A 57671-nucleotide genomic window follows, 5' to 3' on the forward strand; every position below is an offset into this window, starting at 1 on the left:
ACACGTACCCATCCCGAACACGACCGTTAAGTCCTCCAGCGCCGATGGTACTTGGACCGCAGGGTCCTGGGAGAGTAGGACGCCGCCAAGCGATATTTTTCATATTCCCTGATAGCTCAGTTGGTAGAGCACTCGACTGTTAATCGAGTTGTCACAGGTTCGAGCCCTGTTCGGGGAGCCATTGCTCTCTTAGCTCAGTAGGTAGAGTGCATCCATGGTAAGGATGAGGTCACCGGTTCGATCCCGGTAGAGAGCTCCATTTTCCATTTAGGCCCGTTGGTCAAGGGGTTAAGACACCTCCCTTTCACGGAGGTAACAGGGGTTCGAATCCCCTACGGGTCACCATTATTTTCACAATTATGTGAAAAAGATTTACCCTTTTTTTATTTGTAGACATATGGAGGCTTAGCTCAGCTGGGAGAGCATCTGCCTTACAAGCAGAGGGTCGGGGGTTCGATCCCCTCAGCCTCCACCATTTATCATTATGGGACAAGTCGTCCTAATTAATGGGGATTAGCCAAGCGGTAAGGCAACGGACTTTGACTCCGTCACGCATAGGTTCAAATCCTATATCCCCAGCCATATAAGAGCCATTAGCTCAGTTGGTAGAGCACCTGACTTTTAATCAGGGTGTCGAAGGTTCGAGCCCTTCATGGCTCATCTTAGTATAATTAAGAATTAACTATCTCTTTAGGGATAGTTTTTTTTGTTTTTATAGAACTTCTTTGTAACTGTAACTGTAACTGTAACTGTAATTAAGAAAAGATTGTGATTCTTTTAAATAATAAAGATATTCAACAGGATTATTGATTATTAGGAAATTAACATATAAATGGAATACTTGGTCCGCAGTATAAGTGAGTATGTTGTGGATAGTATCAAATTAGTAAGATAAATTAAATTGATATTCTTTATATTTGATAGGCTGGGTCATAATTTTACAAAGTTATTCAGCGGCTATACACATCAGGGTATAAGTTTATAATAAAAACCTATTTTTTATTAATGATTTTTTTAATTTGGTAGGTTGACTGTGGATAATGGAGGGAGCCCTATTGTTTGTTGTCCTGTTCTATGTAGCAGTGAAGCATCTTTGGGTATAACGAATCGAATAAGAGGCCTACAGCACTCCTGAAGAAGGAATGGCGATATGTTGGATATATTGATAATATGCACCTAACGCTCATTAATTGAGAAAAGACGAGTTGAACTGAACTGCCATGGAATTTTGAAGATTTTCAGATATTATAGGTCGTTTTGTATGTTGCGCTAGCTTAATTAATTCAAGCTCCGAGACAAGATGGCTAGGAAAGCAGCTGTTTATGTAGAAGTCTAATATACTTTACTATGAAGAATGTACTTCAGTGAAATATACAAGTGTGTTGTTGAAATGTTAATAAGCTTGTTGATAATAATTTTTTTAAAAATTAAATTCTACATTGTGTATAACTTTATTTTTTCAATTAAGGCTTCGAAAGTTTTCTAAATGTTTTAATTAGGTTATTGTATTTTGCTAAAGTCTATTTAAAATGGTGATGGGTATTTTTATTGAGTTTTGATTTGTATCAGGATTAAGTACTCTCTGTATTAATCATCGAAAGGTCATTTTTTGATCATCTTTAGATAATAAATTAAGGCTCTCTCTCGGCATAATATAAGCTAAGTGTTGGAATAATGAATTAATAAGTAAATAGCATATTTGCTCAAGATAATGGGTTGATCGACTTCTTAAAGAGTCTTGAATATAGTCCTGATTCGGCTCTAAAAGAAAGAACATGCCTAATATATATTGGATAAAATCATATATAAGTGGGGTTAATTTTGTAGGTATTTTCTTATAACATAGTGATTAGATTGTTATATATTAACAATTTTTTGTATGTAGAGCCGATAGAGAGCAGGCCAAAGCGCATAAAAGATAAATTTGGAGGCATAGAGATCCTTAAGAAGCTCTCTTTTATATTAGATGCCTTCTCCTAGCACGTTGTGATAAAGATTGGTACGTGTCGATATGCAATCCTTGCTTTAATTGTTTAATTTTCTATATGCGTTGCATAAACAGCACGTCATGCCATGCGGTAAGCATTAGGCCGTAGTTCTCGATAAGAGTCTAGCTGTTTGTTGGGTTAACGCCTAAGTATCCATATTGATCTAGGTGATAACCATGGGTATGCCCCGTTGAGTTTAAAGGGTTAATAAATTAGTATTCTACACCATCTCCTTGCGTCATAAAGTACTGTTTATTTGAAACTGAGTTTAGTAAGCCTTCAAGTGCTCCACCAAAATTTCCTTTTCTAAGACCGTAGTCTACCCTTATATTAGCGTCTACGGAATATCACTATTTAAAAGCGGAAGAGCTATGGTTTTTATCATTTAATGAACCTTTCCTTACATAAATTATATTTAGGAAATTAATTATGTTAATTATTTCTTAGCTGATTACATTTGTATGTAAATTTTAATTCTGTCTATGTGATTCATCGGGCTAGTACACAATTCATATCCCATGCTCTAACGCCCTAGGGGCGTATAAGAACATATAAGCAATACTTTTGGAATATCTTCCGTATAGATTCACGTAGAAGCCTAAACAAGCCATGTGAGCGCCTATACTATCTTAAACAACTATGGACCTAAGGAAAGTTCTCCTCAGATAATATAATAGGACAACGAAGGCATGTCATTGCAAAGTTCGTACCTTTTTTTCTTAATTTAATTTGTTTGTTTCTTTGTTTCCTATGAAAAGCCTATCATCGGCAATATTAATTATAATTCTATCCATTTAACTTGAAAATCAAAAAAATATTATGCTTACTAGACAATATATCTAGTTTAAGAGTACTTTCAAAATATAAAATATAAGAATAAAATTAGAATGAAAATAAAATAGAAAAATAGAAGAGTAGAAGAGTAGAAGAGTAGAAAATAATAAAATAATAAAATAATAAAATAATAAAATAATAAAATAATAAAATAATAAAATAATAAAATAATAAAATAATAAAATAATAAAATAATACAAATACATAAAAATAGGGTTGTCGGTTTTAACTAATAGCATATTAGAAAACACCTTAAAATTTTTTTACATTTTAAATTCCTGATTGTTCACTATAGGCCAATCGTCCAATCGTGATAACATAAATGATTTGAATTAGCCTAGATATTTTAATAAATAGAGATCTCTTTCACAAAAAAAGCAGTTAAGCCAAGTAAAAAATAGATAAAATTCTAATTGAAAAACAATAAAAATTTAAGCGAAAAATAAATTTAAAATAATTATATCAAAACGCTTGACTTAAAGTTGGATAGTATGATAAGATATTTCTTGTCGCCAACGAGATAAACGTTAAGCAAAAACACAACGTTAATCAGTTGGGATCTGCTAACCTCATGGATTGATTCCATAGGTAATGTGCGCGTGTGGCGGAATTGGCAGACGCACTAGACTTAGGATCTAGCGCCTCCGGGCGTGGGGGTTCAAGTCCCTTCACGCGCACCATTTTTATGCGGACGTGGCTCAGCGGTAGAGCATCGCCTTGCCAAGGCGAGGGTCGCGGGTTCGATTCCCGTCGTCCGCTCCATTTGCGCCCTTAGCTCAGCTGGATAGAGCGTTTGACTACGAATCAAAAGGCCGGGAGTTCGAATCTCTCAGGGCGCGCCATTTCTGTTAAATGGCGAGAATGTATACATATCGGGACGTAGCTCAGCTTGGTAGAGCACCTGGTTTGGGACCAGGGGGTCGCATGTTCAAATCGTGTCGTCCCGACCATATTTTATAATGCGGGTGTAGTTCAATGGTAGAACTTTAGCCTTCCAAGCTAATAGCGTGGGTTCGATTCCCATCACCCGCTCCATACACAAACTTTACATCATCCTTGAGATGATGTTTTTTTGTATAATATTTTAAGCTAAGAAAAAACCTTTAAAGTAAAGTTTTTTTAAATATGTAATTTACCACTTTGCAGTGTTAGTGTAATATATTAGTTGAACGACTATGGTTTTTTATGCAGTATGCATCAAGAAGTATAAGAGTAAGATGGAAGATATCTTTTTATTATTCCTATGAGGGAGAAAATCCTCTATTACATCAATCTGAATATTCATACGGAATTTTGGATAAAGGTTCTGCTATCTTGAGATTCAAGTCCCCTTTTTTTCACAAAATAAAGTAAGGATTTTAACTAGGGTTTATTGTATGATGTTAAAAAGATCATAATAAGTCGGTACAGAAGGATTGGGAGGAGAAGCATGACTGAATTAGCAACTGTGAGCAAAAGCAATTCGAGCAACCTACTACGGCGTGATATTCGTTTTTTGGGCAATATTCTAGGAGAAGTCCTGGTTCATCAAGGTGGCAATGAACTCTTAGATATTGTCGAAAAGATACGTGAAGCCAGTAAGTCACTGCGGGCTGAATTTTTGCCAGAAATGCATGAGGATTTCAAACAGATTATTAATGCTCTGGAACCAGACATTCGTCATCAGGTTATTCGTGCTTTTGCGATTTATTTCCAGCTTGTGAATATTGCAGAACAGAACCATCGAATTCGCCGCAAACGTGATTATGAGCGGACTGCAGGAGAGAATGTACAGCCTGGATCGATTGAAGAGTCTGTGAAGGACCTTAAAGAACGTGGTTTCTCTTATGATGAAGTTCAAGATATATTGCAAGGACTTTCCTTGGAACTTGTTATGACTGCTCATCCTACGGAAGCAATGCGTCGTGCAATTCTAGATATTCACAAGCGTATTGCGGACGATGTTATGCAACTAGACAATCCTACACTTACTTTCCGTGAAAGAGAACAGCTTCGTGAGAAGTTGCTGAACGAAGTCATTACGCTTTGGCAGACCGATGAACTTAGAGATCGTAAACCTACTGTACTCGATGAAGTACGCAATGGCATGTATTATTTCCACGATACATTATTCCATGTGTTACCAGAAGTTTATCTGGAACTTGAACGGAATTTAACCAAATATTATCCTGAGCATAATTGGCATGTTCCTACGTATTTGCGGTTTGGCTCTTGGATTGGTGGAGACCGAGATGGGAATCCATCCGTTACAGCTGAGGTTACATGGGAGACGCTACTAACGCAGCGCAAACTGGCCATTCGAGAGTACCAAAGAATTATTGCCGATTTGTTCCGTTATCTTAGTTTTAGTACAACCATTGTTGAAGTTACTGAAGAATTGATGAAGTCCATTCAAGAGGACAGTGTACGCGTATTCTTGAACCGTACGCCAGAATGGCGGAACGAGAAGGAACCTTATCGGGTCAAGCTGACATATATGACGGAGAAACTCCATAATATCATTGATGAGTCCAAAAAAGGTACGACCGAGCGTTACAACAACGTAAGCGAGTTCATGGAAGATTTACAGATTATTGATCGCAGTCTGCGCCATCACTATGCGGATTATGTTGCGGACACCCATATTCGAAATATGATTCGCCAAGTGGAACTTTTTGGATTCCATACTGCGAAGCTAGATATTCGTCAACATAGTCAAGAGCATGAGAACGCCATGGCTGAGATTTTGGCACATATGAATATTACGGAGAATTATAGAGACCTTCCTGAACCAGAGAAAGTTATTTTACTGGAGAAAATCCTTAATGATCCACGCCCGCTTACTTCTACTTATCAGGACTACAGTGACAGCACTACAGAGTGCCTTAATGTATACCGTACTGTATTCGCGGCACAGGAGGAATTCGGTACTGGCTGCATCAATAGCTATTTAATAAGTATGACCGAAGCGGCAAGTGATATCATGGAAGTATTGGTCTTTGCAAAAGAAGTAGGTCTGTTCCGCAAAGAAATGGATGGTACCGTGGTATGTACCTTGCAATCCGTACCTTTGTTCGAGACTATCGATGATCTTCATGCAGCACCAGGAATTATGCGGGAGCTGTTCCGTATGCCGGTGTATCGTGAATCTGTAGCAGCTATGCATGATCTCCAAGAAATTATGCTTGGATACTCAGATAGTAACAAAGATGGGGGTATGGTTACAGCGAACTGGGAACTGCGCGTGGCACTCAAAGAAATTACTGCTGCAGCTGATGAGTTCAACATCAAACTGAAGTTCTTCCATGGACGTGGGGGTGCATTAGGCCGCGGGGGTATGCCGCTGAACCGGAGTATTCTCGCTCAGCCGCCACACACAGTCGGTGGGGGGATTAAGATTACGGAGCAGGGTGAAGTAATCTCAGAACGTTATGCACTTAATGGCATAGCATATCGAAGCTTAGAACAAGCTACTTCTGCACTAATCAAACAAGCGGTAGCTGCCCGGACTTCACAGCGCAATGATCTGTATGAAGAGAAATGGGAAGCCATCATTAAGCAGATGTCTGAGACTTCTCTTAAAAAATATCAAGACCTTGTATTCCGTGAGCCGGAATTCATGAAGTTCTTCCGGGAATCTACTCCACTCGTGGAAGTAGGGGAGCTTAATATAGGATCTCGTCCATCTAAGCGTAAAAATAGCAATCGTTTTGAAGATTTGCGTGCGATTCCATGGGTATTTGCCTGGACGCAAAGTCGTTATCTCTTCCCAGCATGGTATGCAGCAGGAACGGGTATTCAGGAATTCTACAATAATGATGAAGAGAAGCTTAAGATCCTCCAGGATATGTACGCAAACTTCCCATTCTTCCGCTCCTTAATGGATACATTGCAATTTGCGGTTGTGAAGGCAGACTTAATCATTGCAAATGAATATGCCAATATGTGTAGTGACGATACGATGAAGGATCGGATTTTTGGACAGATTGAAGAGGAATTTGTGCTTACGAAGGGCCTTATTCTCAAGATAACGGGTGAAAATGAACTACTTGACAATGAGCCAACATTACAAGAGTCCATTCGTCAGCGGAATCCTTATGTAGATCCGCTTAGTTATTTACAGGTACAGCTTTTGGCTGAACTCCGAGAACTTAGAGAGCAAGGCGGAGATGATGCGATTCTGCTTCGTGAAGTGCTTTTGACTATCAATGGAATTGCTGCCGGATTACGTAACACGGGCTGATACCTTGAGATACCGTTTCAACTTATAATCATAGAAATGAAGGAAGCTCCTTTAGAGGAAGCTTCCTTTTTTCATTGTTTGAATAGAGCGGGATGTGGCTAAGTTATAGTCACCGAAGTGCGCTTGCAATTTAAAGAAACATCCATTACGCTTGATGAGAAGCGCCGGGACAGGCCGCAGCGTTAGGTATATAGAGAAAGCGGCAACAGTATTGGATGTTGGCTTGGAACCGGCAGGAGACCGTTTTGGCGGATCTGGGGGAGAAAAGATGATTGACAACTTTGATGCGAGACTTGTAAAGCTAGCTCGTCGAGGGGACGAAGGAGCTTTTGTAGAGATCGTAGAATTATACAAGGACAAAATATATCACTTAGCTTATCGGATGCTGAATAATCGTCACGAAGCTGAGGATATTGTGCAGGAGACTTTTCTAAGGGTACATAAGAACTGGATGAAATATGATGAGAATCAGAAATTCTCTACTTGGATATATCGTATTGCCACCAATCTGTGTATTGATCGTTTGCGTAAAAGGAAGCCCAGTTACTCATTAGATGCGGAACTCGGCGATAAAGATGGATTAGATGGTTATACCTTAATTCCTGGGGATAATCGCACTCCAGAGAGTGAATATTTGATCTCGGAGACACAGATGACGATTCACCAAGCTATAGATACTTTGCCGGCTAAATATAAGTCTGTAATTATGCTTCGTTACTTGCAGGAGTTATCTCTTCAAGAAATTGGTGACGTACTCGATATGCCTGTTACGACTGTAAAGACGCGGGTTCATCGAGGACGGGAGTTTTTACGAAAAAAGCTGGAAAATAAGATGATCTAAAGTTTTTTTGAAACGCAACGGAGTCTGCAGCGTATCTAACTGTAGCTGGTTGTGCTCAGATGAATGAGATATATAAATAAGATTTGTGTGCATATAGATTCTACCGGAAAGGAATGGCTAAAATGGATTGCAAACAAGCCGTCTCTTACATGCATGAATACTTGGATGAAGAGTTGTCTAAAGAGCATGCTCAAGTGCTTAAGCTGCACATGGAAGGTTGCTCCGCCTGTGCACATCATTTTCAAGAGCTGGAGCAGACGGAAATGATGTTATTCCGGGTGGTTAAAAATTCCGTGCCAACCGCCTCGGATGAGTTGGTAGGCCGCATTATGAGGGATATCCCGAACAAGAAAGGGCAGCGTACTTGGTTCACGTGGGTGAAGAGACATCCGGCCCTGACTGCTGTAGCTTTGTTCATGTTTGTTATGTTTTTCAGCACCATGTCCCTATGGAAAGTCGATGATCAGTTAATCGTACGTGGTAACGATCTTAATCAGCTTGTTTTTGAGGGAGATACGGTTATTGTCCCTAGCGGAAAAACGATTGATGGAGATTTAACTGTAGAGAATGGGAAAGCCAAGATCTATGGTGAAGTTCATGGCAATTTAACTGTGATTGATGGTTCAGTATATCAGGCTTCAACGGCTAAGATCTCAGGCAGCGTGAAGAGTATTGATCAAGCGCTGGATTGGGTCTGGTACAAGATAACGAACACCTTTAACGAAGTAGCTTATCAGTGAAGATGAACCCCATCAGGTATACTATGGCGCCGTCCCTTGGGAATTGGGCGCCTTTTCTTTGTTTTATGGACAAATTTAATTGGAATAAGTTACCTTTATAAGCACGGCGCGGTACAAGAAGCTTGCAACTGCCGTGTGATCGTTATAACCTAGAGTTTAGGGACAACATAATATAGATGTTCGTTATAAGGGAAGCCGGGGGTTGCCTATGAATTATTTTGCGGAGTTAACTTGGCAGGAAGCCATTAAAGATACCATTGATATCCTAATTGTCACATATATTATGTACCATTTGATTTTGCTTGTACGGGGAACTCGGGCTGTTCAGCTCCTTAAGGGAATATTAGTACTTGTAGTGATATGGGCTGTAAGTACATGGCTGGACCTATATACGCTAAAATGGCTGATGAATCAGATGTTTACGTTCGGTGTCCTGGCTGTCTTTATTATTTTTCAGCCAGAGCTTAGAAGAGCATTGGAACAGCTGGGCCGCGGTAAATTGTTCGGAAGATCTATGGCGGATGAAGAAGAGTTCACCAGGCAGATCGGTGAGATTATTAAAGCTGTGAATTATTTAGCACGTGGAAAAATAGGCGCATTAATTGTTTTTGAGCGTAATACGGGGCTGAATGAATATAAAGAATCCGGTATTCCAATGCAGTCTCAGATTACATCAGAACTGCTAATTAACATCTTTATACCCAATACACCACTGCATGATGGAGCCATCATTATCGGAGACAACCGGATTGCTGCGGCGGGTTGTTATCTGCCTTTGTCAGAGAATCCATTTATCAGTAAGGAGCTTGGAACAAGGCATCGAGCGGCCATCGGGATAAGTGAGGTGGGTGACGCCATTTCTGTAGTTGTCTCTGAAGAGACTGGACAAATCTCGCTTGCCATTAATGGACAAGTAGTACGAGGAATCAACGAGGAATCCCTGATCTCCAAGTTATATGAAGAACTGCGACCTAATACAAACCAGAAGCAAAAGAAAACCCCTTTCTGGAAGCCTAAAGGGGGCAAAAAACGTGGATAAGTGGCTTAATAACAATAATATCGCCAAGATTATTGCTCTATGTTTCAGTATTATTTTATGGGGCATGGTGCATTTAGATAGTGGTGCAACGAATTCACCTGTGACTTCAAATACAAGTAATAAAATCATCAATGATATCCGAATTCAAGTCTATGGACTCGATGACAAGGAATATGTACTTACAGGACTTGATCCCGCTGTAGTTCGTCTAGAAGTGAAGGGGAAGCGTTCAGAGTTGCCTTCTTTATTAACAGATTACAAAGTTCGTCTAAACTTAGAAAATGTGGGACCTGGCACAACAACGGTACCTTTGACCTATGAACTGCCTTTAGGCGTCGAACTCGTCTCTATGGAGCCCTCTTCGATAAGGGTGACCATTGAGAACAAGGTAACGAAGGATTTCACTCCAACGATTACAACGAAGGGAACGCCGACCAGTGGACTTGAGATTGGTACCCCTGTCCTTACAAAGCAAGAAAGTGTAAGTGTGACTTTACCTGAAAGTGACTTGAATCGTGTAGATAAAATCCAAGGAACTATTGATGTAAGTGGATTAGAAGATGCAGTAAAAGGGAAATCGGTCAAACTTAAAGCTTATGATAAAAAAGGGCGGGAAATCGAAGGGGCTTCGATATCGCCTAATGCTGTCAACGTTGATGTTCCTGTGAATAAGCTATACAAGACGGTTCCGATTGAGCTGAGTGGATCGGGCAGTCTTCCAGAAGGATTTGCTTTAGCAGGCATTACTACAGAAATAGAGGGCGTTGCGATCTATGGGTCTAAAGAAGCGCTTGAGGGTATTCATTCCTATAAAGCGAGTGTTGATCTGAGTAAATTTAAAGGACCAGATACCTCAGTCCTCACCATTGACTTGACTCCACCCGATGGTTTTGAGAAAATCGAGCCGAGCTCTATTCAAGTCGTCGTCAAAGCATCTGCGGTTATAGAGCAGGAAGTGCGTGACGTTCCGGTAACGATTGTGAATACAAATAGCTCTTTGGATACAAAGGTACTCACCCCATCTACTGGGAAGATGACACTGAAGATAAAAGGTTCCACGGATGTGTTGAAGTCGATTCGGGCTGAGGACATCAAAGTTAGTGTTGACGTCTCTAACCTTACAGCAGGCAGGCACACGTTGACTCCTAAGATCACACTGCCCAAATTCGTAACTTTATCTGAATCGGGGAATATGCTGAACGTTGAAGTAGAACTGTTGGACACATCAAAACCTACGACTACCAAGCCAACGACTCCTAAACCTAACGGGGATACTACTGAAAAACCTGGACAGGGAACGAACAATGACACGAAAGAACCAGATTCGGGGGCTACCACGCCTTTGAATCCAGATAAGCAAGGGGATACGGAGACGATTCCAAAAGACGCCGGTTAACCTTGCCCTCACAAAAGACACAAAAATTAGCGGAAAGATATAAAAATAGAAGTGAAACATGGATATGGAGGAGTGAGTATTTTGGGGAAATATTTTGGAACTGATGGTGTACGTGGAGTTGCAAACAAAGAATTAACGGCAGAGCTAGCTTATCGTATTGGTCGTATTGGAGGTTATGTCCTTGCAGGAGAAGTAGAAAAGCCTAAAGTAATTATCGGTATGGATACGCGAATTTCTGGCGTAATGCTGGAATCTGCACTCGTGGCGGGTCTGCTGTCGATTGGTGCGGATGTCATTCGTCTAGGTGTTGTTAGCACACCAGCGGTGGCCTATCTGACTCGAGTGATGAATGCTGATGCAGGAGTAATGATCTCAGCATCACACAACCCCGTTGAAGATAATGGAATTAAATTCTTCGGTAGTGATGGGTTCAAACTCTCTGATGAAACTGAATTACAAATCGAAGATTTGCTAGATAAAGAAGTGGATGAGCTTCCTCGCCCGGTAGGCGACAAACTCGGTAATGTCACGGTAGATAACGAATCTAAGTTTAAATACTTAGATCATTTGAAGACGACAATCTCCAATTCTTTTGAGGGAATGAAAGTCGTGCTAGATTGTGCTAATGGTGCAGCCTATGAACTGGCGCCAAAATTGTTCCGCGATTTAGGAGCTGAGGTCATTACGATTGCTGCTGAACCGACAGGTCTTAACATTAATGCACATTGTGGGTCCACACACCCTGAACGCCTGAAAGAAGAGGTAGTACGTCTTGGGGCCGATTTGGGCCTTGCTTTTGACGGAGATGCAGACCGCCTGATTGCCATTGATGAAAATGGACAGGAAGTCGATGGAGATCACATTTTGTGTATTTGTGGTGAGGCGATGAATCGTGCAGGCAAATTGAATGATAGCACGATTGTAACAACTGTGATGAGCAATTTTGGTTTTTACAAAGCTACAGAGAAGCTCGCATTGAGTACGGCTAAGACTGCTGTAGGGGATCGTTATGTAATGGCAGAAATGAGACGTGGCGGCTACAATCTGGGCGGAGAACAGTCTGGACACGTTATTTTCCTAGACTATAATACAACCGGGGACGGCATTCTTACAGGCATCCAGCTCGTAGATACGCTGAAGCAAGCGGGTAAACCTCTCAGTGAACTTAAGAACTTGATGAAGCAATATCCTCAGGTGCTGGTTAATGTTCGTGTTCAGGATAAGACCAAATACGATGGTAATCAGGCGATTGAAGAGATTATTACAATTGTAGAGAAGCAATTAGGGGATAATGGCCGTGTGTTGGTGCGTCCTTCCGGTACGGAATCTCTGATTCGTGTTATGGCTGAAGGGCCAGATAAGGATGAATTAGAACAGTTTGTCTCCCAGATTACGCAAGTGGTAGAGCGGGAACTCGTATAATTCTACTATAGGTCCTAGCAATCATAATTAATTATTTAGGCATAGGCCACTGGCATGGGTTAATTCCATCCAGTGGTTTTTTTATAGTTCGCGATGTAGCTGTAAAGTCACATTTTAATGAAAAGGGCGGGTGTAGGATTGCAAATTGACAGACCTGTGCATATAATAACAATATTCATAGATAGAGAGCGAGGATCGTAAGGTTATAGAATAACAAGCGCCAGAGCTTAAGTTTTGCGCGGGACGAAGGGCGTCTTTTACCGGAGACGTGCTTCACGGCAAAGTAAGCTGACGAGGTGGAGGTGTTCGAAATGTTCGGCGGGGGCCTCCCGGTGATTGCATCAACCGTAATTCGGATAAGCAAAAAGGATGGGCGACCATGCTTACAAACTTCCCGATCGATGCCACAGTAACAAAATATCGATGAAGGTACGAGAGCAAAAAAGCGGCTTGTCCGCAGTAGTGGAGACGTCTGTCCATTCATGAAAATGTGCCTAATCGTATTCAAAAATTATCATATATAGATCTTGCACAATTGAATAATACAACCATCTTTCGCTACTGCGCGATTCTTCCGCTTCTCTCGTCTTCATTCCTACTAGAGTGAAACGATGAAACGGAGGATATTTAATTATGTGTGGTATTGTCGGATATATTGGTAAAAGAGATACACAGTCGGTATTGATCGAGGGTCTGAAGAAGCTAGAGTATCGAGGATACGATTCTGCAGGAATTGCTGTATTTACGCCAGAGGGTCTCCAAATTACGAAGTCCATCGGAAGACTGGTGAACTTGGAGAACAAGTTGGAAGGAGCACCTTTGGTGGGTTCGGCAGGGATAGGTCATACTCGCTGGGCTACGCACGGTAAACCATCAGACGTGAACTCTCATCCTCATACGGATCACACGCAGAAGTTCTCGGTCGTGCATAACGGCATTGTAGAGAACTATCTGGACCTAAAGGAAGAACTGATGGATCAAGGTCATGTATTTGTCTCGGAGACGGATACCGAAGTCATTTCCCATCTAGTAGCTCGTGAGTATGATGGCGATATTGTCAAAGCTGTACAGAAAGCAATTGGCTTCATGCGCGGTGCTTTCGCTTTAGGTGTACTCACAGAGTATGAGCCTTCTAAGTTAGTAGCTGTGCGTCAAGCGAGTCCGCTTATTATCGGGATTGGTGAAGGGGAGAACTTTATTGGTTCGGATATTCCAGCCATTTTGGAGTATACACGCAATGTGTACATTTTAAATGATGGTGAGATGGCTGTGCTGACGGAAGATGCTGTCGAACTGATGACCATTGAGGGGAATTTTATTTCTCGGGAAATGATTCATGTCGATTGGGATGCAGTTACAGCAGAAAAAGGCGGATTCGATCACTTCATGTTGAAGGAGATTCATGAACAGCCTAAGGCATACAGAGATACCATCCGTGGACGTGTACATGACAATGGGCGACAAATTGATCTAAAAGAATTAAACATTACACCTGTACAAATTCAGAACATTCGCAATGTTCATATTGTAGCTTGTGGTACGGCTTATCATGCAGGACTCGTTGGGGCAAAAGTGATTGAGCAACTGGTACGCATCCCTGTAGCAAGTGATGTGGCGTCAGAGTATCGATATAGCTCACCGTTAATTACACCAGATACACTAGTCATCGTAGTGAGTCAGTCCGGCGAGACCGCAGATACTCTAGCGGCACTTCGAGAAGCGAAAGCGAAGGGTGCTCATGTCTTGGCGATTACGAATGTAGTAGGAAGCTCTATTGCCCGGGACGCGGATGATGTGCTTGTCACCTTAGCTGGACCTGAGATTGCTGTGGCTTCAACTAAAGCTTACTCATCTCAATTGATTGCATTTTATCTACTTGGAATGTACCTAGCTCAAGTGCGTGCTACACAGACCGAAGACGACATTGCTCAGATGATCATGGCATTGAACGCTTTACCTGAGCAAGTAGAGAGTATGCTTGAGAATTCCGATGCTATGAAAGCATACGCTGAACAAATCTCACATCATGAGCATTTATTCTTCATCGGCCGCGGACTAGATTATGCGGTAGCGCAAGAAGGCTCATTGAAGCTTAAAGAGATCTCTTACATTCACTCGGAAGCTTATGCAGCAGGGGAACTGAAGCATGGAACACTCGCTTTGATCGAGGAGGGTATTCCCGTCATTGCTCTGGTTACACAAGAGGCGGTTCTTGAAAAAACCGTAAGTAACATCAAGGAAGTCAAAGCGCGGGGCGCTGACGTTATGGCTATCTCTCATGAAGAGCATATCGCTGGGCTACTGAAGTCTGTGGACCAAGCTTTTGCTATACCGAAGACGCTACCGCTATTCACACCAGCGCTGTCCGTAGTTCCTTTGCAACTCCTCTCTTACTATGCTTCGCTAGCACGCGGCAATGATGTGGATAAACCACGGAACTTGGCGAAGAGTGTGACGGTGGAGTAGGGGGTAATATGATTTTAATTGTGACTGTCCGCAAATAATAATGTTTTAGACTGTGATAATAAAGTTGTAGACTGGAATAATAAAGTACTAGACTGACTCTACTCGGGCAATTCATCCAACTAGAACTTCAAGACTACATCATGCATCTGAACCCCGAAATTATGGTTTTCATAATTTCGGGGTTCTTTGTATTTAGGAGGACCATAGATGAAATTAGGTGAAAAAATTAGGTATATTCGTAAAAGCAATCAAATGAATCAAAAGGAATTCGCTGACAGTATAGCCGTTTCACAAGGCACGCTAAGCGATATTGAGCGTGGAAATGGTTATCCCTCTTGTGAGACTATTATTGCTCTTAAAATGGCCTTTAAATGCGATTTGAATTGGCTAATAGATGAAGAGTCGGATTCTGAATCCAATATTCAATTGTTTGGCGTAAATGTCTCTGTGCAAGAGAATGCATTAATTCAGTTACTTCGTTCTTTGCCCGACATGGAAAAAGATGAATTTCTTCAAATAGCTAAAATAAAAGCGAAAAAGAATAATATCGGATATCCGAATTAATTATCTTATATAAAGAATAAAATATCCGAAAAGGTTAATAATGGTTATCAAATTTATTAAGAGGTGATCCATATGACTATTTCGGAGTTTACTAGATTTGCAGTAGTAACTGAGCACGGAATAATGTACCAAGCAACTCACTATTCTTGCACTCAAGCTATTCAGGAACAATGGTTTTCAAAGGCAGTACATCATGGTGGTTGGTCAGTTCAAGTATGCCTTAGAACAATGGACAAGTCTCGTATCTATATTTTCTATAATGAGGAATTCATAGTTTGTAATAGAGTCCAACATCAGATTATACCAGAAGACAAAAAGTATCTGTATTTTTTGGAGCTAGAACGATTGAAGAAGTTAAAGCGGAATCAGCGGAAATATTGTGCTAACCATCGAAGATTAAAGAAATTAAAGAGCCATTATCTCCTGTAAAAAGAAAAGTGGTGTAACTATGGCAAAAAGAAATCGTGATATAACCATAAAGAAAATTCAAAAATGGATAAAAGAAGGAAGAGGCCAAGGTGAAGGATCTCATTATAAGCCTTGGCTTACAATTCAAGATGTCCCCTCTGAAGGTCTTGCCACTCGTATTAAAGGATGGACAAGCAATCGTTACCATCACTTAATGTCGAATCTTGAACGCGATTACTTTTATCTTTTGGACTTTTCTGATTCCGTGACTGATATTCGAGAACAATATCCGTTACTCCCTCTTGATGATACATTAATCATCGCTGAAAAACTGGGGGTAAAGCATCCTACTGATCCCAAAACTGGCGAACCGATTGTTATGACTACTGATTTTTTTATTTCGATCAATAATTTAAATATAGCAAGATGTATCAAACCCGAAGGTGGATTAGAGAATGATAGAGTTATAGAAAAGCTTGAAATTGAACGGCGTTTCTGGAAGGAAAGAAACATCGATTGGGCAATTGTGACTGAGAACGAAATTCCCGAAATTATAGTACGCAATATCTCTTGGTTTCATCGAGAGTATGACAACGAGGACGTCTTTAATTTGGGATATACTCTTACAGGGAATTTGGAACAGCTAATGTTGAAGTATTTGCAAAGTGAGGAGCCTATCAATCAAGCTGCGGCTTTATGTGATAACTCTATGGGACTAGAACCAGGAACAGCCCTTGCTTTTTTTAGATATATGCTTGCTCGTAAATACTGGCTAGTTGATATGACAGAACTCATAAGTCCTCATTTTCCAATTAAAAGTTTACAAATTGTTTCTACTATGCAACGTTCTCTAGCTTAAGGAAGGGGCCAATCTTCAAATGGAATTACTATCTGAAAATACAATACTACAATGGTCTTCCTATGATAGTGATGTACCTAAAATTGAACGTATCTTGTGGACTAATCCTCTGAAAAACGCAGTTATAACAATTCAACTCGAAAATGAGAAAGCTTTGCCCGACATTCAAGCTTTAGATGAAGTTATGATGGCGCTGAAAACAGGAAACTGTAAAGTAATTGACTGGCATGATACAAATATTCCTGCTGGTACGGATGACCAGTATGAGCAGAAGCAACTAGATATACGGAATAAAGCATGGGAAGCTATTCAAAGCATTGTTCAGGATGAACCTGATTGTTATGATTCGAGATTGCGCGGCATTATGATACAAGAAAGTATAAAACAGACGAGCCTTCATAAAAGTACGATCTATCGATATCTTCGTCGTTATTGGCAAGGCGGTAAAGTGAAAAATACACTCCTTCCGTTTTATCAAAACTGTGGTGCTGCAGGATCAGAGCGGAATTCAGGGGAAGCCAAAAGAGGACGTCCTCGTAAATTTATCGAGGGCGATTTTGGCATTAATGTAAATGAAGAAACCCGTTCTCTACTCGTCGCTGGTATTAAGTTATTTTATCTTAACCGTCAAAAGGCAACCTTGAAAAAAGCGTATAGAGATACTTTGGCTCGATTTTTTGCGAAAGGATATAAGGTTGAGGGAAATGCTAAGATTCCAGTACTTCCTTCAGAGGATCAACTTCCTTCTTTTACACAATTTCGATACTGGTATCAGAAAGATATAGATTTGCAACAAAGTATTATCAAGCGCTTTGGAAAAACCAAGTTTGAAACAAGCTTTAGACCCTTATTGGGTAGTTCCACTTATGAAGCTTTTGGACCGGGCTCTCGCTTTCAGATCGACGCTACTGTTGCTGATGTTTACTTGATAAGCGAATATCGTAGGGAATGGATCATTGGTAGACCAGTGGTGTATTTTGTTGTCGACGTGTTTAGCCGAATGATCACTGGGATGTACATAGGTCTAGAAGGGCCAAGTTGGATTGGTGCGATGATGGCACTGGCAAATACTACGATGGACAAGGTTAAATATTGTGCTGAGTATGAAATAGATATAGAGCATGAGGATTGGTTTTGCAGTCACTTACCTCAGACCATTACGGCAGACCGCGGAGAATTTGAGGGATACCAACCTACAAATCTAATTGATGCTTTAGGTGTCGCCGTTGAAAATACTGCGCCCTATCGAGCGGACTGGAAAGGCATAGTTGAGCAACAGTTCCGATTGCTTAATTCGAGAACTGTACATTTCATTCCTGGGGCTGTGAAAGAAGGAGAACGTGAGCGTGGCCAGCGGGACTATCGTCTGGATGCGAAACTGACATTGAGAGAATTTACGCAGATTATTATTGGGCATGTATTGCAGCACAATAATTATCATCACATGCAAGGTTACAAAAGAAGTGAATTTATGGTTGTTGATGATGTTTCGGCCATTCCCAGAGAACTTTGGTTATGGGGTGTGCAAAATCGGACTGGAAGACTCAAAAGGCAACCTGAGAGCATTGTGCAACTTAATTTAATGCCCCAAGGGAGCGCTACTGTAACGGATTCAGGAATCATTTTTAAAGGTATGTCTTATAGCTGCGAACTAGCCCTTAAAGAACAATGGTTCATTAAAGCAAGGGCTAAGAAGAGTTGGCGAGTTAAGGTAAGCTACGATCCGAGATGGACAAATCAGATACACGTGTGGTTGGATGATGAACGACGATTTGAGGTATGTACGTTGCTTGAACGAGAGGAACGCTATCATAATAAACGTTTTGAAGAAGTTGAAGATTTATTAGAGATTGAAAAACACGAAGGTCGACAACGTGGGTTCGATACCATGCTGGGACAAATTCGATTGGATGCTAAAGCAAAAGCAATTATAAATGAAGCAGAGAAAAAAACGGACGAAGCCGTGAAGCAAAGCGGAATGAGCCAACGACAACGTGTTAAAGAAACAAAAATTCATCGTCAAATAGAAAAAGAAGTAAATCGCTCTAACGAGGCATTTCGTCCTGGAGAACAAATAGTACCATCAGAAGAGTTACCCCCAAAAGTTATTCTGCTAACTAACCGGTCAAAAGAAAATGAGTCAAAAGATAACTATATTCCGCCAACAAATAAACTCGACAGAATCAAGTTAGTACTCCTTGAAGAGGGGGATGATGAATGAAACAGATTCCAATACCAACGTTCAACATAAATACGGGAATTACCATTGAAGCCGATTATCAAGATCCACTTCTTGAAGAATACAGAAATAACCCATTGCTTGAAGCCCTCCCTCCTATTTGGGATGACTCGACAGTTATTCAGAATCTTGCATCAAAGCCTCTGTATAAGGTCTGGGAACGGGAGCTTCCAGTTCACTTGCGTATGCATTGCGTTCAACGGGTTTCCAGAGATTTCTTTCAGCCCTTGTCCAAACATTTAGAATTGGAGCAAAGCTTGTCCCGCCTGATCAGAGATGGTTATGTCGGAAGAAATCCGTTAACTCCTAATTATGCTTTTCGGACTCGTAAGGATACTTATGACCTTATGGTTAAAGGATTGACGGATGCTTATCCTCTAAATACACCTACATCATCCGGTTTTGCAATGGTAGGAATCTCGGGTATCGGTAAATCGAGTACTCTTCTGAGAATTCTCAAGATGTATCCACAAGTGATTGTTCATTATGAATATCAAGGGAATAAACTGCCGCTCTACCAAATTGTTTGGCTAAAGCTGGACTGCCCGCATGATGGCTCCATACGGAGTCTTTGTTTAAATTTCCTATTGGCTGTCGATAGCCTGGTAGGGACTAAATATTATAATCACAATTCTTCAAAGTACACGGATGAGTTGTTGCCAATCATGGCTCAGGCTGCCGCAGTACATTGTCTAGGTGTGCTAGTGATTGATGAAATCCAAAATCTTCAAGAGGCTAAAGACGATCGTGCGCCTCAAATGTTGAACTTTTTTGTACAGTTGGTTAATACAATTGGATTACCTGTCGTTGTAGTTGGGACGTATAAAGCCCTACCGGTTCTGAATGGTGAGTTTAGAAATGCGCGCCGCGGTAGTGGACAGGGAGATTCCTTATGGGAACATATGAAAAAGGATGAAGAATGGATTTGGTTATTGAGGGGATTGTGGAAGTATCAATGGACCGATGAGAAGATTGAGTTGACGGATGAGTTTGTCGACGTCATGTATGAAGAAAGCCAAGGGATAACAGATATTGCTATCAAATTATTTATGTTGGCCCAATGGCGTGCTCTGGATCAGAAAAGGAAGACAATAAGCACTGAGCTGATTCGTTCCGTTGCAAAGGATCGCCTGACATTAGTAAGAGATGCTCTAGCGGCTCTTCGTTCGGGGAAAAAGCGGGAAATACAGAAATATGCTGATCTATATGCTGGTGTTTCGATAGATGATTATTTAAATCGTATAGAAGAGCAGCAACGACAAGCAAATCAGCTAGAGGTTATTCGACAAGAGTTAGGATATGACGTTAAAGAACAAGAAACTCGTCAGCTATCTTCATGGCTTGTAGAAGTAGGTTACGAAAAAGAAGTCGCAAGAAAAGCTGCTGAAGAAGTAATATCAAACCATTTAAGCTCCATAGACGAAATAGATATTCAGAAAGAAGGAGCAAAAGCTGCTTTACGTATTAAGCACGAGAATATGAAGGATTCATCAGATACAACTCGCATTACAGTAACAAAGAAAAAGCTTGAGCCAACAGATCCAGACGACTTGAGAGTAATCATTTTTCAAGGCAGAAATCGTAAATTATCGGCCTATGAGGCATTGCAAAAAGCACAATATATTAAGAATGCAAAGGAGTTCTTGAGTTAACCATTGCTAAGCTTCTTCCCTGTACCTTATCCTGACGAATTGCTGTACAGTGTAGTTGGTAGATACCATCTTAGAAGTGGAAATTCTAGCCCCAAGTGGACATTAAGTAATCTATTTGGAACGGATTCCATGGTACTTAATGCAGGCTTGCCTAGCCAACTGAGTGAATTCGGTCAGAAGGTATTCAGCTCCACTCGTATCGGGGCAGAAGAATGGATTGAAAGTCATACCCTCTTCTCACTTTATGTCCCCTTTATGCCCAAAGAACGAGCAAATCAATTAAAAGATATGATGAGAAGCTCTAACGGATCTGGCATACATGCTTTAGTTGGCTTGTCTGCTGGAAGTGTTGCAGATAAGGAAGCATTATGTTTTTGCCCTACCTGTTATGACGAGGATATTATTCGCTATGGTGAGCCTTACTGGCATCGGATTCATCAAGCTCTTGGAGTATTTGTATGCTCGGAACATAGATGCCTATTGCATGTAATTACATCGCCTAAAGAAGATCGTCACGGGCTAACGATATTGCCTATTTCAAGAGATTTATTTGAGTCACGGTCATGTCTTCCTTCAATCAAAACGGAGAAAACGATATCTAAATTAGCCGACTTTTCTTTAGATATATCTAATATCTTAAAAACCAAGGAAGTGGGATGCCTTTATTCAAGCAAGGGTATCTTCTCGCTCGTCTTGCAGAAAGAGGTTATGTTACTCCTGCCAATAGAATAAGACAGGCTCAACTTCATGAACAATTTATTGCTTTCTACGGAGAAGACTTTTTAGAGTTATTGGAAAGTGACATTTCGAAAGATTCGTCTTGGTTGAATTTTGCGACTAGAAAAGAACGACGAGTGATAAGTCCGGTGCGCTACTTACTATTAATTCGCTTTTTGTACGGTTCATGGAATGATTTTATTCAGAATATCGGTAATAAGTATCAACCATTTGGAAATAACCCATGGCCTTGCTTAAATAGAGCCACAGATCATTTTGGAAAGAATGTTGTCAAGGCATTACAAATATCCAGATGCAGTGATACGGGCAGGCCAATTGGGATCTTTGCTTGCGAATGTGGCTTCATATACTCTAGGCGAGATCCAGATCAATCAACAGATGATCGGATGCACATTGGTAGAGTTAGAGAATATGGATTCATTTGGATAAATAAAGCTAGACAATATCTCAATGAAGGTTTGTCGTTAAGACAAATCGCAAGAATGTTGGGTGTGGATGTTGGTACGGTTATTAAATACACTCGATCCCATGATATAGAAACAGTCAATACTGAGAAGGGATCGAAGGTTGTAGCATTTCAAGGTAGTTCAATGAAACAGGTATTTTCGCGTAAAGCTACAACGTATCGTGTGAACTGGCTTCAACGAGATCAATTATTAAGCAGTCTTGTCGAGGCTAAATGCAAGGAAATGCTTCAAATTACAGATCAAAAGCCTGTAAGAGTAAGATTTACTACAGTTGCGAAGAAAATTGGTAAATTGAGTCTTATCGAAAATAGAAAGGATAAGCTTCCAGAGACAATGGCTGCGCTAGAGCGACACATTGAATCTGTTGAGCAGTTTCAAATTCGCCGGCTAAAGTGGGCTGCGCGAAAACAAAGGGAAACATACCCGTTGAAAAAATGGGAGTTGATTAAGGCAGCTGGATTGTGTTCGGGTTTTTCCGAAGCTGTGGATCTTGAAATCGAAAAGCATATATCACGAACAAGTTTTTCATATGTGGATGATGAGGTGATCTAATGTGTGCTGCTAAACTCCGAAAATGGCCATTTGATGCGGGAGAAACAGTGGAATTATGCTGGACAGGTTCACTTTTTACAGGTGCTAGGGGAGATTGAAGAATAAATGTTGCTTTTCGCCGATCAAATAAGCCAATTGCGATAGTGGACTATCCAGTAGGCATTTGGCCTATGCTTCGATTGGGACAATTATATACTGACGGCGTATTTGAAGTGACAAGACCAGTAGCAGGCAGTATAGAAAGCATAGAAGTACAAGATGTCCAACAGGGACAAGTTGTGGTTGGGTTTGATATCCCTAGCAAGCTAATGTACTTGGATAAGCAAAGAGATCTTGGACGACAATTCGTTTGGAAATACGAGATTCATGATACGGAATATTATGTGCCAATGATGGAGTGGGCAAGATGTTTGTACGTCAAAAATAGAACTCTGGCGAACTTAATGTTACAACCTCATGGATTGGAACTAATAATCGATGATATAAAGCTACGAAGAGAAACCATGTATATTGATTTCAATAAACGGTTTCCGGTCACCATTGCACAGAAGAAGGATAGCGCACTGCATATTGCCTGGGTTCGTGGTAATGAAGAAATTCTAAGTTCATGGGAATCTATCTACAGTTATCTGTTTCGTTCTGCGTCGAAGAAGGACAGTTTAAATCCAAAAAATGTTTTCCGTGAGGGCATTCCGTTAAAATTTGATTTACCTCTGCTTAAGCCGTGTGAATTGATGGTTCGCTGCATACGAAAGGGGAATCAAGTTTTAGTTCAGGAGATAATGGGGATTTCTAACTTGAATTTACCGGCAGAAAAGTTAGTTTATACTCATCCTATACTGAAAAAACAGATTGGTGTTAATGGAGTTAAAAAGACTAGAATAACTGATTCATCTGAAGAAGAAGATGTTGAAATAACAGATGAAAATAACTTTGCGAAAGAAAATACATATCAGGATGTATTGGACGTCCCTCCGACCTTCTATGGTTTTGTTAATAAACCAGAGATTCTTATAGATCGAAAAGAGCGTCAAAAGTAAATGCTGGTGAAGAGGTCATTATTCCGATAGGACGCGGTGGGAAAAATCAAGGAAACGGTGCAAAAGAAGTAAGTGTGGAGGATACGGCAGTAGGTGGAGACGTCCCTCCTATTGAGTTTGAAAGCTTAGTAGCTGTTCCCATGTCTGAAGATATTGGTTTAGAGGACTTCTTTAGAGTTATTCGTAAGTTGATTGATGATTATGGATTGAACATTAAGATGAGTGTGTTTCAACTTCCTTTAGGGAAGAGATATTCTTTATGTGAAAATGGGATACGAAGAGCATGTGCAGTTGTTAAAGTAACGACCGCAGTTTCAAATAAGTATATTCTTGAGATGGCCCGTCCAGATGGTTGGTCAATCTCGACATTAATTTAACGAATATGAACAAACTGCCTGTCTAGGAAATTGAACAAAACATTAAGTATCTATTAGAGGAAGTAGTAAAAAAAGGTGGACATTGGGATCGATATATTTTGAATAACTGTATTAATTTAGATATTCAAAAACTTAAGCATTATCAAAATGATGATAATGATGCTTGGGCAGAAAGAATATATGGAAAAATAGTCCAAGAGTATTAAAGTTGGAAGGTTAAAAACAAATGCATGTCGAATATTGTAATTTAATACACAATATTCATCTTAACGTCTATTAGGTCTGGAGCTTCAAAATGGTTTTTAATGTAATACAAATTGGCACCATAACTTATTTACAGTGCTATCTATGAAATGCAGTTACTATATGATATCCTGGTTTTAGATTAACCAAAATGACAGGTGGATAGTAATGAGCATACAAAATAAGAAGTATACGGTACTGGATCTCTTTTGCGGCGCAGGCGGAATGTCAGAAGGATTTATGCAAGCGGGCTTCAACATTCCATTCGCTAGCGACTTTAGTAAAGAGGCGGCCGTGACGTATAAAAACCGACACGCTCAGTTAGGTCTTAAACTTAAGTTTTTTGAAGGAGATATCAGAAAACTCTCAAGAAAGCCCAAACTTGCCGAATTTTTAAATGGGGCTTCTATTGATGTAATTGTAGGGGGGCCTCCGTGTCAAGGATTTAGTCTCTCAGGGAAAAGGGATGAAAACGACCCTAGAAATAAAATGTTCCTTGAATATTTAAAAATTGTGAAGAGTGTGAAACCAAAGTACTTTGTCATGGAAAATGTTGAAGGTATTTTATCTTATAGGTTCACTAAAATTAGAGGTGTATCTGGTAAAGTCTATATAAATGAGCTTGCGTCAAAAATTATTGAGCAAGAATCACTTAAACTAGGTTATAGAGTTCAATGCCTTCAGTTGAATGCAAAAGACTATGCTGTTCCACAGAATAGGCCGCGGGTTATTTTTATTGCAAACAAAGTTGAAAAAAAAGGTAAGAACTATATTGATATAGTTCCTAGGCCAAGCCCACCTAAAAAAAGAGACAAAATAGTTACAGTTCATGAGGCTATTTCTGATTTAAGTTTCTTGAAAAATGGAGAGAGCACAACTAATTATAATGAGGAATTTAAGCAAACGGCTTATCAATTAATGTTAAGAAATGGTCTTACTCCAGATGCTAATGATAGACCTATAAGATGCGAAGAGTTGTTGAATCATAAAGCGTCAAAACATTTAGATAAAACGGTAGATAGATTTGAAAAATTAAACCCAGGCGAGACTATTGCCGAACTATTAGGCAGACTGAATGAAACAGATTTTGCTTATTATTTTACTAAGAAATATAGATGTTCCAAGTTAGATAGAGCTCAAGTTTCCCCTACTGTCCTCACTCTTCCGGATGATATTATTCATTACGATGAAAGTAATCCAAGAATTCTTACAGTGCGGGAATTTGCTAGACTTCAATCGTTTGATGATAGTTTTGAGTTTTGCGGTAAAAGAACAACAGGTGGAGAAAGAAGGAAATTTGAGACTCCTCAATATACCCAAGTAGGAAATGCTGTTCCTCCTCTTTTTGCACGAGCTATTGCAGAGTCGATTATGGGAGCTCTGGAAGCAAGAAGTATCGAATCAATTGAGGCATTGTGTGTGTGAATTATAAACATTATAGAACCACTTTAACAAAAAGTTTTATTGTATGAGACTTTAAAAGTCACTTTGATCAACATCGGTTATTCTCTTACAAAAGAAATTCAAAGTACCTTCGTATGAAATGAGATTGAGAGGTGAGATCTATGCCAATTTTCCATTTTCGAACTAACGCTAAGGTTGAAAATTTGGTTGGACGTGAGCTAATTACAAATAACATAATAGCAATATTTGAGCTTATTAAAAACTCATACGATGCAGGGGCAACTAGAATTGAAATAAAACTTAATGACTTTCTTCCTCCATCAGAAAAATTCCTTAGTGAAATAATATCGACATCTAACTCTAATATTGAAATTATAGATAACGGTGTTGGTATGACTACTAGGGAGATCGAAGAATATTGGATGGAATTGGGTACCTCTCATAAAGAAAAAGAGAGGACTGGCAAAGCACGAGTTAGAAGAAATGAAATAGATATGATTGTGAGTAGGACAGTCAATGGAGAAAAAGGAATTGGCAGATTCGGAGTAGATAAAATTGGGGCGTACTTGAATCTGCTCTCCGTCGATCAAGATAGAAAGACGAAAACTGAAGTGCATTTCAACTGGAATGATTTTGATGATAGAAACAAATTAATTGAACAAATTCCATGCGAGTATCAGGTTCATCCTGTAAGCCACGATGATTTATCGGGTACTAAATTAACAATAAAAAAATTACGTGATGATTGGACTAATCTAGACATTATAAAGTTAAAAAGAAGTCTAAAGAAATTTTTGTCTCCAATATACTTTGAGCAGGATGAATTTAGAATATTTTTATCTTACTCTTATTATGAAAATGGAGAAGTTATTCAATCAAAAGAAGAAATTGTTAATGATTCCTTTGATTATCTGAAGACTTCATTATCCGCTGAGCTAAGTACTGATGGAATGTTAAATTATTATATCGAGGATAACCTCGAAATAGAAAAAAGAGAATCTATAAAATTATACAGTTCATCTTCATTTGGAGAGGTATCAGTAAAAATTTTCTATCTAGATCCTCAAGATAAAAATATATTTACTAGAAAAATGGGCATTAGGCCCGCAGATTATGGAAATATTAAGATATTTAGAGATAATTTTAGAGTTATGCCCTATGGTGAACCCAATAATGATTGGCTCGGTATTGATAAGATACACTCATATGGTTTTTTTAGAACATTCGGTACTAGGGATTTAATTGGTCATATTTCGTTATCACATGACCCTGAGAAGAAAAACGAAGTTCTAAAGGAAGCAACTGATCGTGTTGGTTTGATTGAAGATGTCGCTGCGTTTGAAGATCTAAAAGAGTTTGTTTGGTACCTCATAAAAATATTTCAAAACTATGTATTTAATAGAATTAAAACTGAAGCAAGAGAAGTGACCAAAGTTCTAAAAGATGAATCTAGTAATCTAAAAAGAGAAGCAAGTGGCATTTTAGACTCTTTTAAAGAAATATTAAATCAATCAGACCTTTCGATAGAAAATCAAGCCAGATATAATGATTTAGATCTGTTTTCTAGAGAATTTATTAAAAGGATTGATACAGTAGATAGAGCATCAAGGGAAATAGAAAGCAAAATAAAAATTTTCTCTCAAATTACAAGTAAAGAAGGTATTTTATTTGAGATGCTTCATGCTATCAAGAATAAGCTATCTGTAATTGATTCTCAATTAAGAGACTTTAAAGATGAAGCACTTGATCAGGGAGTTACCATAAATACAAAGATTCTTGAACTCGCTTTTGATGATATCTACAAATTAGTTACAGGTGCCTTAGATAAAGTGAATCATTCTAAGCTTAAGAAAGAAACAATATTGGTAAATAGTATTATTACGGAGTCTCTTGATTTCCATAAATCAAAATTAAGAGAAGAAGGAATAGAGATTGTAACAAATTTTAATACTGCTGGCTATCAAGTTAGATGTAGTCCTGATTCGATAAAAAGTGTATTGGAAAATTTATTTAGCAATGCGTTCAAAGCATTGTCAACTTCTCAACAGAAGATTATTAATATTGAATCAAAAGTTGCCATGAATAATGTTGAGATTTACTTTTCAGATAGTGGGGTTGGTATTCTGGAAGAAAAGATTCCATTTATTTTTTCTCTCTGGAGTTCTGATACCAATGGATCAGGGGTAGGACTTGCTAGTGCAAAAGATATAATGGAAGATCATAATGGAGAAATATTATATGTGGATATGGAAGAGAAGAACAAAAAAACTACTTTCTTATTAAGATTGCCAGTGGCATGAGGAGGAAAAATGTCATATAAATACAAAATTCTCGTTGTAGATGATGAAAGTTTAATAGCTGCAAATTTCGAGAAATTCTCTAAGGATTTAAAGAAAAAATCAAATTTAGATGTTGGTTTTACGATAATTCAGAATGAAAATCAATATGATATAAATGAACCATACGATATTTTGATGGTGGATTATAACTTGAGGAAGGGATTTTTTAATAGTTCCAAACAACTCGGTAGTGAATTCATTGAAACATTTCGTAGTAGAAACCAAATTAGCAAGATAATTTTTTATTCAAGCGAGTTTGAATACCACCCTGTATTAAGAAAATATAAATTCCCGTTTTCTACAAAAGAAGTATTTGAATTAATAAATATTTGGCAAGTTGATAAAATCGCTTCCAAAAACAATTACGAAATGATGGTTGAAGTTATTGCGGACTGTTGTAAGCAAATGGACTTACTTCCAATGGTTCTTTCGAAAACTCTAAACGAGTATCGAAAAAATGATATTGGTCTAGCATATACTAATACAAAAGGTGAAGATATTGAGGTTACAGATCTCTTTAACGATTTGTTAAACGATAGTGAAGAAGGTAAACATTTCAGAGAACAAGTTATTAAAACTGTTTTATCAGTACTCTTGAATTATAAATATTAGTGGAGGCACCATGTCGATTAGCATATACAGAAACGTACTAAACTCAGAGATGAAACGTTTTGGAAAGTTTGGAAAGAGGTTAGCAGAAGAGCTAGAAGGAAAGGGCTTTTCTATAAAATTAGTCTTTAATCCAATTAAAAGAGTCTGTCTTAGTGAGATGTTGGAGGCTGATACATTAATATTTATTACTCATGGTTCGGCTACTGAAATATTTCATCGTTTTGATCATGGGAAAACAAATCATCAGATACTTCTAGATAAGAAGAATATTGAATGTTTAAGAGATAAGAAGGTTATTGCAATTTCTTGCGGTACTGCACGGAATCTTGGGGACGAAGCATACAAGAATGGCGAGGGCTGCAAAGTTTATCTTGGATTTGCAAATAAAATTCATTTTACAAAATTAAATAAAAAAGAAGCTTCTGCAAAATATCATGTATTTATCGGAGATTGTTATAAAGATACTTTCCAGTATGTAATCAAAGAAGCAATATTAAATAATTGGACCTTTACCAAGATTAAACTAGCTTTGGAGACTGAATTAATGCGGACTGTCACTTCAAGAGCATTAGAAATACAGAAAGCAAGGCCTCAACTTTATACAAATCATGGCATTGGTCAGGCAATTCTCGCTGTATCAAATGTGGCAAATAATATAAAAATATTTGGGAATGGAAATGAACTTATTGGTTAAGCATTAAATAAGGATATTGGGACTCTTCTATTGTAATTATATTTATTGAGTTCTTTTGTGCAATTTTCAATAGCTTATTTGCAGGCCAAATATCGTTCTGATCTCCAATCACAAGAAGAATGTCTGATTCAAATAATTTATTCAGAGCTTCATGGAATAAGAGTAGTTCCTCACCCTCTAAAATAACATCAGGTCTAAGTAAACCAGATTTACATACGGGGCAAGTTAATTCTGCAATTAGGCTATCCAGACACTGGGTTACGTTGCTGTTTGGTATATATGCTTTCTGAATATGGTCACAATAATGGCATCTAAAATAGTTGATGTTTCCGTGAAGTTCAATTGTCTCAGTTCCAGCTTTTAAATGTAATCCATCATAACTTTGTGTGATTACAGGTATTTCTAACGATTTTAAAAAACCATGAATATAGCTTGGATTTTTAAGTTGAGTTTTAAATAGCATATTAAAATAGGCTTTGAAGAAAATAAGGGGCTCAGTTTTTAAAAAATTTAATGAAAAAATATCGTTTACTGATAATTCTTTATATATTTTTTCTCTGGCACTTGGGATTCCTGACAAAACTGAAATATGTTCTCCAGTAAGAGCAATAACTTTTTTTTCATTAAGTTTAGTCGTTAATTCATCGAGCAGCAACATAATGTCATCACTCTTTCCATTTGAGTATTATCATTATAACTATCTAAATAGGGAATTATTCCTAAATTTTAGAAACACTATGCTTTAATGTAGAAAACAGACCAATTTCAATATCAAAGGGTATGAGTTATAAAGAGCATCTGGATACTTATAAACTTTGGATAATGAATAAGTTATGCTTTTCTTACTGATTACCCTCTATTAATGAAGTCTTTAATATGTAATAGTTGTGGTCTAATACTTTATTATTCTGTATTTTTAATTGTGGAATACTAGATTGACGGTTAGTCTAATACTTATTTATTAAAAAAGTTCATTTCTCTATTTTAATTATAAAGCCAGATCTATTACCCCAGTCTAAAACATTATTATTTCCGAACAATGATGTCAGATGATAAAAAAGTCGTGAACCAGTAATAATGTCGTGAACTGATGACAAAAGTCGTGAACCACTATATAAATGTTATTCCACCTAGAGAACAGTCTGAAAGAAATTTTTCAGGCTGTTCTCTTTTTATAAAAATTTAAATTTCTGTTAATGAAAAATGGCGGTGAGAAGGAGGAATGAAATTATCAGATCTATCCTACATATGTTAATGACGAGGTAGTGCTATCGAGTCATATTAAGGGTAATGAGGAAGCTTTTCTTTCAATATCTCTTAACTACAGGAATAATTATAAATTGATTGGTGTTAGTGGGGCTGGATGGTTAATTGAAAAATACAAGATTAGTGTAACCAAATGAAATGGTGTTGTTTATGGTTGAATTATGCTCTTAATGCTAAGGTCCGCTAAGGAGCTTAGTACTCAAAATGAGAAAAGGATATCTATTTTATTAATTTGTAAGCTTGAAAAATATCGTCGCAGATTAGGAGCTAGTTACCATAATGAAAAAGAATACAAGGAAATGATCGATCAGTATATTCAGTAATCAAGTTAGATTTTCTTGATAATAAATTAGGATAGGTGAACTCGGGTGAATATGTTCATCTGAGTTTTTTTATATTCGTACATATGTACATATTCAGTATTTACACGTGTCAGATGTCTAAGTAATTCTTCTTATCCCGCGGACTACACGTTGCACAGATCTGCTCTAAGATCATATTGCGCGAGAAGCGGCGCGTTTATTTTTCAATAAATTTAAATGTGTAATCAAAACGATGATGAGCATGACAGCCTACATTGATAGGAAGACTTCGATTTTTTTCTTAAAAAGGATGCTTTACTCTCACTCTATTGTTAAAATATAACAGTTGAGTATATCGAAGGGATGGGATGAAGTGTTCTCGATGTTCAGGGATCTCGGCTGGTTTTTTGGCATATATAAAAAGAGGTATACGCTTGCTATTTTCTTTCTACTTGTGGTGGGCATTCTTGAATTAGGTCCGCCTACTCTAATAGGTAGGATTATTGACCAAATGCAGCAGGGGAGCTTAACTCGTAGTACTTTAAACGGGATCTCCCTTGTTCTAGTGGGACTAGCGCTCATCTATTATTTATTTACATATCTATGGACCTACCAACTCTATGGAGGCTCTTACATATTAGAGAAAACCTATCGATCTCGTCTAATCCAGCATCTATTGAAGATGAATGCTCCATTTTACGAACGCCATCGTACGGGTGATGTAATGGCAAGGGCTACACACGATCTGGAAGCTATAGGCCAGACAGCGGGTTTTGGCATATTGACTTTAGTGGACTCATCTTTTTATATGCTTACGATCACGCTGATGATGGGCTTTACTATAAGTTGGTCTTTAACGCTAGCTGCGCTCGCTCCCTTGCCCCTGATTGCTTTGACCATTAAGTATTTTGGGGAGAAAATAAACATTAGATATGCTGGCGCTCAATCTGCATTTGGGGAGCTGAACAATCAGGTGCTTGATACCCTGACTGGTATACGCGTAATTCGGGCTTATGTGCAAGAATCGGCATATCTACAGAAGTTCCATCAATCCACTGCGAACGTATATCAAAAGAATCTTGAAGTGACTCGCATGGAAGCCTTAATGGAGCCTATCATTAAAATTTTGGTGGCTATCAGTTATGTGATTGGACTCGGTTATGGGGCAAGTCTTGTATTCCATCATCAGATCACACTGGGGCAACTCGTATCTTTTAATGTGTATTTAGGCATGATGATCTGGCCGATGTATGCACTGAATGAACTGGTGAACATCATGCAGAGAGGACGCGCTTCTCTTCAGCGAGTTCGTGAGATACTGCACTATTCGCCTGACGTTAAGGATGGCGATGATATAAGGCAAGGTCAAGTTCAAAGGCAAGCTCAGAAGAAAGTACATAAGCAAGGATCTCAAACTCTATGCAATTCTATATCTCCACCTTCAGACCTTCGGCCAGACTTTATACGCTTTTCCCAAGTAACGTTTAAGTATCCTTCGTCCACGCATAACAACCTGAATAACATTACCTTTATGCTGAAGCGGGGGGAGACCTTGGGCATTGTAGGCAAGACGGGGAGTGGCAAATCTACTTTGCTGCAGCAGCTTTTGAGAGAGTATTCACCCGGTGAAGGATGTATTCAAGTAACAGAACACTTTAAGCTCGATCAGATCCCTAGAGAACAGGCTTCGCCGTGGTTTGGTTATGTTCCACAAGAGCAGTTCTTATTCTCAGCTTCGATTCGAGAAAATATCATGTTTGGAAATGATCAAGCAACAGATGATGAATTTCAATATGCCATAACCTCAGCTGCTTTAACAGAGGACCTGAGCAATTTACCGAAGGGTCTGGATACGGAAGTGGGCGAGAGAGGAATGTCTTTATCTGGTGGGCAAAAACAACGCGTAGCGATCGCACGTGCATTGTTAATGAACCCTGAGATTCTCATTCTGGATGATGCGCTATCTGCCGTCGACACCCGAACAGAAGCTCATATTCTGTCTCATATTCAGCAGGATCGACATGGGAGAACAAATCTAATTGCCACGCATCGCTTATCAACGATTCAACATGCCCATCTTATTGTAGTGTTGGATGAGGGGAGGATTATAGAGCGGGGGACTCATGAAGAGCTTGTGCGACAGAACGGTTGGTATGCAAGGCAGTACGATAGACAACAACTCGAATCGGAAAGAGTTTTATCAAGAACAGGGAAATAGTAAATGGAGGGGCAAGAGGAGCATGTTCGTTATGAACCATTGGAATAGGACTCAAGGCAAAGGTAATCTATAACAGGATATACAGAAACAAACCCCATCCTTTTAGTGGGAGATGGGGTTTACTTCTAAAATGAATTATTTAATAGCATCATAATTTATTTTTAATTTGCCTTGGGAATCGTTTAAAAGTCCTGTTTGATATTTATCAAAATCAGCAACATCCTTAATCGTCCCCTTTTTTAACAATCTATCGTAGAGTTTACCAATTAAAATAGCTTTTTCATAGCCAACTCTTGTGTCCTCACTATTCCAAAATTTATCTTCTGTTAAACCGGTTATTCTAATTCGATTCGACATGAGTTCTTTTACTAGATCATGATCTGGATCTAGATTTGAATCGTGTAGCGCAGCTCTTTCCGATGTAATAACGCCATTGATTTCTTGAGATGTTGCTTTGAGTCCTAGTTTTTTAGCATGTAGTGCTGTAAGTTCAGATTTAATAAGCTCTTTTATAATATCATCATCACTTTGCGGACGCTGTTTCACTACATTATTTTGAAGACCACTGACTAACTCAGAACTCTTTTTATAAAAAATAAATGTATCTGTTGTAATTCTAATTCCTTCCCCTTCAACCAATGGAGAATTAGCCCTTAAATTACTATTTAATTTTTCTTTCTCAAGACTTGATTGAATTTCATCAAACCCATCTTTAATTTGTTCCTTCGAACTATTGGACTGAGAGTAAATCACTGAACTTGTTAGTAGTAAAGCGAATAGGCCCATCATCATGGTTATATATTTTTTTTTCAAAAGGTACACCTCCTAATGTAGTCTTGAGAATGAATTAGAAATACTTCCACCAGATTAAAACCATAGCTAGTTGAAGATTGTACACTTGTATGTCCAGCTTATATTTGGGAGAGTTACATTATATAGACACCCTAAATTATAAAAAAGTTCCAGAAAAACCAAAAACATTAATATATTTAAAAATAAGAGGAGGGTGAAGGAAGTGGGGACGGGACGAAAGCTCTTACATTACGCTTTTACATATAAGAAAAGCTTTATTCTGGCTATCATTATGCTCTTGCTAGCTGTTGTAGCCGAACTTACAGGTCCTTTTATTGCGAAGAAAATCATTGACGTGCATATTCTAGGGATAGAGAAGCCATGGAACGAGGTGCAGATAGCCTCCAAGCAATCGGTGCTCTATCAAGGTCATCGATATAAGCGTAGCGATCATTTTGTACCTGGAGAAGCTAAGGGCAAAGAAGTACGTATTCTGCAAGTGGGAACAACGTATATTTTTGTGCCACAGTCTGTGCCTGAGGGAGGTCAGCGCAGCTTTGAGAACCAGCAGTTAACGATGAAGAACGGTGATAACCTACATACCTACCCAGCAAAGGAGATCAGCGCCAAAGAATTATGGTCCTTCTATCAACCCCAATTTAATGGAATGATCATGTTGTTAGTTCTCTACCTAGGGCTCATGGTTGTGGCAAGTGGATTTGAATATGGAAGAGTGTACTTCCTTCAATCCTCAGCGAACCGAGTAATTCAGCAGATGAGAGATGATGTATATCATCATATTCATAAGCTGCCTATGAAGTATTTTGATCAGAATCCGGCGGGAAGTGTGATGTCCAGAGTAACGAGTGATACGGAAAGCGTGAAGGAACTATTTATTAGTGTGATGTCGAGTGTAGTGTCGGGGAGTGTCTATTTAGTGAGTATCTTTGTAGCTTTATTCATTCTGAATGTGAAGTTAGCATGGATTTGCACGCTTATTGTGCCCTGTCTGATCCTATGGATTATCCTTTACCGCAAACTTGCCACCACCTACAACCGTGTAAATCGAGAACATCTTAGTCGTATTCATGGTTCCCTAAATGAAATGATCAGGGGCATTCCATTGATTCATGCGTTCGGTCGTCAAAAGACATTCGAAGAAAAGCTGGGTCATACTAACGAGCAATATTATAGATCTCAGACTAAACTACTAAGCCTAGATGCTTTAACTTCTTATAGTCTGGCTAATGTCTTAAAAAGCTTAGTCTTAGCCTTGGTCATTTGGTATTTTGGCGGAGCTAGTCTTGGTCCAGCAAGTGCCATTACCTTCGGGGTAGTCTATGCGTTTGTGGATTACATTGGACGCATGTTCCAGCCTGTAGTCGGCATCGTGAATCAACTGTCTAACCTGGAGCGTTCCTTAGTTGCCGCAGAGCGTGTGTTTGAATTAATGGATATATTCGGTACAGATCTTATTGAGGTTGGAACCCCTATTTCGAGGACACAGGGGAATGTTGCATTCGAGAATGTATGGTTCTCCTACACTACGGATGATCCCGTTTTAAAAAATATATCCTTTGAGGCGAAATCCGGAGAGACGATAGCTTTTGTAGGGCATACGGGTGCAGGCAAAAGCTCTATAGTCAATGCTTTGTTACGATTTTATGAGATCGAGCAAGGGCTTATTACCATCGATGATGTGGATACACGACAGATGTCTCTTCAGCAAATTCGTCAGTGCGTAGGGATTGTGTTACAAGACACCGTGCTTCTTTCCGGAACGATTGCCAGTAATATCAGTCTGAATCATCCTAAGGTTCGTCGTGAGCAGATTGTGGAAGCTCTTATTCAGGTGGGGGGTGCACACTTGATTCAGTCGTTACCTTTAGGGTTAGATGAACCTGTTATCGATCAAGGGAGTACGCTCTCTATTGGACAACGGCAGATGGTTGCTTTCGCAAGAGCTTTAATCTATAATCCAGCCATTTTGATTCTTGATGAGGCAACATCTAATATGGATACAGAGACGGAAGCCATGATCCAATCAGCGCTGGACGTAGTCAGCAAAGAGCGAACGACTTTTATTATTGCGCATCGCTTATCTACCATTCGAAGAGCAGATCAAATTCTAGTCATTCAGCATGGAGAGATCGTTGAGCGAGGGAATCATGAGCAGCTCATGGACCTTGGGGGAGTGTACGCTCAGATGAACCAAGTTCAGCGTAGTTTGGAAAAGGTCATAGGCTAAGATGATAAATTTCCAATCCGAGACTGGCGAGGGGAGATTGTAAGTTTGATGATGAAACAAGAGTTGTGCAGTGGTACGCTACTAATTCTAAAAACACGGAATTACATATTTCATTTAATTTAGTACAACTATAAATGTGGAGCACCTTTGTTGTCTATCGGTTCAGTCCATAGATGATAAAAAGACGGCATACCTCTAAAGGTATGCCGTCTTTTTTGTAGGTCACAGTAATGAGGAGCGAAGGGTTACTTTCCTTTTGCTTTTAGAATACGGAAGATCACCTTAGCGTTGTCTGTGTTATCAATTAGTCCAGCGAACTGATCTTTGCCGGGGCCAAAGGCGTAGACAGGCACATCTTCACCTGTATGTCCGCCGGTAGTCCAGCCAACATTGGTACGAACATTAAAGATGGCTTCAATCGCATTGTCGATGGACGTAGCATCTTTTTCTTTTTTGGCTGCGGCATCCTTCACGGCTTGAATCTCTTCAGGTGTAAGGGTGAGGTTGATGTACTGCTTTAGCGTTGTTTCTACATCTGCACCACCAAAAATCTGAGCAGCCATATAGTCTGGTGTACGTTTAGCCGCTTTAATGGAGCTAGCATCGAAGAGATACTTGCCGTTCGAAGCTACGGACAATCCACCAGTAGAGTGATCCGCAGTAGCTACAACTAGCGTGTGACCGTCTTTTTTAGCAAAATCGATTGCATTTTTGAACGCTTTCTCGAAATCTTGCATTTCACTCATCGCACCCACGATGTCATTATCATGACCCGCCCAGTCGATTTGGCTGCCTTCCACCATCAGGAAGAAGCCTTTTTTGTTCGTATTCAGACGGGAGATGGCGGTATTCGTCATTTCCTCTAAAGAAGGGGCTGTAGGCGCGCGGTCGATCGCTTTGTCGAAACCGCCAGTGGCAAAAAGACCCAGCACTTGTTTATTCTTGTCTTTGAGCAATTCATCGCGGTTAGTTACATAGCTGTATCCATCTTTCTTGAACAGATCCACTAAATTCTTATCTTTACGGACAAAATTAGTAAGCCCTCCGCCCAGTAAGACATCAATTTTATGCTTGCCGTTAATTTTCTCATTGTAGTAATCGTCGGCAATACCATCCATGTTCTTGCGGCTGATATCATGAGCTCCGAATGCGGCTGGAGTAGCATGGGTAATCTCGGACGTAGCGACAAGTCCTGTGGATTTGCCTTGTTTTTTAGCTTCTTCTAATACGGTTTCTACTTCTTTTTTGTTGTTGTCTACAGCAATAGCCGCGTTATAAGTCTTCACCCCTGCGGACATCGCAGTTGCTGCGGAAGCGGAGTCTGTTACATTCTCATGCTCATCGTTCGGATAAGTCATTTGATTACCTACCAAATATTTATCGAATTCTGTGCGTTCCATGAGCGGGGTGGCAGGGTTATCTTTTAGATAGCGATAAGCCGTTGTATAGGAGACACCCATACCATCTCCGATAAGGAAAATGACGTTACGAATCTCGTTGTTATTCTTCTTATTATCGCCTTGGGCTGCTACAAATGGTATTTCAGTGGACCCAATTCCCGTGACCAGCAAGGCTGCCACGACAGCTGCAGGAATAACTCTTTTCGAAAACATGTTCTTCATAAATATCCTCCCTTATCTTATCCATTCGAAAGTACCGGTTGTCCGGTTACTCTATTAAGGGTATCTTCCATATATTAGCGGAGGGGGTGGATTATATTATAGAAATGTAAAATAAGTCAGTATCCATGAATATAGCTGGACACTCGTCCATGATGAAGGTGTACGGCATTTCGGCCATTTCTTTTAGACAAATATAAAGCCTCATCGGCGTCACGGAGTAGGAATTCTAGTGGAGTATCAGCTCCATCTCCAGCCGTAGATACGCCAAAGCTTGAGGTTAGCAGCACGGGATGTTGATCAATCATCATAGGCGTAGCCTCTAACGAAGCTCGAATTTTTTCAGCAATGATTCCAGCTTGGTCCAAGTTCAAATCGGGCAGTGCAACGACAAATTCCTCCCCTCCATATCGAGCTAGGAAAGAGTCGGAATCAATTACACTTAGGCATACCTGCACAACGTGCTGGAGCGCGCGATCTCCGAGTTCATGCCCGTAGGTATCATTAATCTGTTTGAAATGATCCACATCGAATAAAATAATAGATAAAGGATGATAGATTGCATCACAATGCTGCAGTAATTGCTTGCACGTCTGGATGAAGTGGGTTCGATTGTAGATTTGAGTCAATTCATCATGATAGGCCAGATAGCGAAGCTGTTCCTCTAAGCGGGTCTGCTGCGTAACATCTACTAACATTAGAAGTCGGCCAGCTTCTTCATTATTACGTAGCTTGATGACAGATGAGCGAACTTGTACGTAAGTTGTGGAATTCCATGCGACCTCTTCAGAGCCATCCACTGCATATCTGGCGGGAAAAGCTTTTCCTGTCAACTGACCCCATACCTCATCTAGCGATTGTCCTATCATCTTAGGGGTCATAGAAGGGATGAACTGAAGAAGGGCTTGATTATAATCGATAATACGATTCGATGAATCAAGAACGACCACGCCATCTCGCATGCTTTCAAAAATACGTTCTTTGGCAATCGGTATAATGGTAAGCAGCCTAGTAGTGATGAGTGCCCAGATGTAGAGAGCAGACGTCAAACACATCACCATAGGGACAGGATCTATGCCACCGGGGGTTAGACCCATAAGATAGATGAAAGATGCTATCATAGGAAGCATTTGTCCGCAAATGAGGGTGGTGAGCTGCAAGCGATAAGCTTTTTTGGTGCTGGTCCATTGTCTAGCTAACAGGATCGTCCCTGCGAGTAGACAACTGAAGGTGAAGGCTCCATGTACGATGTACCAGGGGCCAATCACTGTATTGGCAATTGGTGTCGCCGTATCGGTTCTTAGATAGATCGATTTGTAGAAAAGATGATGCCATTCATTAGTAGCCACTAATCCCGTTGTAAGGATTGGAATAATGAATAAAAGTGCAAGCTTCCAGCGAGATAACCTCCAGCCCATATAACGAAAGACAAGTAAGAGACCAAGCACAGGGATATAAGGCATACCAATATATTCTATTTTGGTCCAGAACATCATCAGGGTCAGTGAAGAACTAGCCAAGCCAAATGCCACTGCAAAAATATAGATTGCTGAAGATAGGGTCCATAATATAAAGAGGTGCGACCCCGGGATTTCTTTTCTACGTAACCAAGCATATATACATAAAAAAATACTGAGTACACCAGATGTAGTGACTAGTGTAATATAAGTTGTAATCGAATTCATGGTTTCTTCCTAACTTTCTAGCTTGTAATTAAACGATAGATTCATCTTACCTCAATGCGGAAGAAATGAGTATGTGTTGTAACAAAAAGGGACAAAGAAGAGCATGTCCCCAATTTACGATGAGATGAGGCATTTGAATATGGAAATGGCAAAAGAGTGGACAATTCTCGCCATATCAGGGAGTCTTCGTCAACAATCTAGCAATACAGCATTAATGCATGCAATTATGGGTTTGTCTGAAGATTCAATGCAGTTCAAGGAGTATACAGGTTTGGTTGATTTACCGCATTTTAACCCTGATCTCGATAAAGAGAATGTGGGCCCGAAGGCTGTGGAGCTATTCAGAAAACAGCTTCGCGAAGCTGATGGGGTACTGATCTGCACACCTGAATATGGGAATGGTGTACCGGGGGTGCTAAAAAATGCGCTTGATTGGCTTGTATCCTCCGGGGAGCTGGTTGGAAAACCCACCGCAGTAATCAGCGCTTCGCCTAGTCCGATGGGTGGCGACAAAGCTCATGCTTCCTTGCTGCTTACCCTTCATATGATTCATGCAGAGATCGTTACGGGAAGCACGATGATCATTCCGCATATTACATTGAAGCTTAATGTAGATGAAAGTTCGATTACAAGTCCAGCATTGAAAGATGAGATTACACAAATGCTTGAGGCCCTAACTTTAGCTATTGAAACGAAAAAGAACAGGGACTAGATGCATGTAGAAAATATGAAGTATCTATGCGATAGAGAATATATGCTGGCAGATTGGTATAATAATAAATTTTTGAAAATAAGTACGCTCATATCAGGTGTAACCGTAATGCTAAATAGTATTTTCTTGTACTTTTAAACTCTGTAGGACTGTTATTAATGGCTCTAATTACCTTCAGTATCTCTTATTTCTTATCACAAAGGAAAGAGTATGAGGGGGTAAGATCTAGTGTAGAGGTAGATATCTTAAAGGAAGAGGAAGGCTGATTCAGATAAGTTAGCTATCTACATTAACAGAAAAGAAGTCTGTTGAAGGAGATGCTGTGCAGTCTAGTCCAGAATTTCTGTCTCATAAGGGATAGACTATTATAATAGATGCTCAAGTACAAAAAAACGCCTGTGTTCCTTCATAGAGGAAGGCAGGCGGAAGGGCATGTTCTTTTCCTAGATTAATTCATCGAATAAATTACCACTTGTTTTGCTGCCGACGGATAAGGACAGAGAACTGGCCGAGATCGCACTGGATGACTCGGATGCAGATACCGATCCTGAAGTAGCATCAGAGCTACTTACCTCTTCGCTGGAGGATGCACTACTCGACTTGGATTGCTGAGCAATACGGGTCTCGATTTGCTGGATTTGATTCTGTAATGTCTGAACCCGGGTTGCTTTGGTCTTGGCATCATCTTTACTTTGTTGTTCCTTTACAAGTTCTTGTTGAAGCTGTTGCTTTTGTTTCTCTAGAGAACTCGTGTCGCTGGTACTGGATGACGATGAGGTCGTGCTTTTGGATACGGAGGAAATGTTCATGTTGGATTCCACCTTCTATAGTTATGTAGATGAAGAAACGGTACGTTTTTAAGTATAGGGGAAAAGATTGTGACAGTTGTGTACTCAGGCTGAGCGTTTGCTTAATAATTTAGTTCAGGCTACACGTAAATGTATGATCGAATAAACCTAAAGGTTGATGAATGATGCATTGTGAGACATTCTATTGGTATAGTAAGGACGGAACGAAAATATCTGCCTGTTCATGGACAACAGACAAGCAGCCAGTGCGGGCTGTGATCGGTATTGTACATGGTCTAGGTGAACATAGAGGCTGTTACGAACATGTGGCAGCTTATTTCACTTCTTATGGTTACGCTGTGATGGCCTTTGATCAAAGAGGGCACGGAGAGACCGAAGGCAAAAAGATGTATACACCCAGTTACGAGGAACTGCTTGAGAATGTAGATATATTGATTAAGGAGATGGATACGCGTTATCCTGATGCACCTGCACTGCTCTATAGTCACAGTATGGGCGGAAATATTACGCTGAATTATCTAATTCGGTATCGTCCAAAGGTTATCGGTGCTATCGTAGCCAGTCCATGGTTAAAGTTAATGTGGCGCCCTCCGTCCCTAGCCATGTTGTGGGGCATAGCTAGGGAGCAACTGCAACCGAATTATCGCTATCCTGGGATGAATCAGCGGGCGACATCAGATCCTGTTATGTTACAGCGTTATACACAAGATCCACTTCGATATGGAATGATCACCCCCACTTTATTTAGCTGTGTACATCGGGCAGGACGTATTGCCTTAACTCAGGCACATAAGCTTCGGACACCTATTCTACTCATGCATGGGGAAGCTGACCTGATAACGAGTGCCAAAGCCAGTGCGAAGTTTGCAGATCGAGCAGACGCACGCTACTGTACTTTTCATTCATGGGCCGGATTTCGTCATGAGCTTCACACGGAAAAAGGGAGAGATCAGGTGATGGCACGGACGGTAGCTTGGATGGAAGAGCAACTGGATCAAAGCTCGAATCAACGGGATAAGAGATTAGAGCAATAAATTAATAGATCATTAAATCATTAATTCAATAAATCAATAAATCAATAAATCAATAAATCAATAAAAACAGTCATTGTTCAATATCTATCAAAGTTAGGACTCCATAGGGCAGATGGGGTCTATTTGCATGGCTAAATAATGAAGCGGTTACAAGTTACTGTTCTGGTAATTTCATGCCACGCTGGATGGCTTCTCAAAAACTTTTTTAAATCCATAAATAACCCGAGACAAACTACTGAAAAAGCGGTAAAATGATTTTGGAATTACAGTGCAATCGATTGCACGTTGTCATTATCCATAGATTATTTTCGCTAAGGAGCTACTATAATGAACAAGATTTGGTGGAAAGAAGCTACGGCTTATCAGATATACCCTCGGAGTTTTATGGATAGTAATGGGGATGGTATTGGAGATCTTCAAGGCGTCATTTCCAAGCTGGATTATTTGCAGGATCTCGGAATTCAGGTCATTTGGATCTGTCCTATTTTTAAATCCCCTAATGACGACAATGGATACGATATTTCTGATTATCAAGATATTATGGACGAGTTCGGTTCGATGGAAGACTTTGATCTGCTCATGACGGAAGTTCATGCCCGCGGAATGAAGCTTATTTTGGATTTAGTTATTAATCATACGTCGGATGAGCATCCATGGTTTATAGAATCTCGTTCATCCATAGATCATCCAAAGCGCGACTATTATATTTGGAGCAATCCGAAAGAAATAGAACTTCAGACGGAGCCTAATAACTGGGAAAGTATTTTTGGGGGTTCTGCTTGGAAATATGATGATGCTACGCAGCAGTACTTCATGCATGTCTTTTCATCCAAACAGCCAGATTTAAACTGGGAAAATCCAAAGGTTCGCCGTGAATTGTACGATATGGTGAATTGGTGGCTGGATAAAGGGATTGATGGATTCCGTGTCGATGCGATTTCTCATATCAAGAAAATTGCTGGATTCCCTGATATGCCGAATCCGCATGGACTTACACACGTTCCTTCATTTGATGGACATATGAACCGTGAGGGGATCCATGACTTTTTGACGGAGCTGAAGCAAGAGACCTTCGACAAATACGATATTATGACCGTAGGCGAGGCTAGCGGCGTAAATATTGATCAAGCGGACGCATGGGTGGGCGAGGAGAACGGCAAGTTCAATATGATCTTCCAGTTCGAACATCTGGCTCTCTGGAACAAGAGTGCAACAGGTGGACTTGATATTGCTACACTACAAGCCACGCTAAGCCGCTGGCAAAAGGGACTGGAAGGCAGCGGCTGGAATGCGCTCTTCATTGAGAACCACGACCAACCGCGGTCGATCTCTACTTGGGGCAATGACCAGGAACACTGGCGCGCTTCAGCTAAGTCACTGGCGTCGATGTACTTCCTTATGCAAGGAACGCCGTTCATCTATCAAGGTCAAGAAATTGGTATGACGAACGTACAGTTCGATTCTATTGATGACTACAATGATGTAGCCATTAGAAACATGTATCAACTTGAGCTCGCAGCTGGTAAAAGTCACGATGAGGTTATGCAAGTGATTTGGAAAAATGGCCGGGATAACTCCAGAACACCGATGCAGTGGAATAACACAGCGAATGCAGGGTTCACTACAGGCTCCCCTTGGCTTAAGATGAATCCGAACTATGCAGAGATCAATGTAGAGCAACAAAGGCAAGATCCGAATTCAATCTATCATCATTATAAAAAATTAATAGCGCTTCGCGCTTCCAGTCCTGTTCTAGTCTATGGTCAATATGATTTGGTCCCTCAGCTGGACCCGAATCTATATGTGTACAGCCGTACGCTAGGCACAGAGAAGTTATTGGTCATTTGCAACCTGACCGAGCATGAAGCTTTATTCGACTGCCCTATTGATTGGGAATACGAATCTACTGAACTGCTCATTCATAACTATGAAGCAGATCCGGCCGAGAGTATCCAGACGCTGGCTTTGAGACCCTTTGAATCCAGAGTGTACATGCTAATCCTATCTGCTGTGGAAGAAAGTTCCGAGCTTACTCCTGAAGTGCCCACAGTATCCGAAAAATCTTTGAATTAGACAAGACAAGTTATCTATAGAGCAGAGTTAAATTAAGATCTAAAACTTCAAAAGCAAAGAACCCCTAGCCACATGAATGTTGCCGGGGGTTCTTTGTGCATAAATATAGGGTTTTCTTGAGAGATGCACGGGCTGTAAGAGATAAGCTTCCATGTCTCTTAAAGATTATTCGTCGAATTCGTTATATTGCGGGATAGGGATGGGGCCTGATCGAGTTGCACTTTTCTTGGATTTGGCACCGCTGAATTTGCCTGCGTTTTTTTGGTTACGGCGATCACTGCGCAGTGCTTTGAGTTCGAGATGAGCAAGTTCCTTCTCCGTCTTAATATAATTGGCATAGCGATGTGCATCGAGTGTCCCGTTCGCAAGCGCCTCTTGGACAGCGCAGCCCTTCTCACCGAGGTGACGACAATCTTGAAAGCGACAATGGGACTTAAGTTCCACAATATCTGAAAAGGTAACCTCCCAGCCTTCAGATGCATCCCATAGCTGCAGTTCTCGCATACCCGGGGTATCAATCAGCACAGCTCCAGATGGGATCAAAAATAATTCTCGATGCGTGGTGGTGTGTCTACCCCGAGCATCTTGTTCACGAATGCCTTGAACCCGGTTCAGATCCTGCCCAGCTAACCAGTTAATGAGCGTTGATTTGCCCACCCCAGATGATCCGGTAACAGCTATCGTCTGTCCAGACATTAGATAGGGAGCAAGTGCTTCTTTGCCCAGATTTTCCTGAGCGCTAACGATATGGACAGGGACTCCGGGTGCGATCGCTTCAACTTCATCACGGAACCGTTCGGGATCTTCACATAGATCTGCTTTGGTAAGCAGAACGACAGGAGAGGCCCCACTTTCCCAGACAGCAATCAGGAATCGTTCGATTTTACGTAGATTGAAGTCTTGATTCAGTGCACTCGTAATGAACAGCCAGTTCACATTGGCTGCGATGATCTGTTCATCCACGACATTCCCTGCCTCCTTACGGGACATGGCTGAAAAGCGAGGGAGGACCTTACGAATGACAGCGCTGTTCTCTCCTTGAAGAGGTTCAGCTAGCACCCAATCGCCCACGGCCGGAAAATCACTGCGGCGCTGTGCTTCATACTCCAGCTTGCCGGATACGCTTGCCGTTCGCTCGCCTTCAGATGTAATTATGCGGTATTGATGAGAGTATTGAGCGGAGACTCTTGCCGGGATTAGAGTAGATTCTTGCTGTAACGCTTCATTCCATTGATCGTTCCAGCCATAGGCTGTTAAAGATGGATAGGTTGTCAATTGGATTACCCCTTATCTTCGTTAAATTTGAATACAAAAAAACCACAAGCGACCATATCGGTCTCCTGCGGTTAATCTAACGAAGCTAATACAAAGGGGCTGACTAATGTATATGTCAACTAGCCAATTCGTAATAGATTCTAGAACCGTTGAGACCGATGAGCAACAGAAATCATCATTACAATATCCATACTCATCAGCCTCCTTTACCTAAGATATCCAAATTATAGAATGAGAAAGAAATAAAGTCAATGCTTCGCAAGACGAGTTAGGTGGCTACTTGCTTAAAATTAAGGCTTTACCCGGAGATAAGATGGCGACAGCTAGACCCTCTGCACTAAAAGAAGAAGATTCAGATCTGTATTGTAATGCGGTTACTAACCTGCCTTTTTGATTGATATAACCAAATTTTCCATTGGTATTATCGCCTATTCCCACTAAAGCAAGCCCTTGCTTAAAAGGAGAGGCCTTATTGTACTTCTGATAAGGAATCACAAGTGCCCCTTTTTTGTTAATGAAGGCCACCTGACCTTTACGATTATATACAGCAGCCAAACCCTCGCTGAATGAATCCACTCTGCTCCAATGAAAAGGAAGGAATACTTGCCCTCTATTATCGATAAATCCCCATTGCCCTGCTTTATTCTGGACGGCAGCTACCCCCTCTTGGAAATCTTGAGCTGCTTTATATTGCAGGGGGATGGTTACCTTTCCCTTTGTGTTAATGAAGCCGTACTGTCCTGTTTTGTTTTGAACTAAGGCGAGTTGTTCAGCAAAGTCCCGTCCGTACTTGTAGGAGTATGGAATGGTCAAATGACCATTTTTATTGATATAGCCAATGTGTCCAGTCTTCGTGTCCGTTACAAGTGAGAGGCCATTAGAGAAGTGGAAATCGGAATCATAGCGTGTCGTGAGTTGTAGTAGGATGTTACCTCCGCGATCAATTAAATACTCTATGTGTGAGTCTGCCCGCCGAACGTGTGCTACTCCCTCTGCAAAGGAGGTAACTTCTTCATATTGAAGTGGGGTTACCATTACGCCTTTGGTATTCACATAGCCATATAGCTTGGTTAGTTTATCTTGAACAATTGCTCGTTGTGAACTGTAATCGCTGACTGGCCGGAGCGCAGGAGGAAGATGGAATGCTACGGTTCCTTTTGCATTGTAGTAGACCAGTGCTCCATTAGTCTGTTCAGCCAAAAGTAATCCGTCATGAAATGCACCATCACTTTGGGTTCGATCCAGGTTGTAATTAATACTTATGCGGTTAGCATCCAGCGTTGGCGCGTGTATTGCAGCAAAGCTTGAGTTAGGAAGAAGGGGAACAAGACAAATAGATAGGACTAGCCATACTAAGTACTTTTTCATAACGTACACTCCTTTGTAATCTTGCATAGGCATTCATCATACTTGAATTCATGTGACAATGATTTACAATCCGTTCATCGGTCTGATTTTTTTTATATTTTTTTTACAGCGATTCCTCAGATCTTTACCACGCGTTTACAGCAAACGGGAGTAAGATTTCCAAGGAGGACGATCGGGGAGGAGAATCATATGTTCATCATCGGTATTGTAGCTTGTGTGCTGATCTTGTATTTGGGATATGTGCTGATCAGACCGGATAAATTCTAAAGTGCGGAAGTGAAATAGGGAGGATCATGGGTATGGGATGGATTCAAATTGCAATTACGTTACTTATCATTATGCTGTTTGTGAAGCCAATGGGGAGTTATATGGTCAAGGTATTCAGCCTAGAGACCACCCGCCTAGACAAGATATTTGGTGGCTTGGAGCGTGGAATTTATAGCCTGATTGGCATTCGTGAGAACGAAGTGATGGGCTGGAAAAAATATCTTGGCGCGATGCTGCTGACCAACGGATTCATGTTCTTCATTATGTTTCTCGTTCTTGTGCTGCAAGGACACTTACCGTTCAATCCAGATGGTATTGGCGGGATGCCATGGGCGCAATCCTTTAATACGGCGGCTTCGTTCATTACGAATACGAACTGGCAGTCCTATAGCGGAGAGAATGCGTTATCTTACTTATCACAGATGTTAGCGATTATATTTCCGATGTTCACTTCGGCCGCTACGGGTTTTGCGGTAGCCATCGCTTTTATCCGTGGGCTCATCGGTCGTCAGGATAACTTGGGTAATTTCTACGTCGATATGTTGCGGTCCATTACACGGATCTTTATTCCACTTAGTGTCATTGTAGCTCTGTTTCTAGTGTTCCAAGGTGTGCCTCAGACACTGGCAGGTGCAGTTCATGCCGTTACGCTCGATGGCAAAGAACAGACGATTACAAGAGGGCTTGTGGCTTCATTTGAATCGATCAAACATCTGGGAACGAACGGTGGAGGTTGGTTCGGGACCAATGCAGCGCATCCTTTTGAGAACCCTACAGGCCTAAGCAATCTTGTACACATTTTATGTATGATGCTGCTGCCTACATCGCTTGTATATGCTTTTGGACTCATGATTAAAAATCGTCGTCAAGGTTGGATGTTATTTGGCGCGATGAGCGCGATTTTTGTAGTGATGTTGTTAACGGTCACGTTAGCGGAGTATAAGGGGGTTCCTGCTCTACAGTCGCTTGGCATTGAGCAAGGCAATATGGAGGGCAAAGAAGTTCGATTAGGTATTGCTGAATCAGCTCTCTTTACAACAGTGACCACCGCCGCTACCACAGGTTCTGTCAATAATATGCACGAATCTTTAACTCCTCTTGGCGGCATGGTTCCGCTAGCTGAGATGATGCTGAACAATGTATTTGGGGGTAAAGGTGTAGGCCTTCTAAATGGACTACTGTATCTTATTCTATCTATTTTCATTAGCGGATTGTTAGTCGGAAGAACACCGGAGTTCTTGGGCAAAAAAATTGAGGGAAAAGAGATTAAGCTGGCTGCTATTGCGCTGCTTGTTCACCCGCTTATTATTCTCGTGCCTACAGCAATTGCTCTTGCATTTCCTTCAACCGTGGCGTCGATCTCTAACGGGGGGTCTCATGGGCTATCGGAGGTACTTTATGCCTTTACTTCAGGTGCCGCGAACAATGGTTCGGCCTTTGCGGGTCTAAATGCGAACACCGATTTTTATAACATTAGCATTGGAATTGTAATGCTACTCGGTCGATATGTATCGATGATTTGTCTGCTAGCTATTGCGGGTTCCTTGGCCATGAAGCGAGTTGCACCTGTAGCCTCGGGGACACTTCGTACGGATACCCCATTATTTTCAGGCATTCTAATCATGGTTATCTTGGTGATTGGAGCCCTTACTTTCTTCCCAGCTTTGGCACTTGGACCTATTGCCGAGCATGTGTCATTGATGCAAGGGGTATCCAAATAAAAAGAAGAACGAATTAGAATGAGCTTAATTCAGAGAGGATGTAAGACATGGCTGCAACTAGCAAAAAATTGATGACGCAAGAGATGCTCCTGCAAGCGGGAATCGATGCCATCAAAAAGTTAAACCCGGTTATGATGTTCCGCAATCCCGTCATGTTCATTGTGGAAGTCGGAACGTTCATCACGTTATTGCTTACTATCGCACCGGACTTATTTGGTTCTTCCACCGTGGGGCGGGGATATAATCTGGCTGTGTTTCTTATTCTTCTGTTCACCTTACTGTTCGCCAACTTTGCAGAAGCTATGGCCGAAGGAAGGGGGAAAGCCCAAGCCGAAAGCTTGCGCAGTACCAAGACAGAAATGACGGCACGACTTGAGCAGAAAGATGGAACAACCAAAGAAGTGCCCTCGACCCAATTAAGAAAAGGCGACATTATTATCGTTCAGACCGGAGAACTTATCCCTGCGGATGGGGAGATCATCGCGGGTCTTGCTTCTATCGATGAATCTGCGATTACGGGAGAATCTGCCCCTGTCATTAAGGAATCGGGAGGGGATTTCTCCTCTGTAACGGGAGGAACGCGCGTTGTCTCCGATGCGATCACCATTCGAGTCATGACCGATCCTGGCGAATCTTTTTTGGATCGTATGATTTCTTTAGTTGAAGGGGCTCAACGTCAGAAGACACCCAATGAGATGGCCTTAACCACGCTGCTTGCCGTACTGACTCTTATTTTCCTCATTGTGATTATTACATTGGTTCCGATGGCTAGCTATTTGAATGTTCATCTGGAATTGTCCACATTGATCGCTTTGTTAGTATGCCTTATCCCTACAACGATTGGAGGCCTACTCTCAGCGATTGGGATTGCCGGGATGGACCGGGTTACTCAGTTCAATGTCTTAGCGATGTCAGGAAAAGCCGTTGAAGCGGCCGGAGATATTGACACCCTGATTTTGGATAAGACAGGTACGATCACCTACGGTAACCGGATGGCGGCAGAATTCATCCCTGTGCAAGGAATAACGGAAGCCGATATAACGTGGGTTGCCTTACAAGCTTCTGTGAAGGATGAAACTCCCGAAGGTCGTTCGATTGTTGAGCTAGCTGGCAAAAAGGGGAGTGTCTGGAAAGAAGATCAATATGCATCAGCCGAAGTGATAGAGTTCACCGCAGAAACTCGGATGTCAGGGCTCAATTTAGCTGACGGTTCTGAGATTCGTAAAGGGGCAGTAGACGCCATTTGTACCTATGTCTTGGCGCATGGTGGCAGTATCCCCTCCGATCTAGGCGATATTTCAAACCGCATCGCAAAAGCTGGAGGAACTCCGCTTGCTGTGGCTTCTGTAGGTAAGATATATGGAATTATTTATCTTAAAGATACCGTCAAGCCAGGGCTTAAAGAACGTTTTGCCGAAATGCGCGAGATGGGAATCAAGACGATTATGTGTACCGGAGATAATCCACTTACGGCAGCGACCATTGCTATGGAAGCCGGCGTTGATGATTTTATTGCAGAAGCGAAGCCTGAAGATAAGATTGCGGCTATTCTTAAAGAACAACAGGAAGGCAAATTAGTTGCTATGACGGGGGATGGAACCAATGATGCCCCTGCTTTGGCACAGGCCGATGTCGGCATGGCTATGAACTCAGGCACGATGGCAGCCAAGGAAGCCGCCAATATGATTGATCTGGATTCGGACCCGACAAAGTTACTGTCTGTGGTGTCCATTGGTAAGCAGTTGCTTATTACTCGAGGGGCCTTAACGACCTTCTCCATTGCGAATGATATCGCCAAGTATTTTGCCATCATTCCGGCGATGTTCATCATCGCTTTACCACAGTTACAATCGCTGAATATTATGCATCTGAATTCTCCGGCTTCGGCTATTTTGTCCGCTCTTATATTTAACGCTATTGTCATTCTGCTACTCATTCCGATTGCAATGAAAGGGGTCAAATATCGGGCGATGACTGCGGATCGCATGCTGACTCGTAATGTGCTGATTTATGGGCTGGGTGGCGTCATTGTACCGTTTATCGGCATTAAATTAATTGATGTAGTGCTATCGAGTCTACATTTAGTATAAGTGTTAGAAGTGTTAGTTACGGTGCAATACATTAGAATGAAGGAGTAATTCATATGAAAATGATTCTGATCCCTCTTCGGGCATCATTAGTACTTTTGCTACTTTGCGGCGTAGTATACCCCTTAGTGACTACAGGTATAGCGCAAGTTGTGTTTCCTTATCAGGCTAACGGCAGCTTGATGACCCAAGGGAATACCATTCAAGGTTCGATGCTCATTGCCCAATCGGTCGATTCTCCCAAGCTGTTTCATCCGAGAGCTTCCAATGCCAAATATGATCCTACGGCTTCTGCGGGTTCGAATCAGGCCGTAGCTTCGGACACTTATCTAGCCGATCAGAAAGTGAAGGTAGAAGAATGGAGAAAGGCTAACCCTGCACTCCAAACTGTTCCTGCGGATCTAGTCACAGGGTCGGGTTCGGGACTTGATCCGGATCTTTCCCCAAATGGAGCCTTAGCTCAGATTCCGGGGATTAGCAAAGCCACGGGAATTCCAGAAGCCACGCTTACTTCATTAGTACAATCAACGACAAAAGGAAGATCACTTGGCGTATTTGGAGAACCGCATGTGAATGTCAATGAACTTAACCGATCGATACTAAAATTAATTCAATAGATATGAAGTGGCCGCTACCTTAATAAGGGGGCGGCCTTCATCCATTATTCAGGACATTAAGGGAGGCGGGTACGAATTGGATGCATTTAGAAGAAAGACCCCTGAAGAGATTCTAGAATCCATAACGAAATTACATCGTGGCAAATTAAAAATTCTGATCGGTCCCTTTAGTGGTTCCGGCAAAACGTATCACATGCTGCGAGAAGGACAGATGCTGAAGCAGCAGGGCATTGATGTAGTCATCTGTGCCGTCTCCACGTTACGTAGACCCGAGACCGTCAAGCAACTTGGGGACTTGGAACGTATTCCGAGCATTCACTGGTGGGTAGGTGAAGACGAATGGAAGGATCTAAATCTGGAAGCCATTCTAGAACGCAATCCTGAAGTGCTGCTTGTAGATGGGTTAGCTCATGTGAATCGGCCAGATGCACAGTATCGAACACGGCTTGAAGATATTAAAGTACTACTGACGGCAGGTATCAGTGTAATTACCACAGTTAATGTATATGAACTTAGTGGATATACGGAGATTGCTAGAAAGTTGACGGGGATCAAGGTCAAACATACGGTGCCCGCAGATACATTGGAACTAGCAGATGAGGTCCGCCTTATGGATGTCACACCGGAGACGATATTGAACCGTCTGGCGGAGGGGCATGTTCATATTCAGGATGCTTCTGTATTGAAGCGTGGGAATTTATCTGTACTTCGTGAACTTGCCCTTCGCTTGGTAGCTGAGGATGTGAATGAATCTTTAGAAGAGCATCGGGAGCAGCAGGGGTTATCAGGTCCCTCTGGCGCCGCAGAGCGAATATTAGTCACTACCCAGTACCACTGGAATGGATCAATTTATGTAAGACGCGGCCAACAGATTGCGAAGCGCCTGAATGGGGAGCTTCTCGTAGTTACTTTTCAGCAAATAGGTCGTCCGATGCCTGCGGAAGCGGTAGCGTTCAAGAGAAGTCTGAAGAAACTCGTGGATAAAATAGGTGGGCATTTTGAGGAGCTGCCCATTCGGAATCGGCGCCGACTTCCTGCAGCTCTGATTCGCTATGCGGCAGAGAAGAATGTGACTCGTATTATTCTAGGGCATACCCAGCAATCCAAATGGCAGCAATGGTCTCAAGGGTCCATTGTGGAGAACTTACTCCAATTATCTCGGCAGTGTGATCTCTTTTTTGTGGCAGATCGTACCAAAATAGAAGGAGAACGGGTACTCCCTGCTAAAATGATCAAAGACCCGCTACCCCAGAACTTTCATCGCTTAACAGAGCAAGAAGTGGAATCACAGGTGGGCAGTATTCGCCGCGGGACATTCAAGGTCTACATTGGAGCTGCGCCGGGTGTAGGTAAGACGTATATGATGCTCAGAGAAGGCAATGATCTGCTGGGGAAGTCGATTGATGTCCGAATTGGATTATTGGAGACGCATAATCGGCGGGAGACGATGGAGCAAGTCGGTGAGCTGCATACCATTCCCCGGCAGCAGATCTCCTATCAGGACTCGATCCTGGAGGAGATGGACTTGGATGCCATTCTTCAAGCCCAACCGGAAGTTGTGCTTGTGGATGAATTGGCCCACACCAATGTAGTAGGAAGTCGGAATAAGAAAAGATTTGAAGATGTAATGGAGCTGCTAAATGCAGGGATTTCCGTTATATCTACGATGAACGTTCAGCATTTAGAGAGTCTAAATGATGCCGTGGAACAAATTACGGGCATTCGTGTGCGTGAGACGGTCCCCGACCGCGTCCTCAAATGGGCGGATGAAGTACAGCTTATCGATGTATCGCCAGAGTCCCTTCAGCAGCGCATGCGAGAAGGTAAAATCTATGCGAATAGCAAAATACAGCAGGCGCTGAATCATTTTTTTAAGATGGGCAACTTGATTGCTTTGCGTGAACTTGCCCTGCGGGAAATTGCGGATGATGTAGATGAAAGACTAGAGTCTCAAGAACGCAATACTTCTCTGCGCGGACCTTGGCGTAGGCGGGAAGTGATCTTTGTATGTGTGGAATTGACCCCCCATGCAGCGAAGCTTATTCGTAGAGGATTTCGGACAGCTCATCGCCTGAAAGCGGATTGGTATGTCTGTTGGGTGGATACAGAAGGGTTAAGTTCAAATATGTTTTATACCGAGTCCGAAGTTAGTGAGAGTTCTTTTAGTGCAAAAGGAAAATATCCCCGGGGTCGCGTTGAGCACAATGGCATGCCCTGTCATTCGGCTGAACATACGCTTCAGGAGATAAAGAGACTGACGGAACAGCTTGGAGGAACGTTCTTGCTGCGCGCTGCCTCTCATCAAAGGCATATTGCTAATGAATTAACGGCAGCGGCCGATGAAGTGCAAGCTACGCAGTTAGTGATGGGTTTCTCAAGCAAAAATCTGCTTCATAGGCTGTGGCAGCATTCTGTAGTTAGGGTGGTGCTTCGGAGTTCCAGACATCGAGATGTTTTAATAGTGGCACAATAGGAAAGAGCGTGGCATGATATAAAAATAGATCTACAGGTGTAGTAGGAAAGTTGAGGACGACATCATGGAAGTGAACCCGGGGTACAGTTCTTGGGCCGCGTGGAAAAGATATACGGGCGTAACCGCAGTAATTATCCTGCTTACAATTTTGCTAAGGCTTATAGATTCGTCCCCATCCATTGATCTGGTCAACATTGCACTGATTTATTTATTTCCTGTCCTATTCAGTGCAGTATATTGGGGAATGGGTCCAGCGCTTTGGGCCGCGGCTTTTGGAGTATTGGCGTTTGATTTTTTTTATGTTCCCCCGTTTCTTAGTTTTACCGTAACCGATTTAAGATATCTCATTTCTTTCGCTGTATTCATTGCAGTTGCTGTACTTACAGCAAGGTTATCTGAGCAGCTACGCCAGCAAGTCAGGCTGGCTAGGGAACGCGAGGCGAGTACCGCTTCTCTATACGATATCAGTCGGCAACTAACTGCAATAACAGATATTAAAGAATTACTGAGTAATGTTGCGAGCCAAATTGCTATGGATTTGAATACGCAGACCGTACTCTATGTTCAATCAGAGCAAAGGGAATCATTAGAGATCGTTGTTCATGCTCCGGTTGATTCGACGTGGGGATCCACTGAATCGGAACTGGTTATCGCGAATTGGGTCTATCAGAACCGCAAGCGTGCGGGTAAAGGGTCAACCCTTTTGCCCGAAGCAGTCGGGATGTATCTGCCTTTAAGTATAGATGATCAAATCTACGGTGTGCTGGGTGTACACCTAGGTAGAGGGATTTCAAGTGAGGACCAGCGGATGATCGAAGCCCTTGCAGGCATTGCGGCTAGCGCTATCGCACGTACGAAGCTTGCAGAGGAGGCCAAACTTGCACATCTCACAGCAGAATCCGAGCGGCTAAGAACAGCCATTCTCGATTCGGTCTCTCATGAACTTCGTACCCCACTAGCTGCAATCATAGGCTCGGCTTCAGGTTTGCTTGAAGGGGATGCGTTGTTCACTAGTGAGGAAAGAAAAGAGCTTCTAGTCACGATTCGTGAAGGTGCACTGCGAATGAATCGATTGGTTAGCAATTTGCTGGGGATGGTTAGGCTGGAGAGTGGTATGCTGGGGTTGCGCAGAGAATGGTGTGATATTCAGGATATTTTAGGTGTCGTCCTAGCTCAAGTGAAAGAGGATCAGCTCCAGCGGAAGATTCATGTGGAGATCGATCCGGATACTCCTTTCATTCAAGGGGATGAAATCCTAATAGAGCAAGTATTAGTGAACGTGTTAAGTAATTCAATTAAGTACTCACCAGATGGCAGTGAAATTCGGCTTCAGGTTCAATGTTTTCCTAGTAAGCTGAGTATCATCATATCGGATCAGGGTATCGGCATCATAGCCGCGGAATCCGAACAAATTTTTGACAAGTTCTATAGATCGCATCGTGCACAGCATCTCCCAGGTACGGGCCTAGGGCTTGCGATTTGTAAAGGGATTATTGAAGCCCATGAGGGAACCATTACAGCAGAGCCGAATCGCCCCCAGGGAACGATTATTCGGATCGAATTACCGCTGAAGGAACTAGAAGAGGGTAAAATAGAACGAGAGGAGGAGATGTAGCTACATGGAGCAGGTGAATAAGGGCGCACGAATTCTTGTAGTGGACGATGAACCACAAATTCGCAAGTTGTTGAAAGTGAATTTGCAGGCGCACCAATTCGAGATGATCGAGGCGGTGTCGGGAGAAGAGGCCATCTATCAGATTAGTCGGGAGCACCCTGACTTAGTTCTTTTAGATTTAGGATTGCCGGATCAATCGGGGATGGATGTGCTTCATCTGGTTCGGGAATGGTCTTCTATTCCTATCATCGTGCTAACAGCGAAGGAAAGAGATGCCGATAAGATCGCTGCACTGGAAGGTGGGGCGGACGATTACGTGACGAAGCCATTTAGTATGGGGGAATTAGTCGCCCGAATTCGAGTGGCTTTGCGCCATGCTGGAGGGGCCGTACAGGAAGCGGTTCTGAACTTTGGGAGATTGCGGTTAGATTTTGCCCAGCGGAGTGTGGAATTAGCAGGAGAACGAGTGAAGCTTACCCCAACGGAATATGATTTACTTAAAGCATTGGCATCTCATGCAGGCAAGGTGCTCACCCAGCGTTATTTACTACAAGAAGTATGGGGTGGCCATCATTATGAATCTGATAGCCATTATCTGCGTATTTACATAGGACATTTACGCAAAAAGTTAGAAGAGGATCCCACTCGGCCTAAGCTGATTATGACGGAGCCCGGAATTGGCTATCGCTTTACCCTTCAGGACGAGGTGTAAGGAACGAATGTATGTTTTGCGAGAATGATGTGCTGAAGAAGATTCAGCATAATAGATAAAAAAGCATGTAGGATGATGGTCACAATACATTAAGAGGAAATAACAATAAAAGCCGATTGGAGATGAACGGATCTCTAATCGGCTTTTATTGTGCGCTGGGAGAAGTAGAACAAAAGCCAAGAGGTCGCGAGTTACAGAGTTAGGGAGGGTTGTGCTTGATCACTAAAGTGCACTCGTCTCGAAGGTCTTAAAGTTAAGAAGAGGAGCCATATGGAGAGCAATACCAGCAGAGCCGACACACTAATATATACAGTTCGCAAGGTAAATTGTTCAGCGGCTAAGCCAACGACTAGAATCGTTACTACGTGCATCACGCTAATCATAAGCCCGAAGACACTACTAATTCGTCCCATATAATCTACAGATATATGGTTCTGATAGAAAGTCATGAAGCCTGTACTAGAGAAGGCTGAACTAAAACCGAGGAGAACAAAGGAAGCTGCGGCCATAAAGAAGCTATGAGATAAGGCAAAAAGTAAGTACCCGGTGGACACCATCATTACCCCGCATCCGATGAGATAGCGAACAGAAGACCATTTTATTATGAGGGAGTTAACCAGCGATCCGCCTAGATAACCGATCCCCGTAAGGCTGATTAGCGCTGCATACTCTGCACTCGACAAGCCGATAACCTGCCGAATCATGACTACTTCTTGGGCATCCAATGAGACCCCTATAATGAAGATGATTTGAAAAAGGACATAGATGGTCATGATAAAGGTAGCTCGGCGGCTGAACTGAATGACGGTTATCCAGTCGCTAGCAATGATTCGTAAGGATAATTTTATACGGAGTTCTTGCGGGTCCCTCTGACTATGTAGGCGAGGTAATCTAGAGATCAGGAAGGCCGACATTAGAAAAGAAACGGCATCAAGGTAGATGGCTATGGATGGGGAACCATATAGAAGAACGACCCCAGCAATGGCTGGACCCAACACGAATGCACCAGAAGTTACAAAGGCTTGAGAGGAATTATATCGTTTTCGGCTCTCTGCTGGGATGATACGTGTCATATGCACCTGAGAAGCGGGTGCGAATAGAGCTGATCCCATGCTTATTATAAAAATACATGCATACATAATCCATATATTCGGTAACAAGGGAAGTGTGGCAACAAAAATAGCTCGAAGGATGTCCATGAACATCATTAATCGTCGTTGATCATGCCTATCTACAACGCTGCCTGCCCAGAATTTAGTGCAGATCGAAGCAAGGGGAGCAATCATCCATAGACCCGCTACAGCGGCAGGTGATGAGGTCATTTGCAGAACTAGAATATTTATAGCAATGAGGTAAATGAAATCGCCAATACCAGAGATACCGACACCGCTTAGAAGGAGAAGAGACTGTCGTGTGGGTAGTCTTGGTTTTGGAACTGAGGGAATAAGATTTCGCAACTTAATCACGCCCTTTCTTTTCCAATTATAAACCCACAAAATAATTTTATATCACGAAATTAATAAAATAAACTTGCCAAATATACCCCATGGGGGTATATTTAATTAGACCAAAGTATGAAAGTTGGTTTGGAGCAGGAGAGCGAGATTTAATTAAATGAGGTGAAACGAATGAATGCTACCGA

40 protein-coding genes, 11 tRNA genes and 1 rRNA gene (1 of these 52 running past the window's edge) are annotated in these 57671 nt (G+C 41.3%); 44 read left to right on the forward strand and 8 right to left on the reverse strand.

All coding sequences use genetic code 11. The features are described from left to right. From rrf to J2Z69_RS16900, 31 genes are all read left to right on the forward strand, one after another. A 5S ribosomal RNA gene (gene rrf / locus J2Z69_RS16750) occupies positions 1 to 91 on the forward strand; the annotation flags it as partial. Between the two features lie 14 nt (positions 92 to 105). Then, a tRNA-Asn gene (locus J2Z69_RS16755) sits at positions 106 to 181 on the forward strand. A 2-nt stretch (positions 182 to 183) separates the two neighbouring features. After that, positions 184 to 259, forward strand: a tRNA-Thr gene (locus J2Z69_RS16760). Between the two features lie 11 nt (positions 260 to 270). Then, positions 271 to 345: transfer RNA gene (locus J2Z69_RS16765), tRNA-Glu, on the forward strand. 54 nt (positions 346 to 399) lie between these two features. Next, positions 400 to 475 (forward strand) — tRNA-Val (locus J2Z69_RS16770). A 32-nt stretch (positions 476 to 507) separates the two neighbouring features. Beyond that, positions 508 to 582 (forward strand) — tRNA-Gln (locus J2Z69_RS16775). Between the two features lie 5 nt (positions 583 to 587). Beyond that, positions 588 to 660, forward strand: a tRNA-Lys gene (locus tag J2Z69_RS16780). A gap of 2757 nt (positions 661 to 3417) precedes the next feature. Continuing rightward, a tRNA-Leu gene (locus tag J2Z69_RS16785) sits at positions 3418 to 3502 on the forward strand. A 7-nt stretch (positions 3503 to 3509) separates the two neighbouring features. Further along, positions 3510 to 3584, forward strand: a tRNA-Gly gene (locus J2Z69_RS16790). A gap of 3 nt (positions 3585 to 3587) precedes the next feature. Beyond that, positions 3588 to 3664, forward strand: a tRNA-Arg gene (locus J2Z69_RS16795). A 31-nt stretch (positions 3665 to 3695) separates the two neighbouring features. Continuing rightward, positions 3696 to 3772, forward strand: a tRNA-Pro gene (locus J2Z69_RS16800). A gap of 11 nt (positions 3773 to 3783) precedes the next feature. Continuing rightward, positions 3784 to 3857, forward strand: a tRNA-Gly gene (locus J2Z69_RS16805). A gap of 394 nt (positions 3858 to 4251) precedes the next feature. Beyond that, the gene (ppc, locus tag J2Z69_RS16810; RefSeq protein ID WP_209865288.1) at positions 4252 to 7044 is read left to right on the forward strand and encodes a phosphoenolpyruvate carboxylase; all 2793 of its coding nucleotides are present in this window, start codon (positions 4252 to 4254) and stop codon (positions 7042 to 7044) included. Positions 7045 to 7312: 268 nt separating this feature from the next. Continuing rightward, positions 7313 to 7885 carry an RNA polymerase sigma factor SigW gene (sigW, locus tag J2Z69_RS16815; RefSeq protein WP_209865627.1) on the forward strand — a complete coding sequence of 191 codons (573 nt, stop codon included), beginning with the start codon at positions 7313 to 7315 and terminating at the stop codon, positions 7883 to 7885. Positions 7886 to 8007: 122 nt separating this feature from the next. Further along, a complete protein-coding gene (locus tag J2Z69_RS16820) occupies positions 8008 to 8625 on the forward strand; it encodes a zf-HC2 domain-containing protein (RefSeq protein ID WP_209865292.1) in 618 nt (205 codons plus the stop codon). 208 nt (positions 8626 to 8833) lie between these two features. Continuing rightward, the gene (cdaA, locus tag J2Z69_RS16825; protein WP_209865295.1) at positions 8834 to 9664 is read left to right on the forward strand and encodes a diadenylate cyclase CdaA; all 831 of its coding nucleotides are present in this window, start codon (positions 8834 to 8836) and stop codon (positions 9662 to 9664) included. Beyond that, a complete protein-coding gene (locus tag J2Z69_RS16830; protein ID WP_209865296.1) occupies positions 9657 to 11060 on the forward strand; it encodes a CdaR family protein in 1404 nt (467 codons plus the stop codon). Before cdaA ends, J2Z69_RS16830 begins: the two co-directional genes overlap by 8 nt. 81 nt (positions 11061 to 11141) lie before the next feature. Further along, positions 11142 to 12482: a phosphoglucosamine mutase gene (gene glmM, locus J2Z69_RS16835; protein WP_209865299.1), complete on the forward strand. Its 1341-nt coding sequence runs from the start codon at positions 11142 to 11144 to the stop codon at positions 12480 to 12482. Between the two features lie 633 nt (positions 12483 to 13115). Beyond that, positions 13116 to 14948, forward strand: a complete 1833-nt coding sequence (glmS, locus tag J2Z69_RS16840; protein WP_209865302.1) for a glutamine--fructose-6-phosphate transaminase (isomerizing) — start codon at positions 13116 to 13118, stop codon at positions 14946 to 14948. Positions 14949 to 15155: 207 nt separating this feature from the next. Beyond that, positions 15156 to 15512 carry a helix-turn-helix domain-containing protein gene (locus J2Z69_RS16845; RefSeq protein ID WP_209865305.1) on the forward strand — a complete coding sequence of 119 codons (357 nt, stop codon included), beginning with the start codon at positions 15156 to 15158 and terminating at the stop codon, positions 15510 to 15512. A gap of 448 nt (positions 15513 to 15960) precedes the next feature. Next, entirely contained in the window at positions 15961 to 16779 is an 819-nt protein-coding gene (locus tag J2Z69_RS16850) for a TnsA endonuclease N-terminal domain-containing protein (protein ID WP_209865308.1), read from the forward strand. A 19-nt stretch (positions 16780 to 16798) separates the two neighbouring features. Then, a complete protein-coding gene (locus J2Z69_RS16855) occupies positions 16799 to 19000 on the forward strand; it encodes a Mu transposase C-terminal domain-containing protein (RefSeq protein WP_209865311.1) in 2202 nt (733 codons plus the stop codon). Beyond that, on the forward strand, positions 18997 to 20670 hold the full coding sequence (locus J2Z69_RS16860) for an ATP-binding protein (protein ID WP_209865314.1): 1674 nt from the start codon (positions 18997 to 18999) through the stop codon (positions 20668 to 20670). The genes J2Z69_RS16855 and J2Z69_RS16860 overlap by 4 nt, the downstream gene beginning before the upstream one ends. 3 nt (positions 20671 to 20673) lie before the next feature. After that, positions 20674 to 21402 carry a TniQ family protein gene (locus J2Z69_RS16865; RefSeq protein ID WP_209865319.1) on the forward strand — a complete coding sequence of 243 codons (729 nt, stop codon included), beginning with the start codon at positions 20674 to 20676 and terminating at the stop codon, positions 21400 to 21402. After that, a complete protein-coding gene (locus J2Z69_RS16870; protein ID WP_209865321.1) occupies positions 21327 to 22427 on the forward strand; it encodes a TnsD family Tn7-like transposition protein in 1101 nt (366 codons plus the stop codon). Before J2Z69_RS16865 ends, J2Z69_RS16870 begins: the two co-directional genes overlap by 76 nt. A 170-nt stretch (positions 22428 to 22597) precedes the next feature. Continuing rightward, positions 22598 to 23467 (forward strand): hypothetical protein, encoded by an 870-nt coding sequence (locus J2Z69_RS16875; RefSeq protein ID WP_209865325.1) that lies wholly within the window; start codon positions 22598 to 22600, stop codon positions 23465 to 23467. A gap of 74 nt (positions 23468 to 23541) precedes the next feature. Further along, positions 23542 to 23844: a hypothetical protein gene (locus J2Z69_RS16880; RefSeq protein ID WP_209865328.1), complete on the forward strand. Its 303-nt coding sequence runs from the start codon at positions 23542 to 23544 to the stop codon at positions 23842 to 23844. A gap of 411 nt (positions 23845 to 24255) precedes the next feature. After that, positions 24256 to 25512, forward strand: coding sequence for a DNA cytosine methyltransferase (locus tag J2Z69_RS16885; RefSeq protein WP_209865331.1), 1257 nt, complete (start codon positions 24256 to 24258; stop codon positions 25510 to 25512). 140 nt (positions 25513 to 25652) lie between these two features. Then, the gene (locus J2Z69_RS16890; RefSeq protein ID WP_209865334.1) at positions 25653 to 27791 is read left to right on the forward strand and encodes an ATP-binding protein; all 2139 of its coding nucleotides are present in this window, start codon (positions 25653 to 25655) and stop codon (positions 27789 to 27791) included. A 9-nt stretch (positions 27792 to 27800) separates the two neighbouring features. Further along, positions 27801 to 28442, forward strand: coding sequence for a response regulator (locus J2Z69_RS16895; protein WP_209865337.1), 642 nt, complete (start codon positions 27801 to 27803; stop codon positions 28440 to 28442). A gap of 10 nt (positions 28443 to 28452) precedes the next feature. Further along, positions 28453 to 29136, forward strand: a complete 684-nt coding sequence (locus J2Z69_RS16900; RefSeq protein WP_209865340.1) for a hypothetical protein — start codon at positions 28453 to 28455, stop codon at positions 29134 to 29136. Here J2Z69_RS16900 and J2Z69_RS16905 read toward each other — a convergent pair. After that, a complete protein-coding gene (locus J2Z69_RS16905) occupies positions 29126 to 29794 on the reverse strand; it encodes an SIR2 family NAD-dependent protein deacylase (protein ID WP_209865343.1) in 669 nt (222 codons plus the stop codon). The genes J2Z69_RS16900 and J2Z69_RS16905 overlap by 11 nt on opposite strands. A 1283-nt stretch (positions 29795 to 31077) precedes the next feature. On the opposite strand from J2Z69_RS16905, the gene J2Z69_RS16910 reads away from it, so the two are divergent. Next, positions 31078 to 32922, forward strand: coding sequence for an ABC transporter ATP-binding protein (locus J2Z69_RS16910; protein ID WP_209865629.1), 1845 nt, complete (start codon positions 31078 to 31080; stop codon positions 32920 to 32922). A 135-nt stretch (positions 32923 to 33057) separates the two neighbouring features. Here the strand turns inward: J2Z69_RS16910 and J2Z69_RS16915 are convergent, their stop codons facing one another. Further along, on the reverse strand, positions 33058 to 33735 hold the full coding sequence (locus J2Z69_RS16915) for a hypothetical protein (RefSeq protein ID WP_209865345.1): 678 nt from the start codon (positions 33733 to 33735) through the stop codon (positions 33058 to 33060). A gap of 202 nt (positions 33736 to 33937) precedes the next feature. Here J2Z69_RS16915 and J2Z69_RS16920 point away from each other — a divergent pair, with 202 nt between their 5' ends. Beyond that, positions 33938 to 35962 (forward strand): ABC transporter ATP-binding protein, encoded by a 2025-nt coding sequence (locus J2Z69_RS16920; protein WP_209865348.1) that lies wholly within the window; start codon positions 33938 to 33940, stop codon positions 35960 to 35962. 245 nt (positions 35963 to 36207) lie between these two features. Here J2Z69_RS16920 and J2Z69_RS16925 read toward each other — a convergent pair whose 3' ends face one another. Both J2Z69_RS16925 and J2Z69_RS16930 read right to left on the reverse strand, forming a co-directional pair. After that, a complete protein-coding gene (locus tag J2Z69_RS16925) occupies positions 36208 to 37584 on the reverse strand; it encodes an alkaline phosphatase (RefSeq protein ID WP_209865352.1) in 1377 nt (458 codons plus the stop codon). A gap of 116 nt (positions 37585 to 37700) precedes the next feature. Next, on the reverse strand, positions 37701 to 39266 hold the full coding sequence (locus J2Z69_RS16930; protein ID WP_209865356.1) for a histidine kinase N-terminal 7TM domain-containing diguanylate cyclase: 1566 nt from the start codon (positions 39264 to 39266) through the stop codon (positions 37701 to 37703). Positions 39267 to 39411: 145 nt separating this feature from the next. On the opposite strand from J2Z69_RS16930, the gene J2Z69_RS16935 reads away from it, so the two are divergent. Further along, on the forward strand, positions 39412 to 39978 hold the full coding sequence (locus J2Z69_RS16935; RefSeq protein WP_209865632.1) for an NADPH-dependent FMN reductase: 567 nt from the start codon (positions 39412 to 39414) through the stop codon (positions 39976 to 39978). Between the two features lie 443 nt (positions 39979 to 40421). Here the strand turns inward: J2Z69_RS16935 and J2Z69_RS16940 are convergent, their stop codons facing one another. Continuing rightward, positions 40422 to 40787 carry a hypothetical protein gene (locus J2Z69_RS16940; protein ID WP_209865359.1) on the reverse strand — a complete coding sequence of 122 codons (366 nt, stop codon included), beginning with the start codon at positions 40785 to 40787 and terminating at the stop codon, positions 40422 to 40424. A 164-nt stretch (positions 40788 to 40951) separates the two neighbouring features. Here J2Z69_RS16940 and J2Z69_RS16945 point away from each other — a divergent pair, with 164 nt between their 5' ends. Beyond that, positions 40952 to 41821 carry an alpha/beta hydrolase gene (locus J2Z69_RS16945; RefSeq protein WP_209865361.1) on the forward strand — a complete coding sequence of 290 codons (870 nt, stop codon included), beginning with the start codon at positions 40952 to 40954 and terminating at the stop codon, positions 41819 to 41821. Positions 41822 to 42148: 327 nt separating this feature from the next. Then, complete coding sequence (locus J2Z69_RS16950; RefSeq protein WP_209865364.1) at positions 42149 to 43894, forward strand: glycoside hydrolase family 13 protein; 1746 nt, start codon at positions 42149 to 42151, stop codon at positions 43892 to 43894. Between the two features lie 165 nt (positions 43895 to 44059). On the opposite strand, the gene rsgA is transcribed toward J2Z69_RS16950, so the two are convergent. After that, positions 44060 to 45169: a ribosome small subunit-dependent GTPase A gene (gene rsgA / locus J2Z69_RS16955; RefSeq protein ID WP_245339427.1), complete on the reverse strand. Its 1110-nt coding sequence runs from the start codon at positions 45167 to 45169 to the stop codon at positions 44060 to 44062. A gap of 276 nt (positions 45170 to 45445) precedes the next feature. Then, positions 45446 to 46537 (reverse strand): WG repeat-containing protein, encoded by a 1092-nt coding sequence (locus J2Z69_RS16960; RefSeq protein ID WP_209865367.1) that lies wholly within the window; start codon positions 46535 to 46537, stop codon positions 45446 to 45448. 189 nt (positions 46538 to 46726) lie between these two features. On the opposite strand from J2Z69_RS16960, the gene J2Z69_RS19485 reads away from it, so the two are divergent. The 7 genes from J2Z69_RS19485 to J2Z69_RS16995 all read left to right on the forward strand — a co-directional run bounded on the left by J2Z69_RS19485 (position 46727) and on the right by J2Z69_RS16995 (position 56029). Continuing rightward, a complete protein-coding gene (locus tag J2Z69_RS19485; RefSeq protein WP_425355023.1) occupies positions 46727 to 46804 on the forward strand; it encodes a potassium-transporting ATPase subunit F in 78 nt (25 codons plus the stop codon). 32 nt (positions 46805 to 46836) lie between these two features. Next, positions 46837 to 48525, forward strand: coding sequence for a potassium-transporting ATPase subunit KdpA (gene kdpA, locus J2Z69_RS16970; RefSeq protein ID WP_209865373.1), 1689 nt, complete (start codon positions 46837 to 46839; stop codon positions 48523 to 48525). A 47-nt stretch (positions 48526 to 48572) separates the two neighbouring features. Beyond that, entirely contained in the window at positions 48573 to 50615 is a 2043-nt protein-coding gene (gene kdpB / locus J2Z69_RS16975; RefSeq protein WP_209865375.1) for a potassium-transporting ATPase subunit KdpB, read from the forward strand. Between the two features lie 53 nt (positions 50616 to 50668). Further along, a complete protein-coding gene (gene kdpC, locus J2Z69_RS16980; RefSeq protein ID WP_209865378.1) occupies positions 50669 to 51229 on the forward strand; it encodes a potassium-transporting ATPase subunit KdpC in 561 nt (186 codons plus the stop codon). A gap of 76 nt (positions 51230 to 51305) precedes the next feature. Beyond that, positions 51306 to 53702 (forward strand): universal stress protein, encoded by a 2397-nt coding sequence (locus tag J2Z69_RS16985; RefSeq protein ID WP_209865381.1) that lies wholly within the window; start codon positions 51306 to 51308, stop codon positions 53700 to 53702. A gap of 64 nt (positions 53703 to 53766) precedes the next feature. Then, positions 53767 to 55317 (forward strand): DUF4118 domain-containing protein, encoded by a 1551-nt coding sequence (locus J2Z69_RS16990; protein ID WP_209865384.1) that lies wholly within the window; start codon positions 53767 to 53769, stop codon positions 55315 to 55317. 4 nt (positions 55318 to 55321) lie between these two features. Further along, complete coding sequence (locus tag J2Z69_RS16995) at positions 55322 to 56029, forward strand: response regulator (RefSeq protein ID WP_209865386.1); 708 nt, start codon at positions 55322 to 55324, stop codon at positions 56027 to 56029. A 191-nt stretch (positions 56030 to 56220) separates the two neighbouring features. On the opposite strand, the gene J2Z69_RS17000 is transcribed toward J2Z69_RS16995, so the two are convergent. Further along, positions 56221 to 57486, reverse strand: coding sequence for an MFS transporter (locus J2Z69_RS17000; protein WP_209865389.1), 1266 nt, complete (start codon positions 57484 to 57486; stop codon positions 56221 to 56223). Positions 57487 to 57657: 171 nt separating this feature from the next. On the opposite strand from J2Z69_RS17000, the gene J2Z69_RS17005 reads away from it, so the two are divergent. Continuing rightward, positions 57658 to 57671 carry the start of a heavy metal translocating P-type ATPase gene (locus J2Z69_RS17005; RefSeq protein WP_209865392.1) on the forward strand. 2434 nt of this gene lie beyond the right edge of the window, so 14 of the gene's 2448 nt are visible here — the first part of the coding sequence; it begins with the start codon at positions 57658 to 57660; its stop codon lies beyond the right edge, outside the window.

The sequence above is a fragment of the Paenibacillus shirakamiensis genome, from assembly GCF_017874255.1.
Taxonomy (GTDB): Bacteria; Bacillota; Bacilli; order Paenibacillales; family Paenibacillaceae; genus Fontibacillus; species Fontibacillus shirakamiensis.

What these genes read in the sequence shown, in the direction of transcription:
- J2Z69_RS16950 (WP_209865364.1), top strand. Translation starts at nt 42,149, where the DNA reads ATGAACAAGATTTGGTGGAAAGAAGCTACGGCTTATCAGATATACCCT.
- glmS (WP_209865302.1), top strand. Translation starts at nt 13,116, where the DNA reads ATGTGTGGTATTGTCGGATATATTGGTAAAAGAGATACACAGTCGGTA.
- J2Z69_RS16900 (WP_209865340.1), top strand. Translation starts at nt 28,453, where the DNA reads ATGTCGATTAGCATATACAGAAACGTACTAAACTCAGAGATGAAACGT.
- cdaA (WP_209865295.1), top strand. Translation starts at nt 8,834, where the DNA reads ATGAATTATTTTGCGGAGTTAACTTGGCAGGAAGCCATTAAAGATACC.
- J2Z69_RS16960 (WP_209865367.1), bottom strand. Translation starts at nt 46,537, where the DNA reads ATGAAAAAGTACTTAGTATGGCTAGTCCTATCTATTTGTCTTGTTCCC.
- J2Z69_RS16925 (WP_209865352.1), bottom strand. Translation starts at nt 37,584, where the DNA reads ATGAAGAACATGTTTTCGAAAAGAGTTATTCCTGCAGCTGTCGTGGCA.
- J2Z69_RS16945 (WP_209865361.1), top strand. Translation starts at nt 40,952, where the DNA reads ATGCATTGTGAGACATTCTATTGGTATAGTAAGGACGGAACGAAAATA.
- J2Z69_RS16930 (WP_209865356.1), bottom strand. Translation starts at nt 39,266, where the DNA reads ATGAATTCGATTACAACTTATATTACACTAGTCACTACATCTGGTGTA.
- sigW (WP_209865627.1), top strand. Translation starts at nt 7,313, where the DNA reads ATGATTGACAACTTTGATGCGAGACTTGTAAAGCTAGCTCGTCGAGGG.
- J2Z69_RS16895 (WP_209865337.1), top strand. Translation starts at nt 27,801, where the DNA reads ATGTCATATAAATACAAAATTCTCGTTGTAGATGATGAAAGTTTAATA.
- J2Z69_RS16855 (WP_209865311.1), top strand. Translation starts at nt 16,799, where the DNA reads ATGGAATTACTATCTGAAAATACAATACTACAATGGTCTTCCTATGAT.
- J2Z69_RS19485 (WP_425355023.1), top strand. Translation starts at nt 46,727, where the DNA reads ATGTTCATCATCGGTATTGTAGCTTGTGTGCTGATCTTGTATTTGGGA.
- J2Z69_RS16905 (WP_209865343.1), bottom strand. Translation starts at nt 29,794, where the DNA reads ATGTTGCTGCTCGATGAATTAACGACTAAACTTAATGAAAAAAAAGTT.
- J2Z69_RS16845 (WP_209865305.1), top strand. Translation starts at nt 15,156, where the DNA reads ATGAAATTAGGTGAAAAAATTAGGTATATTCGTAAAAGCAATCAAATG.
- J2Z69_RS16860 (WP_209865314.1), top strand. Translation starts at nt 18,997, where the DNA reads ATGAAACAGATTCCAATACCAACGTTCAACATAAATACGGGAATTACC.
- J2Z69_RS16990 (WP_209865384.1), top strand. Translation starts at nt 53,767, where the DNA reads ATGGAAGTGAACCCGGGGTACAGTTCTTGGGCCGCGTGGAAAAGATAT.
- kdpC (WP_209865378.1), top strand. Translation starts at nt 50,669, where the DNA reads ATGAAAATGATTCTGATCCCTCTTCGGGCATCATTAGTACTTTTGCTA.
- ppc (WP_209865288.1), top strand. Translation starts at nt 4,252, where the DNA reads ATGACTGAATTAGCAACTGTGAGCAAAAGCAATTCGAGCAACCTACTA.
- J2Z69_RS16870 (WP_209865321.1), top strand. Translation starts at nt 21,327, where the DNA reads ATGCCTTTATTCAAGCAAGGGTATCTTCTCGCTCGTCTTGCAGAAAGA.
- J2Z69_RS16935 (WP_209865632.1), top strand. Translation starts at nt 39,412, where the DNA reads ATGGCAAAAGAGTGGACAATTCTCGCCATATCAGGGAGTCTTCGTCAA.
- J2Z69_RS16850 (WP_209865308.1), top strand. Translation starts at nt 15,961, where the DNA reads ATGGCAAAAAGAAATCGTGATATAACCATAAAGAAAATTCAAAAATGG.
- J2Z69_RS16885 (WP_209865331.1), top strand. Translation starts at nt 24,256, where the DNA reads ATGAGCATACAAAATAAGAAGTATACGGTACTGGATCTCTTTTGCGGC.
- J2Z69_RS16890 (WP_209865334.1), top strand. Translation starts at nt 25,653, where the DNA reads ATGCCAATTTTCCATTTTCGAACTAACGCTAAGGTTGAAAATTTGGTT.
- J2Z69_RS16875 (WP_209865325.1), top strand. Translation starts at nt 22,598, where the DNA reads ATGCTTCGATTGGGACAATTATATACTGACGGCGTATTTGAAGTGACA.
- J2Z69_RS16995 (WP_209865386.1), top strand. Translation starts at nt 55,322, where the DNA reads ATGGAGCAGGTGAATAAGGGCGCACGAATTCTTGTAGTGGACGATGAA.
- J2Z69_RS16820 (WP_209865292.1), top strand. Translation starts at nt 8,008, where the DNA reads ATGGATTGCAAACAAGCCGTCTCTTACATGCATGAATACTTGGATGAA.
- kdpB (WP_209865375.1), top strand. Translation starts at nt 48,573, where the DNA reads ATGGCTGCAACTAGCAAAAAATTGATGACGCAAGAGATGCTCCTGCAA.
- J2Z69_RS16940 (WP_209865359.1), bottom strand. Translation starts at nt 40,787, where the DNA reads ATGAACATTTCCTCCGTATCCAAAAGCACGACCTCATCGTCATCCAGT.
- kdpA (WP_209865373.1), top strand. Translation starts at nt 46,837, where the DNA reads ATGGGATGGATTCAAATTGCAATTACGTTACTTATCATTATGCTGTTT.